Consider the following 56,696-nt stretch of genomic DNA (forward strand, 5'->3'; position numbering starts at 1 on the left):
GGTACGTGGAAATGGGTGAACACGTATTGCACGAAGCCGGAGCAGTCGAAGCCAGTGGCGGGGGTGGTGCCCGCATAGCAATAGTTGGTGCCAAGCTGCTGCAGGGCGTAAAGCACGATGCTGTCGCGCTTGGCGGCTTTTGGCGCGGGGCGTGTAGGGCGAACGGCTGCTGCTGCGGGCGCAAGCGAATCGGGCCGTGCCGCAATTATCACGGCTTTGGGAGGCTTGACGACTGGCGTTTTGGGCCTGAAAAAGCCGATGATAAGGGCGGCGAGTCCCACGAAAGTCAGCCAGATAAAGCGCATAAATCAAGGGATGGGCGCATTGAGAAGCCCAGCCGTGGGCTCTAACGCATGGCTGCAGCGCGGGGTTGGAAACAGCCCTAGCGCGTATTTTGCGACCTTGCGATGAATTGCCCTCTTCACATTTGCTCAATGTCTGAAAATTCCTTTCCGTTTCTGGCTGGTGCTGCGGCGCTAGCGCTGCTCACCGCTACCCAACCGGCTACGGCTACTACCACCGCCGCTGCCCCCTCGCTGCGCTACACGCTGTCAATGCCCGCTCCGCAAACTCACTATTTTGAGGTGAAAATGGAGCTTGGTAGCTTCAATGCCGATTACACCGACGTGAAAATGCCGGTGTGGGCCCCCGGCTCGTATCTGGTGCGCGAGTTTGCCCGGCACGTCGAAGGCTTGCAGGCCCAGACCAGCAGCGGCAAACTGCTGGCGGTGGAGAAAATCGACAAAAACACCTGGCGGGTGCGCCACCCCAAGCAGGCCGATTTTCGGGTGAGCTACCGCGTGTACGCCTTCGAGCTGAGCGTGCGCACGTCGTTTATCGACGCCGACCACGGCTACCTCAATGGCAGCAGCGTGTTCCTGTACCCGGCGGATAAAAAGGAGCTTAACAGCACCGTGACCGTGGAGCCCGCCGCTGGCTGGAGCACCGTGAGCACTGCGCTGCGCCCGGGCAAAAGCAAGTTTACCTACCAAAGCGCCAACTACGATGAGCTGGCCGATTCGCCCATCGAAATTGGCAACCACAAAGTGCTACAATTCACCGCCAACGGTACGCCGCACCAGGTGGCCATGTACGGCACCTACACCGCCGACGAGCCTAAGCTGCTGGCCGACATGCAGAAAGTGTGCGAAGCCGCGCACCGCGTGGTGGGCCAGAATCCGCTGGACCGGCCCTACGTGTTTATTGTGCACAACAACGAGCGCGGCGGTGGCGGGCTGGAACATTTGTACTCTACTACGCTGGAAGTGAGTCGCAAAACCTACGAAACCGAGGCTGGTATGCGGAGCTTCCTGGGTTTGGTGGCGCACGAATATTTCCACCTCTGGAACGTGAAGCGCATCCGCCCGGTAGCGCTGGGGCCGTTTGATTACGACCGCGAAAACTACACGCACATGCTGTGGGTAAGCGAGGGCATGACGGAATACATGTCGAACGTCATCACCGAGCGCGCCGCCGTTATCAGCCAGCAGGATTACCTCAACACGATGGCCACGCAAATCGGTGCCGTAGAAAACACGCCCGGCAACAAGGTACAGCCCGTGTCCGAAGCCAGCTTCGACGCCTGGATTCGCTATTACCGCCCCAACGAAAACTCGGCCAACTCGCAAATCAGCTATTACGATAAGGGCGAAATGGTGGGCTTGGTGCTCGATTTGATGATTCTGGATGCCACGAAAGGGGAGAAGCAGCTCGACGACGTGTTTCGCCTACTCTACGATAAATATTACAAGCAATTAGGCCGCGGCTTCACCGACCAGGAATACCAGGACGCTGTGGCCCAGGTAGCCGGTCGCCGCTTCGATGAGTTCTTCAAAACCCGCGTGTACGGTACCGAAACCCTCGACTACGCCACGGCCCTCGGCTACGCGGGCCTCACGCTCAGCAGCACCCCCGCCAGCGCCGATGGCAGCCTGGGCGCCAACCTCTCCAATCGCACCGGCAAACTGCTCGTGACCAGCGTGAAGCGCGACGGCGCGGCCTGGAACGGCGGCCTGAACGTGAACGACGAAATCCTGCAAATCAACGGTGCCGCCCCCAGCGAGGAATCGATGAAGCAACTGGCTGGCCGCCCCGTGGGCACCGAACTCAAGCTGCAGGTGCGCCGCGACGGGCTGCCCCGCGAAGTCACGCTCAAGCTGCAGGCTGACCCTGACCGGCGCTACCAGATTCAGTCGATGGCTAGCCCAACGGCGCAGCAGCAGAAGGTGCTGGCGAAGTGGCTGGGGAAATAACTGCCAATGCGTTTTTTACAAACAGAAAAGGCCGCCTATTCAGGCGGCCTTTTCTGTTTGTAAAAGTCCCACGGAGTCAGCGAAATCAATAGAATCAGCGTCAATCAGTGATTCTACTTCACCCGCGTCAGTGTCACGTCGCTGGCGGGCGCAATAATCATCGGCACTTTCTCTACCTTCACTGACGAAGTATCCAGTCCAAAGTATTGAGCCTCCGAAGAAATAAACTGGCGGATGTAGAAGTAAGCCTGCATCACCAGCTTTTCAATGGTCGGAAAGTCATTCTCCACGGAAAGGAATTTCTCCAGCACCACGAAGCGGAAATCACCCACCACATGGCGCTGACTCAGTGACTCGTAGCGTGAGGTAATGTCCACTTCCTTGTTGCGCACCAAGTCTTCCACCACTTTGCGGAAGTAGAGGTTGATGCGCTGCTGCACCCGGAAGCCCAAGCGGAAATTGATTCGGAATACGTCATCCTTGGCCACTTCCGTCACCTTGTACTCCATCGTGTAGGGCTCATCAGTCGTGTCGACGTGGATAAACCAGTAGATATCAGCCCGCTTTGGGCGTTTCTGGAAGATGGAATAGATAATTTTCTGCTCGATTTCGGAGCCGCGCTCGGCCGAGGTCATGAACACGAGGTGCGTCGAGTATTTCGGTACCGAGTCGTCGTCGCTGAGCTGTTTCAGGGCGTCGATGTAGGGTTCCAGCTTCACGAATTCGGTGAGGCGGCGCTTGATATAATAAGCCTTGAGCCACACGTACATCACACTCATCAGCGTCAGGCCGATGGCCAGCGACACCCAGCCGCCGTGGGGAAATTTCACCAGGTTTGCTACCAGGAACGAGCCTTCGATGCCGCCGTACACCAGCACAAACAGCGCAATCAGCGGCAGGGCCACCCGCTTCGTGCGCAGCCAGATGCTCAGCAGCACCGTGGTCATGAGCATGGTGAGCGTAATGGCCAGACCATAAGCAGCTTCCATGTTTTCCGACTTCTTGAAGTACCACACCACCGCGATGCAGCCCAGGAGCAGCAGCCGGTTCATGCTGGGCACGTAAAGCTGCCCCTTCACATCGGTAGGGTAGTTCAATTTTACCTTGGGCCACATATTCAGGCGGATAGCCTCGGCCACCAGTGTGAATGAGCCTGTAATCAGAGCCTGCGAAGCAATGATGGCGGCAATGGTAGCGATGCAAATGCCCGGCAGAAGAAACCACTGCGGCATCAGCTCATAAAACGGGTTGCGCCCGGCCAACTGCTGGTCGTGGTGGGCCAGCAGCCAGGCGCCCTGGCCGAAGTAATTCAGCACCAGCATGGTCTTTACAAAAGTCCAGCTGATGCGGATGTTGCCCTTACCGCAGTGGCCCAGGTCCGAGTACAATGCCTCGGCCCCCGTCGTACACAGAAATACGGCACCCAGCAGCCAGAAACCGCCCGGGTAGTTCACCAGTAAATCGTAGGCGTAGTAGGGGTTGGCCGCCTTGAGAATCTCGGGGTGCGGGATAATCCAGAGCACGCCCAGGATGCCCAGCATGGTAAACCACAGAAACATAATCGGCCCGAAAGCCTTGCCGACTATCTGCGTGCCAAAGCTTTGCAGAAAGAACAGCCCCATGATGATGGCAATGACGATGTACACGATGTAGTCGTCACTGAGGTGCGGAGCCACCAGTTTTAGCCCCTCGATGGCCGAGCTGACCGAAATAGGCGGCGTAATCACGCCGTCGGCCAGCAGAGCGGCCCCGCCGATGATGGCCACCGCCGACAGCCACGCTCCGCGCCGCCGTACCAGCGCGTAGAGCGAGAAAATGCCACCCTCGCCGTTGTTGTCCGCGTTGAGCGTCAGCAGCACGTACTTCACGGTGGTTTGCAGCGTCAGCGTCCAGAGCACGCAGGAGATACCGCCCAGCACCAGTTTTGGGTCAATATTGCCGGGCACGATGGCCTTCATCACGTAGAGCGGGGAGGTGCCGATGTCGCCGTAGATGATGCCCAGCGCAATCAGTAGCCCCGCGCCGGTGATGGCGCCGTGCCCGTTTTTAGAGGAGTCCATAAAAGAAGGTAAAGATGAGTCAGGTAATGAAGCAGGTAGCGTTGAGAGTTGGCTGCGCAGCAGTGGTGCCAGGCTGAATCAGCCTCCCCTTACGTTGATTTTCTAAAATGGTCAGGATTGGTTCGGCGCATTCGACAGGTCAGATTCGAATGCCGCATTCATTTCGGCCGCCTGCGCGGCTTCGGCGGCGGCGCGCATGGCCGCATCGGCCTCGGCCAGCAGGGCGGCGGCTTCGGCGGCCGCGTGGTCGTGGATGCGACGGATGCGGCGGTTTATTTCGCCTGCCAGGCGCTGCCACTCGGCCGGTTCGCCGGGCAGGGCAAAGTTTACTTCCTGCCGGCCTGAGCGTTGCAGACGCAGGCGGTTGGTGCCGCGCCGGCCGTAGAGCAGCAGCAGCGCGGAAGCCACCATACCGGCGGCGGCGGGCATCATGCGCAGCCAGTTATTCAAAAACGCAATCATGACGGCGGCCAGACTCAGTCCGCCCAGCAGGTACCACAGTATCCAGCGCACCGGCGTGAGCTCGGCGCGGTCCAGGTCGCGCAGCAGAAATTCCTCGCCCCGCACGGTGAGCGTGGTGTCGGTCAGGCGCAGGCGACCATCGGCACTTTGAATAGGGGGGAGCGGCGGCAGCAGGGCTGGCCGCAGGCTTACGGGCGGCGCAAAGGCCGCCACCGGCGGGGCGGTGGCGGCTGGCGCTGGGGCAATAACGGACGTGGCCGGCGGCGCGGGAGCCGTCGGAGCAGCTTCGGGAGAAGGCTGCACTTGCACCGGCACGGCCGCCACCGGGGCGGCCGTGCTACTCTGCGCCCAGGCGGGCGCGGTGGTGCGGGTGGTGGTAGACGCCGTCAGCGCCCCGGCCGACGCCGGGGCTCAGTTGTTCACTTTCAGCAGCTCCACGTCGAAGATAAGGGCCGAGTCGGGGCCGATGTCGCGGCCGGCACCGCGCTTGCCGTAGGCCAGGTCCGAGGGAATGTAGAGGCGCCATTTCGAGCCTTCGGGCATCAGCTGCAGGGCTTCCGTCCAGCCGGCAATCACCTGGTTTACACCGAAGGTGGCCGGTTGGCCGCGCTGGTAGCTGCTGTCGAATACGTTGCCATTGATGAGGGTGCCGTGATAGTGTGTCGTCACCGACGAGCGGGGCGTGGGTTTGGGGCCGCTGCCTTCGGTCAGCACTTCGTATTGCAGGCCGCTGGGCAGGGTGGTGACGCCGGGCTTGTTGGCGTTTTCGGCGAGGAAGGCTTCGCCTTCGGCTTTATTATTCATGGAATCAGGGGTTGAGGTGTCGTCGTCATCTTCTTCGGCGCCGCCGAGCTGCTCCTGCAGCTGCATCATGGCGGCTTGTACTTGCTCCTGGTTCAGGCGCATAGGCTGGCCGGCCAGGCCTTCCTTGAGGGCGGCGGCCAGGATGTCGATATCCAGGTCGAGGCCCTGCTGGGCAAAGTTGCGGGCCAAATCGCGGCCAATGATGTAGCTGACCTGCTGTTGATTGGTGTCGAGGGTCACAGGGAAATTAAATGTGGCGGACGGCCTCGCTAGGCCGCTGACTCCGCCGGGTGAAAGGAAAATTCAGCCCGCAAATGTCGGCACCACGCGCCGAACGGAAGGCAAACAAAAAGCCCCGCTCGGGAGCGGGGCTGATTTTGTTGCAAACGCCGGACGCAAGCTGCTTAGCAGTAGTGCGAAGCATCTTCGCCCTGCAGGCTGAAATCGAGGTTCAAATCGCGCAGCCGCGCGGCCAGGTAGCTCAGCGAGCCAAAGCCGCCGAGCAGCAACAGGGACGAGAAGGCAGTGGTCTTTTTCATAATCAGCTAAAATAAGCCCCGGTGGAGCGATGAATTTTTCTTGGCACAAAGATACGACCCAAACCGCAATTTGTTATGCATGCAGCATATCGGAAACGTTTGCAGCGATAAATAATTCAGGATTTTATCGGGGCTTGTTCCGCGTCAGCACCATCAGGGAGTAGCCGCCGAGCGTCTTGGTACAGAACTTCGGACTGATGGCGTAGAGCACCGTGCGCAGGGCGTCGGCAATCTGGTTTTTCAGCGTTTTGCGCTTGTGCACGGGCTCGGTGTACAGCCGGTCAATGACTTCGAAGCCGTAGTCCTCCAGGATGCTCACCACAAAATCTTCGGTGAAATTGTGAATGTGGCCCACCCGCTGCTTCGATTCGATGAGCATCTGCTCGCGCAGCAGGCTCCACGCACTCATATCCAGAGGGATGTGAAACAGAGTGTAAGCGCTTTTGTCGGCGATGCCGGCCAGGAATTCGAAATAGTTGTTGAGGTGCTCGATAACATCAATGACGAGCAGCAAATCGAAGGGTGCGGCGGGCGTGGGCTTTGTTAAATCGCGCAGCTCGAAGCGGATGCGCTCCGTCTGCTTGCGCGAGGCAATGGTGATGGCATCCTGCGAGATGTCGTAGCCGGTGAACTGCGTGGTGGCGGGTAGCTGCTGCGCCAGCTGCACCAGGATTTCGCCGCTGCCGCAGCCCACTTCGCAGATGTTTTGCAGAGGTAATTTATTGCGCTGCAACAGCTTCAGAATACGGGCCGTTTTGAAGGGCGCGTCTTCTTCGTGCCAGGTGGGGTTGTTGGCGAGGTAGGTGTGGTCGTTATAAATATCCTTCATGCAGGGCAAAGCTAGAGCCGGCGCGAGCTTTCTTCTTTGCTACCGGGTTTCAAACACCCGGTTCAGGAACGCCACCGTATAGTTCAGGACGGGCTCAAACCAGGGATTGAACAGCACGAAGGAATGCGGCGTATTGGGAAAAGTATGAGCCTCGCTGTAAATGCCTAATGAATCGAGCTGTCGGCGCAGGTCGTCGCGGCCGGCATGCATGCGGTCCACGGCGCTGTTGAGGAAGAGGATGGGCGGTGTGTGGGCATCGACGTGCCGCAGGGGCGAGGCTTGTTCCCAGAGCTCCGGCCGTACGGTTTTGGAAGCTCCAAACCAGCGGGTGGCCGCCGAAGGGCCCTTATGGTCGTCGCCCTCGCCCGACTCGGGGTGGAGAAAAGCCAGAATGCCATCGGCATCTACTACTGCCTGCACCTGGCTGGAGTGGGAACGGTAACAGGGGCCGGCTGCATAGAGCGAGTCGTGGCTCGTGGTGCCCAGCAAAGCTGCCAGCTGCCCGCCGGCCGAAAAACCCCACACCGCCACCCGATTCGTGTCGATGGCGTAGCTGCGGGCGTGGGCGCGCAGCCAGCGCAGGGCGGTTTTCAGGTCCTGCACCGCCGCCGGGTAAGGCGCTTCGCCCGACAGCCGGTACTCGGCCGTGATGGCCACGAAACCGTGCCCGGCCAGCTGCTGCGCCAGGGGCCAGTGCTGTTCGCGGCTGCCGGAGCTCCAGCCGCCGCCGTGGATGATGAGCACGGCGGGGCGCTGGCGCTTGGTGGGCCGGTAAAACACATCGAGCTGCAGGGCGCGGCCGCCGGGCAGGTTGCAGTAGGTGAGGGCTGAGCTGCTGCGCACTCCTTTGGGTACGGCTGGCCGCGCTACGCTGATTTCGGGGTGTTGCTTCTGGGCCTTCAGGTAGGCACTGTGCGTGGTGAAAGAAGTATCGCGGGAAACGGTTTGGGCCAGGGCAGTACTGCTGGAAACCAGGAGCGTGACCAGAAGCCCGGGCAACGAGCGTGAGAAATAACCGGGCAAAGCAGAAACGCTGAAAGTGAATTACGGACGGAAAAATACCGCCCCGGCCTCGAAAACGATAACAACGGCCAACCAAACGGCCTTCTTGCCGTTCACCGCCTGCTACTTATTGCCATTCCATGCGCACTATGACAATTGGGCTGCTGGTAAGCGCCCTGCTTATTGGCTTAAGCACTTGTAATAACGATACGCCCGTGAACACTTCCGCCGCCGACTTTCCGCGCGCTACAGCCACCGTGGCGCAGCCGCTGGCTACCGTTCGTGCCCACATTTTCGCCGCGCTGCAGGGGAAGGATGTGCCGCTGCAGGTGCTCAGCCACCCGGAGCTGGGGCCGCAGTTCGACGACTTCGTTCTTTACACCAACGAGCAGCAGCGTATCGACTACGAGTTTCGCCAGCTGGATAAGGGCGGAGCAGTAATGTCGTCGGACGAGGTGCCAATGAACCTCGACAATGAGCCGCCCGCTACCATCACGCCCGCGCTCCGCGAGTTTATCACCCTACCCGTGCCCGGCCGCACGGCCGACCTGCTCATGCAGCGCGGCCGGGGCCCGTTCTGGTCGGTGCCGGAGTATCACGACGCCCAAAACCAGCCGCTGCCCTACACCTGCGACCACCTTGTTCACTTCACCGCCCAAGATGAAGAACGCACTCAAATCGAGATAATAAGCCTCAATTCTTACGTTCAAGATGGCAAGGAGTGGCGGCTTTCTGCGGGGCAGGACGGCCTGGGCTTGCCCTGGCCCCGGCGCATGCCCCGCAGCCGCGACGTGCTGCCTTCCGTCACCGACCAACAGCAGGTGCTGGCGCAGCTGGTGAAGCTGGCGGAGCAGCCGTAATCGCTCGGTCGTGGCTGACTGGCGTCAGGCTTTACTGCTTAAGCACCAGCTCCGCCTTGGTTACGCGCAGGCTTGGATTGGCCGCCGCGACCAGCATGGCCTTAAACGTGTAGCTCCCCGCGTCCGGAATTACCAGTTCGGCATTTTTGCCACTAAAGCGCCACTTTACGCTCCCGTTGATGTCCGTTTTTACTTCGCCGATGGTGACGTTTTTTTCGGTGGGGTCAAGCTGCAATTCCTTAAATGGGGTGCCGTCTTTGGTCACCTGCACTTGAAACCGGACGGGCGAAGCGCCTTCGTAAGCCAGGTCCATGTCGGACCACAGCGCGATTTCATCGCCCTTTTGCAGCTGTAAACTTGCTTCTCTCACGACTTCATGCCCGGGCGTGCTGACCTCGTTAATCGGCAGCCGGGCCACTTCTTTGCCCAGCAAGGCATCGCAGCTGCTTAGCAACGGCAGTAGCAGGGCCATGCCCCAGCAGGTGCGGTTTATTCCAGTGAGGGTTCGTTGCTGCTTCATGCGCTGGGTTGGTAATGGTAAGGCTGCAAGTTTACGGATTTCGGCTAATTACCGGAGCTGCCAGCAATAGCTGCCGGATAAACTGGCTGCGGCCCGCGTTTCCAAAGTTGCCGCCGCAGGCTGGTTACTCTGCCGTTGGCTGAATGTCCTGCTGGCCTTTGGTGAGCACCGGTTGCCGCGCCTTGCCCTTGGCCCGGCCTTTCTTAAAGGTGATGGTCCAGATGCTGTCGTAGTCGTCGTCGGGCCATTCCTGCGGCTCGGCGATGCCCAGGGCGGCGGCGATTCTCACAATGTTGTGGTGCTCCCACACCAGCAATACGGTGCCGCGCCGGCGCCGCAACTCCTTCGCGAGGCCCTTGACTTCGTCGGGGGCGTAGTCGCTGTTGATGGTCAGGTTGTGCTGCACGGCGTAGGGCAGCACGGTTTGCATCATCCGTACCCGGGTGGTCGTGTCCTTATCAGTGCCGATGCACGGTACGTAAGTGAACTGTGGCGGCCGGGGCATCACCCGGTTGAGTACCGCGGGCAAAGCCAGCGCCCGCCCGAAGCCTTGAGCCGAAAGGTTGTCGCCCTCGGTCGGTTTTTCGCCGTGCCGGATAATGACAACCTGCAGCAAGGGGCCCTTGGGAACCGGCGGGGCTTTGGGGTGCACCGGGTTGAGATGATAGAGCAGGAAGAGCTTGTGTCTGTCTGATTCGGTGAAGCGGTCTATCATGAGAGGACGGCAGGGCTGGGAGGGTAGGAGTGCCCGACAACGAATCTTTTGCGGCATACTAGCCCAACAGGGGCAGGGTTACAGGTGAGCTTTGGGCAGGTACTTTTAAATACTTCAACGCCGCCAACGCCGCTGCCGAAGCGGGCCGCGTCGCGCTGCCGCGCCCGGCTGGCCCGCTTCGGCAGCGGCCCCTTTACGCATAACACCCTGCGCCACTGAAGTGGGGAAGGTAGGGCGTCATTTTGAGCTGATTATAGATTATGACAAACTATATTTTTAATGCTGGTTGTTCAACATACAATCGCAGTATTCCTGCTTGTGCCTTCAGCATTTCCAAATAGTAAGCTGACTCGTATTTATCATAAACAAGCATTTTAGCTCCTTCAGAAGCTTCATCTGCGATTTCCATCCAATTGCTGCGCACTATTCCGTAGTCATCATATTCAGTTCGGTTGTTCAAAAATCGGTTATAATGCTCCCTGGATGTTGTTGCTGAAGCCTCATGAGCAATGGGCTCGATGAAATCATTGTTCTTGTATACCATAAACGTCCCGTAAGCTTTTGCCCCGCTCATGCTTATTCTATAAAGATAATTTTCGTAAGGCGTAATTGCCTGCATAGCAGCATGAGCTGCGCAATAAGCAATATTTCCTGTTATTTTATCGCTGGCTGTAATGTCTAAAGCTTCATCTGCTGCTCTTTGACATTCTTTTTCTGTGATTTCACCCCGTAGAAAGAACTCAGCTGCTTCCACCGCTAGACGAGGTTTTGTTTCTCCAGCATTGGCTAAATGAAGAACTAGTCTCGCCCAGTGGCAGCTAATTTGCGTTGACTCAATTAAATTTAATGGTGCCAGCGCCAATAGAAAATGAGGATTCGGACAAGTATTCCAAGCCGTAGTATAATCTAAGCCTTTAGTCCATTTGTTGTCTTGGAATAGGTGATTTTTCTCAAGAAACGCCTCAAATTCTTCAGGTGTTAGGTTTGGAGTAAACATTTTACGTTTATTGTATGCTATGTATTGAAAAAACATTTTAAATATTCTATCGGCTTAGCGAAGGTATGTCTTTGGCTTTTGTAGCATCCACAATGGCTTGCAGGGCCCCGAGCAGCGCCGGAAGCTGCGCCAGATAGTAGCGGTTTTCATCGAGGACGAATTCGGTGCCTTCGTATTTCAGGAAGCGCCATTCTACCCCGGTCGTGGAGCAACCATAGAGCGGCTGTGTAGGGTTGCCTTCAAACTCATTCAGGCGGCGTGCGGCGATAAGCTGGGCAGCGCATTGCAGCGTGCCGAGTTCAAGGTCCTGCTTTTTAGCCTCCGCAATGCAGAAAATGGGGGCCGTCACAAAGTCTTGGATACGGCTGTAGGAGAAGATAAAATCGCACTCGCCGCGCAAGCCCCGCGCCGGGTCCACATCGAGGTTCATGCCCGAATAGATGGAAAAGGAGCGGTTGTTCCGCTCACACAGTTCCAGCAATACGGGCGTAACCAGCCGCTCCGAGCGCGACTTCTCGCTGTTAAAACCAATGCCTTCTCCCATTTTCAGGGCCTGTTGCAACCAGTCGCTGGGTTGAATAGGGGCCACATTTGGAAAGAGCATTTCCGCTCGGAAGTGTGCCCCAAACTGCTGCCGCAAATCATAGAGGGTGAAATCAGAGTAAGCCATAACCAAAAGTAAGGCGCACCGCGCCGTATCCGTTCAATTCGTCAAATCCGTTTGAATCTGCGGTCTACATATTCCGCCGGTACTGCCCGCCGACCTCAAACAACGCATTCGTAATCTGCCCGAGCGAGCAGTATTTCACCGTTTCCATCAGCTCGGCGAAGAGGTTGCCGTTGGCCACGGCCACTTGCTGGAGCTGCTGGAGGCGCGCCGGGGCTTGGTCGGTGTTGCGCTGGTGCAGGAGCTGGAGCATCTCGATTTGGTAGAGCTTTTCCTCCTCCGTGGCCCGGATGACTTCGGCCGGCACCACGGTGGGCGAGCCTTTGGACGAGAGGAAGGTATTCACCCCGATGATGGGGTACTCGCCGGTGTGCTTCAGCATCTCGTAGTGCATGCTTTCCTCTTGGATTTTGCCGCGCTGGTACATGGTTTCCATGGCCCCGAGCACGCCGCCGCGCTCCGTGATGCGGTCGAATTCGAGTAGCACGACCTCTTCCACCAGGTCGGTCAGCTCCTCGATGATGAAGGAGCCTTGCAGCGGGTTTTCGTTTTTGGCCAGGCCCAGCTCGCGGTTGATGATAAGCTGAATGGCCATGGCGCGGCGCACCGATTCCTCGGTGGGCGTGGTGATGGCCTCGTCGTAGGCGTTGGTGTGCAGTGAGTTGCAGTTGTCGTAGATGGCATACAGCGCCTGCAGCGTGGTGCGGATGTCATTGAAGTCGATTTCCTGCGCGTGCAGGCTGCGGCCCGAGGTCTGGATGTGGTACTTCAGCATCTGGCTGCGGGCGTCGGCGCCGTATTTCAGCTTCATGGCCTTGGCCCAGATGCGGCGCGCCACCCGCCCAATCACGGCGTACTCGGGGTCGATGCCGTTGGAGAAGAAGAAGCTCAGGTTCGGCGCGAAGTCGTTGACGCTCATGCCGCGACTCACGTAGTATTCCACGAACGTGAAGCCGTTGCTCAACGTCAGGGCCAGTTGGGTGATGGGGTTGGCCCCGGCCTCGGCAATGTGGTAGCCGGAGATGGACACGGAATAGAAATTCCGCACCTTTTCGCGGATAAAGTATTCCTGCACGTCGCCCATCAGGCGCAGGGCGAATTCGGTGCTGAAAATGCAGGTGTTCTGGGCCTGGTCTTCCTTGAGAATATCGGCCTGCACCGTGCCGCGCACCTGCGTCAAGGTCTTGGCCTTGATGGCGGCGTACACGTCGGCCGGCAGCACGTCCTCGCCCGTCACGCCGAGCAGGAGCAGGCCAAGGCCGTCGTTGCCGGCGGGTAGCTCGCCCTGGTAGCGGGGGCGGAGCTGGTTTTTGGCGGCGAAAAGCTGGTCGATTTTGGCGTTGACTTCATCCGTCAGCCCGTGCTCTTGGATGTAGAGCTCGCACTGCTGGTCGATGGCCGCGTTCATGAAAAACGCCGCCAGCGTGGCGGCCGGGCCGTTTATCGTCATCGACACCGAGGTGCTGGGGTTGGCCAGGTTGAAGCCCGAGTAGAGCTTCTTGGCGTCGTCGAGGCAGGCGATGCTCACGCCCGCGTTGCCAATTTTGCCATAGATATCGGGCCGGTGGTCGGGGTCTTCGCCGTAGAGCGTCACCGAGTCGAAGGCCGTGCTTAGGCGCTTGGCGGGCAGGCCCATGCTCACGTAGTGGAAGCGGCGGTTGGTGCGCTCCGGCCCGCCCTCGCCGGCAAACATGCGCGTGGGGTCCTCGCCCTCGCGCTTGAAGGGGAACACGCCGGCCGTGTAGGGGAATTCGCCGGGGAAATTCTCCTGCATGGCCCAGCGCAGCCGGTCGCCCCAGCCGGTATAGCGCGGCACGGCTACTTTGGGAATGCTGTTGCCCGACAAGGACTTGGTGTGCGTTTGCACCCGGATTTCCTTGCCGCGCACCGCGTACACGTACTCCGGGTTGCGGTAGTTTTGCAGCGTATTTTCCCAGTTTTCCAGGATGGCCTGGCTGTCAGCGTCAAGGCGGCGGAGCTGGGTCTGCTTGTTTTTGGCGAAGTCTTCCACCAGGCCGTCGCCGTCTTTTTTCTCGGTGCGGTAGTGCTCTTCGAGCTTGGCAAACGCCCCGGCTACTTCCGCAATCTGGGCTTGCTCGCGCACGCGCTGGTCGTAGGCGCGGTTGGTTTCGGCAATCTCGGAAAGGTAGCGGGTGCGGTGCGGCGGGATGATGTAAATCTTCTCCGAGTCCTCCGTCGTCGTTTCGAGGTGGGAGGCGAAGGTGGCACCGGTTTTGGTTTCCAGCATCTTGAGCACCGCCCGGTACAGGCGGTTCATGCCCGGGTCGTTGAACTGCGAGGCGATGGTGCCGAAGACCGGCATCTGGTCCGTCGGCGTGTCCCAGAGGCCGTGGTTGCGCTGGTATTGCTTGCGCACGTCGCGCAGGGCGTCGAGGGCGCCGCGCTTGTCGAACTTGTTGAGGGCGATGACGTCGGCAAAATCGAGCATGTCGATTTTCTCCAGCTGGGTAGCCGCGCCGTACTCGGGTGTCATCACGTAGAGGCTGGCGTCGGAGTGCTCGATGATTTCGGTGTCGGACTGACCGATACCGCTGGTTTCGAGAATGATAAGGTCGTAGTTGGCGGCGCGCACCACGTCCACTGCATCCTGCACGTAGCGGCTCAGGGCGAGGTTGCTCTGGCGCGTGGCCAGGCTGCGCATGTACACCCGCGGGTTGTTGATGGCGTTCATCCGAATCCGGTCGCCGAGCAGCGCGCCGCCGGTTTTGCGCTTGCTGGGGTCGACGGAGATGATGGCAATGGTTTTGGTTGGGAAGTCCAGCAGGAAGCGGCGAACGAGCTCATCGACCAGCGAGGATTTGCCCGCGCCGCCCGTGCCGGTGATGCCGAGAATTGGTGCCTGGTGCTTGGTGCTTAGTGCTTGGTTCTGGCTGTTATCGCTCAGTTGAAACTCCTGCACCAATTGGCCCTTCACCCGCTCAAACTCCTTGGGGAAGTTCTCCGCCGCCGAAATCAACCGACCGATGCTGCGGGCGTCTTTCTCCTGCACATGGCCGGCTTCGCCGTTCAGGTTTTCGCCGGTAGGAAAGTCGCTCTTTTCCAGCAGGTCATTAATCATGCCCTGCAGGCCCATAGCCCGGCCATCATCCGGCGAGTAGATGCGAGTGATGCCGTAGCCCTGGAGCTCGGCAATCTCGGTGGGTAGAATCACGCCGCCGCCGCCGCCGAAGATTTTGATGTGGCCTGCGCCGCGCTCCTTCAGCAGGTCGTGCATGTACTTGAAGTACTCGTTGTGCCCGCCCTGGTAGCTGGTAATGGCAATGGCCTGGGCGTCTTCCTGAATGGCGCAATCCACAATTTCCTGCACCGAGCGGTTGTGGCCGAGGTGAATCACCTCCGCGCCGCTGCTCTGGATGATGCGGCGCATGATGTTGATGGCGGCGTCGTGCCCGTCGAATAAAGCGGCGGCGGTGACGATGCGAACGTGGTTCTTCGGCTTGTAAGGCTGGGTGGGAGCGGGATGCATAGAACGAATAGCGCGGAATTGCATTCCGCGACCGGAAAACGGGGTGGAAAATGGGAGTACGAAGGTACGAAAAAGCCCCGGCGGGGTACGCTGGGGCTTTCTATGAAATCGGGCAAACGAAGGCAACTTCTCGAGCGCCATCAGGCGGACTCAATTAGTAGGGCATTATCCGAATGTAATTGGCGGGCTCAGTGCCATGTACCACACAACCGCTACGATGATTGTCAGGCCAATTAAACCCCACACGAAATGAGTGGGCTGCGGCTTGCGTACTGTCGATTCAAACAGCTCATTCATGCAGGCTAGTGCGGTAGGAGTCACCAGTAGGCCCATCATTAACAAACGTAGGATTTCTTGAATTTCAATGTATGGTATTTTTGCCAGGATGATGATAACCGTGCCTGCGGCCCATGGGATGAAAAGAGTATAGATGACCATGCGCTGTCGGCGTTGGTATTTCATCACCGTTTTGGAGTCGTGGGCCTGCAGGAAAGCGGCGGCCATCAGGTAGCCTAGGCCAATTTGCATCAGCCCGCCCACAAAGGCTAGCAGCACGTTGACTATGTTGCCCAGCTCAAACAGCCAGCTCGGCACATACCAGAAGCCGCTTTGGGTGAAGGTGTCGGCCAGCAGGGCGCCAAAAAAAGCATTGAAGCCGTGAAAAGCAATCCACAGGGCGAGGAGCTTCACCACACCGCGGCGGGCCCGCAGGTTACGCCAATACACTTGGTACGCGATGAACCCCACTATCAGGCTAACCAATGGCCCAACGCCGTAGGCCGCGATGACCGCCGTACGCCACCAGTCGCCATCGGCCATCGAATACACAATCCGACTGGGGTCCCAGCTGCCGCGCAATGAAAAATGCTGCGAGACAGTCATCTTGGCTATCTGGTGCAGGCCGTAGATGAAATAGTAGGCCAGCACATAAAGCACCGTCCCGTTGACGGCTGAAATAAGAAACTTGCGGTTTTCGAGACGTTCGGAATCGGTAGGCGAAGTAACTGGAGTAGCGTCTGAACTCATTGGCGGCGCTGGTCGATGAAGAAACCGGAGATAAAATAAAAGTCAAAACTACGCAGTTGCGGCCATTCCGGCGCTATACTGCTCCGGCCAGCTTTTGGCCAGCTGCTGGCTTTTGCGCCTCTAAATTCGTACCTTCGCGGACCGAAAAACTGCCCTAGTGAAGAATATCCGCAATTTTTGCATCATCGCCCACATCGACCACGGTAAAAGTACCCTGGCCGACCGGCTCTTAGAATTTACGAGCACCGTGGCCAAGCGCGACATGCAGGCCCAGCTGCTCGACAACATGGATTTGGAGCGCGAGCGCGGCATCACCATCAAGAGCCACGCCATCCAGATGCAGTACCCTTATAAAGGGGAAGTCTACACGCTCAACCTCATTGATACGCCCGGCCACGTCGACTTCAGCTACGAGGTAAGCCGCAGCATTGCGGCCTGTGAAGGCGCTTTGCTCATCGTCGATGCCTCGCAGGGGATTGAAGCCCAAACGATTTCCAATCTGTACCTCGCTATCGGGGCTGATTTGGAAATTATTCCGGTGCTCAATAAAATCGACCTGCCGCACGCCATGCCGGAGGAAGTGACCGACGAAATCGTGGACCTCATCGGCTGCGACCCGGAGGACATTATCCACGCTTCGGGTAAGGCCGGCATTGGTATCGAAAACATCCTCAACGCCATCTGCGAGCGGATTCCGGCCCCGAAAGGCGACCCGGAAGCGCCGCTGCAGGCGCTGATTTTCGACTCCGTATTTAATTCCTACCGCGGCATCGAAGTGCTGTTCCGCATCAAGAACGGCACCATGAAGAAGGGCGACAAGCTGCGCTTCATGGCCACCGGCAAGGAGTACGGCGCCGACGAAATCGGCATCCTAGGCCTCAACCAGGAGCCGCGCTCCGAAATGCGCGCCGGCAACGTGGGCTACCTCATCTCGGGCATCAAGGAAGCGCGCGAGGTGAAGGTGGGCGACACCATTACCCACGTGCATAATCCTACTAAAGAGGCCATTGTGGGCTTCGAGGACGTGAAGCCGATGGTATTTGCCGGGATTTACCCGGTCGAAACCACGGAGTACGAAGAGCTGCGCACCAGCATGGAAAAGCTGCAGCTCAACGACGCCTCGCTGGTGTGGGAGCCGGAAACGTCGGCCGCCCTAGGCTTTGGGTTCCGCTGCGGTTTCCTGGGCATGCTGCACATGGAAATCGTGCAGGAGCGCCTGGAGCGCGAGTTCAACATGACGGTCATCACCACCGTGCCGAGCGTGCAGTTCCACGCCATTGGCACCAAGGACCAGCTGCTGACCATCAACGCGCCCTCGGAGATGCCCGAGCCCAACCTCATCAAAAGCATCGAGGAGCCGTACATCAAAGCGCAGATTATCACCGCCTCCGATTACGTCGGGCCCATCATCACGCTTTGCATGGAGAAGCGCGGCATCATTAAGGGCCAGAGCTATCTGACTTCCGAGCGGGTGGAGATGAACTTCGAACTGCCGCTGTCCGAAATCGTGTTCGACTTTTTCGACAAGCTCAAAACCATCAGCCGCGGCTACGCCTCGCTGGACTACGAGCTGATTGGCTTCCGCGAGTCGGATATGGTGAAGCTCGATATCATGCTCAATGGCGAGAAGGTCGATGCGCTGTCGGCCATCGTGCACCGCTCCAAGAGCTACGACTGGGGCCGCCGCCTCTGCGAAAAGCTCCGCGAGCTGCTGCCGCGCCAGATGTTCGACATCGCCATCCAGGCCTCGATTGGGCAGAAAATCATTGCCCGCGAAACCGTGAAAGCCCTGCGCAAAAACGTAATTGCCAAGTGCTACGGCGGCGACATCAGCCGGAAGCGCAAGCTGCTCGAAAAGCAGAAAGAGGGTAAGAAGCGGATGCGTTCCGTGGGCTCCGTCGAAATTCCGCAGGAAGCGTTCTTGGCGGTGTTGAAAATTGACTAGTACATAAAAAGGGCGGCCTGCATAGCAGGTCGCCCTTTTTATTTGTTGTAAGTTGAAGCTTATACCATGCTAGGCGCCGGCTGTGACTCCACCGGACCTACGTAGCGAACCTCGTTCGAAAAGCCCCACATTGGGAGAACAATGTAGCCAAAGAACAGCAGCAGAATAAAATTGCCGACTCCGCCCTTGCCATACGACTTCGCGAAGCTGCTGAGCAGCGTCAAAAGAAAGTAAATGTTGACGATAGGAATGAAAAGCAGGATGATTTTCCAGGTTTCCCGCCCTACGATTTCCTGCATCACAATAGTGCTGTAAATGGGAATGATGCTGGCCCAACCGGGTTTGCCGGCTTTCTCAAACAGTTTCCAGATGCCGGCAATTGTCAGAATGATAAGTGCCAGGTAAATGATGCCAATGATGATGGCAACAAAGCCAAAGGATTGGTTTTCCATTGTAGGTGTGTTGGGATAAGGTGATTGGTTGAAGGTTTCGGCAGCAATGTAGCTGGTTTTTTTGAAATACTGATTTTAACAAATTAATTTTTTTGCCATGACCCCGGAAAACGTGCTGGTGGAAACCTCCCGCCTCATCGACGGCAAGCAGACCGCCGAAGACATCAAAGTTGAAATTGCTGCCGAAGTAGCGCAGCGCAGGGCCGCCGGCCACAAAGTACCGCACCTGGCCGCCATTCTCGTGGGCCACGACGGTGGCTCCGAAACCTACGTTCGCAACAAAGTGCTGGCCTGCGAGCGGGTAGGCTTCGCCAGCACCCTGCTGCGCTACGAAGACGACATTACCGAGGCCGAGCTGCTGGCCAAAGTAGCCGAGCTGAACGAAGACCCCGAAATCGACGGCTTCATCGTACAGCTGCCGCTGCCCAGGCACATCGACCCCGATAAGGTGATTGAGGCCATTCGGCCCGAGAAGGACGTCGATGGCTTCCATCCCATGAATATCGGTCGGATGGTGGCCGGCCTGCCGGCGCTGCTGCCCGCTACGCCCTCCGGTATCGTGGAATTATTGGCCCGGCAGGGCATCAAAACCAGCGGCAAGCACTGCGTGGTAATTGGGCGTTCCAACATCGTGGGCACGCCGGTTAGCATTCTGTTGGCTAAGAATCTGGATACGGCCAACTGCACCGTTACTTTATGTCATTCGCGGACGCAGAACCTGGCCGATATATGCCGTACGGCCGACATCGTGGTAGCCGCCATCGGCCGCCCCGAGTTCGTGACCGCCGACATGATTAAGCCCGGCGCGGTGGTCATCGATGTGGGCACTACCCGCGTGGCCGACGCCAGCAAAAAAAGCGGCTTCACGCTGAAGGGGGATGTGAATTTTTCCGAGGTGGCGCCTTTGGCGTCGCGTATCACGCCGGTGCCGGGCGGAGTGGGCCCAATGACCATTGCGATGCTTTTGTTGAATACTTTGCGGGCCGCCAAGGGCGAAATTCACCCCAAGTAGGCGAGGGAATTTTTAGCAGTTTTTGGATATTGCGCCTGGCGGCTGTACTTTTAAAGTCCGACCTTGGGAACACCGGGTTCGGAAGCGGGCGTTTGGACTTTTCCTGTCCTTCGCCCCCGCATTATGAGAGAAGCTGCCCTACCTACGCTCGACGTTTTATCGACAACACCTCCATCACCGGCGGCCCTTGGCTTGCTGCCGGTGATGGAGCAATTTTATACTATTCAAGGCGAAGGCTTTAATACCGGTCGTGCGGCCTATTTTATTCGTCTGGGTGGCTGCGACGTGGGCTGCCACTGGTGCGATGTAAAGGAGTCGTGGGACGCCGAAGCGCACCCCCGCCAGTCGATTGACGAGCTCGTGGCGGCCGTGCTCGAACACCCCGGCCGCAACGTGGTAATCACCGGCGGTGAGCCGCTGATGCACGATTTGACGGCCCTCACGGCCGCCCTGCAAGCCGCTGGCTGCCAAACCTGGCTCGAAACCTCCGGTGCCCACCCGCTCAGCGGGAGTTGGGACTGGGTGTGCGTGTCGCCGAAGAAATTCAAGGCGCCGCTGCCGGCCGTGCTGGCGGCGGTTCATGAATTGAAAGTGGTGGTGTTTAATGAATCGGATTTCGCTTGGGCTGAGGCGCATGCGGCCCAGGTGCCGGCCCACACCCGTCTATATCTGCAGCCGGAATGGAGCCGGGCTGCCCGCGTGACCCCCGCTATTATCGACTACGTGAAGCAGAACCCGCGCTGGCAGGTGTCGCTGCAGACGCATAAATACCTTGACATCCCGTAGCTTTCGGCCATGCTCCGTTTTGTAGTTCGTCGCGCGGGTCGCTGGGGAGGGTTATTTGTTCTGTTATTCGCGCTCACGCTGCCAGTAATCGGCCAGCCCGGCCGGCTGGTGCTCAACAATACCAAAGCCCAAAGCTTGTACGATAAGGCGCAGCAATACGCCAAAGCCCGCGACTTCAACAAAGCGCTGGAAACGCTTGCGCAGCTGAACCAGAAGTTTCCTTCCATCGGCGAAGCCTTCATCATGAGGGGCTCACTGCTGAAGGCTATGGGCGACAACCGTGCTGCTTTAACGGCCTACCGCGAGGGCCTGAGCAAAGTCCACATCGACTCCAGCCGCGCCAACGATTTACAATTGTTGGGCGACCTGGCTTTGAGCTACGGCGAGTACCAGACCGCCGCCGACGCCTACCGCCAGCTGCTGAAAGTGGCGCCCAAAACGATGCGCAACCTAGCCAGGTCGGAGCGGCAGCTACGCACCTGCGAGTTTGCCATTGAAGCCATGCGCCACCCTACCGGCGAGGCCCCTACGCGGCTGCCCTCGCCGCTCAATGCGTTCAAATTTCAGTATTTCCCGGCCCTGACGGCCGACAACCGCTTTCTGCTCTTCACCGGCCGGCCCTCGGCCAACAGCGGCGAAGACCTGTACGTGAGCAAACAGAGTAAAGACGGCGTGGCCAGCGAGCCCGTGCCAGTGTCGGCAGTCATCAACTCTTCCTACAACGAAGGCGCAGGCACCATCTCCGGCGACGGCAAAACGCTGGTATTCGCCTCCTGCGACCGGCCCCACGCCATCGGTAACTGCGATTTGTATATCTCGCGCCGCACCGGTAACAACTGGAGCCGCCCCGAAAACCTGGGCTCCAACGTCAATTCCGTGGAATGGGACTCGCAGCCCTCGCTCTCGGCCGACGGCCGGACACTCTACTTCACCTCGACGCGGCGCGGCGGCCAAGGCCTCGAGGATTTGTACGTGAGCACCATGCGCGACGATGGCACCTGGAGCGCGGCCCAGAACCTAGGAACGCCCATCAACACGCCTGGCAAGGACATGGCGCCCTTTATCCACGCCAGCGGTACCACACTTTACTACGTCACCGATGGGCTCATTGGCATGGGCGGGCTCGATGTGTTCCGTAGCGAGCGCAGCCCCGTGAATGGGCAGTGGAGCGAGCCACGCAATCTCGGCTACCCGCTCAATACGTTTGAGAACGAGGCTTCTCTGTTCATTACTTCGGATAACCAGCGCGGTTTCTGTTCCCGCTCGCGGGCCTCGCAGGAGCCCACGGGCGGCTTCAAGCTGATGCGCGAGAAGCCAGTGGAGTTGTTCGGCTTTGAGGTGCCCAACCCGGTGAAGGCCCGCGAAACCAGCACCTACACGCAGGGCCGCGTGTTCGATGCCATTACCAAGAAGCCCTTGCGGGCCGATGTGAAGCTCTATGATGTTGATACCGATGCGCTAATTCAGTTTGTGACCTCCGACCCGGAGGATGGCGACTACACCATCGTGCTCAATGAAGGGCACCACTACGCCATGTATGCCTCGGCCGATAAGTACCTGCTCAAGAGCCTTAGCTTCGACTACTCCGACCAGCATACCTTCAATCCGCTTATGCTCGACATTTACCTGGAGCCAGTGCGGGCGGGTCGGAGCGTGGTGCTGAATAATCTGTTCTTCGATACTAACAAGTATGACCTCAAGCCGCAGTCCCGCACGGAGTTGAATCGACTTATTGAGTTCATGCGGCAATACAAGGAGGTGCAAATCGAAGTGTCGGGCTACACTGACAATGTGGGCACGCCGGAGTCTAATATGCTGCTTTCGCAGCGCCGGGCCCAGTCGGTGATGGATTACCTGGTGAGCCATGGCTTGCCAGCCAGCCGCCTGCGCTCGAAGGGCTATGGCGAGAAAAACCCGCTGGCTCCGAACGACACCGAAATCCACCGTCGGCAGAACCGTCGCATCGAGTTGCACATCCTCTAGCATTTCTGGTTTTCGCGGATTAGACCGGTTTTGGCGGTGATTACAGGGATTTGGAATGCTTTGGGAGCGCTGCCAAACCACAAATGCGCCAGCTCATTTTAGGACTTCTCCGGCGCAGTTTACTTAAAGTAAGGCTTTAGAGAAGTGAAAATTTAATAGGATTCAGCCGGAAAAATGTATGGTTCGCCTAATGGCGGACTTTTTTTTTGCTTTGACACAGACTTTTTCACGAGCCGACATAATCTCGAATATGAGATGTTTATAGTGATTTAGAAAAAGTGTTCAACTAAAAAAGTGCCAGAAAAAATTTATTTTATTCAAACGCAGAGTGTGCGTATGTTTGAAATGGCCAAGCGGAACCGCCGCAGCCTGAATTTGCACTTTTTCACTTTCACCACTTTTTCAGCCCATGAAAAGCATAGTTTTGGCGACCTGCCTTGCGGCAGGCGTCAGCGGCACTCCGGTGGCCGCTGCTGGTCCCGGCGACCGTTACTACACCCCCCAGATGGTGGCGCGTGCCACCACGCTCACGCGGGCGCTGGCCCAGCGCATCCACTTCAACGAAGGCCAGTACCTAGCCGTGAAGCAGCTGCATCTGGACATGCTCACCGAGCGCCGCGACCTCGAAATCCTGCTTAACGGCGCCAGCGACGAGGAGCGCGACACGCAGCTCGCCGTAGCCCAGCGCCGCTACGAGGATGCCCTGACGCAGCTGATGCAGCCCGAGCAACTGGTGGCCTACCAGGAGCTGCGCTCCAACTTCACGGCGCACCGCATTAAGTAGGGGAGTGGTTTAGCTACAAACCCTTGGACGCAAAAAAGCCCGCTCAGTGAGCGGGCTTTTTTGTTGGTGCAGGCGCGGAATGAAATTCCGCGCTACGGCTAGCGGCTGGCGATTTCGACGTAGTCGCGCTCGGTTTCGCCGGTGTAGATTTGACGCGGGCGGCCGATGGGCTCTTTGTTCTCGCGCATCTCTTTCCACTGGGCAATCCAGCCGGGCAGGCGGCCCAGGGCAAACATCACCGTGAACATCTCGGTGGGGATGCCCAGGGCTTTGTAGATGATGCCGGAGTAAAAGTCTACGTTCGGGTAGAGCTTGCGGTCCACGAAATACTGGTCGGTGAGGGCGGCTTGCTCCAGCTCCTTGGCGATTTTCAGCAGCGGGCTGTCCTGCAGCCCCAGGGCTTGCAGCACTTCATCGGCCGCCTTTTTGATGATGGTGGCGCGGGGGTCGAAGTTCTTGTACACGCGGTGGCCGAAGCCCATGAGGCGGAACGAGTCATTCTTGTCCTTGGCCTTGTCAATGAACTTGCTGGTGTCGCCACCGTCGCGCTCGATGGCTTCGAGCATTTCCACCACTTCCTGGTTGGCGCCGCCGTGCAGCGGGCCCCACAGAGCGTTGATACCGGCCGAAACCGAGCCGTAGAGCGAGGCATTAGCCGAGCCCACGAGGCGCACCGTCGAGGTGGAGCAGTTCTGCTCATGGTCGGCATGCAGGATGAGGAGCTTGTTGAGGGCGCTCACGACTACCGGGTTCAGCTCGTACTTCTCGGTGGGGAAGCTGAACATCATGTGCAGGAAGTTCGCGCAGTAGTCCATGTCGTTCCGCGGGTAGTTCAGCGGATGGCCCATCTGGTTTTTGTAGGTCCAGGCGGCAATGGTGGGCAGCTTGGCCATCAGGCGGATGACGTTCAGGTCGATTTCCTCCTTGCTCAGGTCCGGCGACACGCTTTCGGGGTAGAAGGCAGTGAGAGCACAGATGAGGCTGCTCAAGATGGCCATGGGGTGGGCCGCCGAGGGGAAACCGTCGAAAATCTTGCGCACGTCTTCGTGCACCAGCGTGTGCTTGGTAATCTGGCTGCTGAAGTCTTTCAGCTGCGCCTCGGTGGGCAGGCTGCCGTAAATCAGCAGGTAAGCTACTTCGAGGAAGCTGGATTTCTCGGCCAGCTGCTCGATGGGATAGCCGCGGTAGCGCAGAATGCCTTCTTCGCCGTCGAGGAAAGTGATGGCGCTTTTGGTGGCGCCGGTGTTTTTGTAGCCAGAGTCGAGGGTTACGTAACCAGTCTGGTCGCGCAGCTTACCGATGTCGAAAGCCTTTTCGTGTTCGGTTCCTTCGATGACGGGCAGGATAATGGATTTCCCGTCGAGGATAAGTTCAGCAGTTTCTGCCATGAGCGAGAGGGTGGAAGTTGTATTTGGCGCGAAGCTACGGCCTACCGGCCACGCCCGAAAATTTTACGCCACATTATAATCGATTTTTAACCTCCACGAGCCTAAAAGGTTTGGCCGTTGAGCTTCGATAACTCATTTACCGATACAAAACTGCGTAAAAATGCTGGTGAGCAAATCGTCGGAAGAAATTTCGCCCGTGATTTCGCCCAGCGCGGCCAGCGCGTGGCGCAAATCGGCGGCCAGCAGCTCGGTGCCGACGGCTATTTCCATACCCTGCTGCACGGCGGCCAGGTGGCTGGCGGCAGTTTCGAGGGCGCGGGCGTGGCGCACGTTGGTCACAATGGTAGCGGAGGCCGACTGCTCCAGGCCAGCGCCGCGCACCTGGGCTAATAAAGCGGTTTGGAGGTTGTCGAGACCGGTTTGGGTGGCGGCGGAAAGGAGCACCGGCTGTAGCTTGTGCGGCGTCGGGTGTTGGGTGTTAGGTGTTGGGTATTCGGTATTTAGGTCGGTAAAAGCGGCTGCTTGCGCCTCCGAAGCAGCATCCAGCTTATTTCCCACTACCAGCACCGGTAGCTGCGGCAACTCCCGCGTCAGTTCGGCTACGTCGGCGGCTACTTCGGCTGGCGTCAGATTCGTTAAATCAAACAGATAGAGCAGCAGCGCAGCCTGCCCGATGCGCTCGCGCGTGCGGCGCACGCCGATGGCTTCGACTTCGTCGGCCGGGTTGTCGCGTAGGCCCGCCGTATCCACGAAGCGGAAGCGGATGCTGTCGAGGCTGACTTCGTCTTCGATAAAATCGCGGGTAGTGCCGGGAATGGCCGATACGATAGCGCGTTCCTCGCGCAGCAAAGCATTGAGCAACGTTGATTTACCGGCATTTGGGCGGCCGGCGATGACGGTGGTAATGCCGTTCTTGATGACGCTGCCCAGCTCGAACGAGCGCAGCAAACCGGCTACCACGCCGCGCACCTCCGTCAGCAGGCGGGCCAAGCCGCTACGGTCGGCAAATTCCACGTCCTCTTCACCGAAGTCCAGCTCCAGTTCCAGCAGCGAGGCGAATTGCACCAGCCGCGCCCGCAGCCCGCGCAACTCGTCGGAGAAGCCGCCGCGCAGCTGATTCAGCGCCACGCGGTGGGAGAGAGCCGAGTCGGCGGCGATGAGGTCGGCCACGGCTTCGGCCTGGGCCAGGTCGAGGGCGCCGTTGAGGAAGGCGCGTTTGGTGAATTCGCCGGCCTCGGCCAGGCGGGCGCCCTGGCGCAGCAGCACGGCCAGCACTTGGCGCACCACGTAATCGGAGCCGTGGCAGCTGATTTCGACCACGTCTTCGCGGGTGAAGGAGCGGGGGGTATGGTACAACGCCACCACTACTTCGTCGAGGATGGCCGCGCTGTTGGGGTCGCGCAGGGTGCCGTAGTGCAGGGTATGGCCGGGCTGGTCGGCCAGGTTTTTCTTTGAAAAAATGCTGGCAGTAATGTGGACGGCTTCCGGTCCGGAGAGGCGAATGACGGCCAGCGCCCCCGCGCCGGGCGGCGTGGACAAAGCCACAATAGTATCGAAGGAAAGCATCATGCCGTCACAAACAAATTACGGCTCACTTCGGCTGAAATCAACACCGTGCGCTCTTGGTTGACGCGGAGCTCAAAGGAGTTATCGAAGGCTACTTTATCCAATACTTCAAGCTGGGAGCCGAGCTGCAAACCCACTTTGCTCAGGTATTGCAGGAAGGCTGGCTGGGTGTTTTTGACCGCTGCCACGGTGCCCAGCTCGCCGATTGCTAACTCGGCTAGCAGGCGGTGGGCCGCCCGCTGCACCGAGCCATCTTCGCCTGGAATGGGGTCGCCGTGCGGGTCGCTCACGGGGAAGCCCAGAAAGGCATCGAGCCGCCGCATGAGCAGCGGCGACTGCACGTGCTCCAGCTCCTCGGCCACTTCATGCACTTCGTCCCAGTCGAAACCAAGCTCTTTTACCAAAAAAACCTCCCACAGCCGATGCTTGCGGATGGTGAGCAGGGCGCAGCGGCGGCCGTCCTCGGTGAGGTTGACGCCGCGGTATTTCTCATAGGCCAGCAGGCCCTTGTCGGCTAGGCGGCGCAGCATATCGGTGACCGAGGCGGGGCGGGTTTCCAGAGCCGCCGCGATGCGGTTGGTGCTCACGCCGGGGGCGTCGGGCTCGGCGTCGGCGAGCTTGTAGATGGCTTTGAGGTAGTTCTCTTCGGTGTGGCTGGGCATTGGTTGAATTATGAGTTATGAATTATGAGTTATGAATTGGGGTCGGAGGGTTGACGCTATGCCAACTCATAATTCATAACTCAAAACTCATAATTGCCTTCTTACCATTTAATCAGCGCCGAGGCCCAGGTGAAGCCAGAGCCGAAGGCAGCCAGGCAAATCAGGTCGCCGCGCTTTACCCGGCCTTCCTGCACGGCTTCGCTCAGGGCCAGGGGGATGCTGGCGGCGGTGGTGTTGCCGTAGCGCTGGATGTTGCTGAATACCTTGTTATCGCTGAGGCCCATTTTCTGCTGGACGTACTGGGTGATGCGCAGGTTGGCCTGGTGCGGGATAAGCAGGTCGATGTCCTCGGGCTGGTAGCCGTTTTGGTCGAGGGCTTCCTTGATAACCTGGGGGAAGCGCACGACGGCATTTTTGAACACGTTCTGGCCGTTCATGATGGGATGCAGGCCCGAGGGGTCGGCGGCGATGAGCATGGTGCGATTATCGCGGTTGGCACTGGGCTCGCGCAGCATCAGTTCTTCAGCAAATTCGCCTTGGGCGTGTAAATGGGTGCTTAGAATGCCGTGGCCCTCGCGGGTGCTGGGGCGCAACACAACAGCCCCTGCGCCGTCGCCAAAAATGACGGAAACGTTCCGGCCTTCGGGCGACTTATCGAGGCCCGAGGAATGGATTTCGGAGCCCACCACCAGCACCGTGTCGTACATGCCGGTTTTCACAAACTGGTCGGCCACCGACAGGGCGTAGATGAAGCCCGAGCACTGGTTGCGCACGTCGAGGGCGGGGGTGGTTTCCTTAATGCCGAGCTCGCGCTGCAACAATACGCCCGAGCCGGGAAAGAAATAGTCGGGCGAGAGCGTGGCAAACACGATGAGCTGCACCTCATCGGCCGATACGTCGGCCATCTCCAGGGCCTTGCGTGAGGCGTGGGCGGCCATGTTGGCGGTGGTGTCGGTGCCCTCGGTAAACCAGCGACGCTCCTGAATGCCGGTGCGTTCCTGAATCCAGGCGTCGGAAGTGTTCATGAGCGATTCCAGCTCGGTATTTTTCACCACGCGGCTGGGAACATAGTGACCGACGCCGGCAATTTCGGAATGACGCAGAGTGGCCATAGAATTTTGGGAGGGAAAATGGAGTGGGAAGTGAAGAGTCAGGAAGAGTACGAACCTGCCCGCCGCAACGGCCTGCAATGCCGGAATTATGTTCTGGCTTTGGCAAAACGGGGCGCAAAGTTGGCAGCTTAAAAAATAGAATCCAGCAAACGCCACAATTTTTTGCCCTCCGAGGCCCAGAGCGCTTCCTTGGGTAGCCCGTTGGGGTAGAAATGGGTGCCGTCGAAATGGGCTTGCATCTTAGCAGCGGCATGCGCGCCACCCAGGCCATCGGCCAGTTCGATTAACAGCCCTGCTTTGTGTAGTGCTATCGCATCATACCACAGTTGGTTAGGTGGAATGAGCATTGGTAGTCCATGCGCGAGATACTCAAACAGTTTCGTTGGCCGACACCGTTCCGTGCTGGGGTGCGGTTGGTAAGCGAGCAACCCCACGTGGCTGCGTTCGATTTCAGCCACGATAGCAGCGTGGGGCACCGGTTCCGCACCGCCAATGAGCGTAAACAGCTCTGGGCGTTGATTCACCGCTTCTTGCAACTGCTGAAGCAATTCCGGCTGCTGGCAAAACCCAATAATTGTGCAGTGGACCCCGCTTGGCCAGACAGCCGCCAGCGCCCGCGTGAACGCCACAGCCTCCCACACACCGTTGAGCGCCGAAATAGTGCCGGAAAACAGTAGCCGTAGCGGCTCGTGCGGCGCCGGATGCGGGCGCGGCTGGGTGGGTAAGGTTTCGCCAGGAGCAGGCTGGTATTTGTTTTCCAGAATAGCGACGCGCTCTGGCGGCAACTCCTGCAGAAACGGCAGTTCCTCGGCGTAGCTTTCCTCGGCCAGCAGCAGGCCGCTAGCGCGCCGGGCTGCCCAGGTTTCGATGCGGCGCAGGCCCGCCGCCAGCCAGCGCCGCACGAGGCCTTGGTACACGCCCTGGGTGGCGATGTTCAGCGCGTAGTTTTCGCGGATATCGTAGAGAAATTTTCGGCCGTGGCCCAGCCGCTGCCAGAGCAGCGTGAGCGGCAGCAGTTCCGGGGCGTGCACAATCACCAAATCAGGCCGTAGGCGGCGCAGCAGCTGCCAGTAGCGCCATTGCGCGGCCAGCCGGGCAAGGCTGGTACGGGTGCCGGCGAAAATGGAATGCTGGTGAACACCGGGTGTTGCCGTCGTCGAGCAAGCCTGACGGCCAGCTACGTGCACCGTAGTGCCCGGCCGCTCGCGCAGGGTTTCGGCAAACTTGCCCCGCATACGGGTATCGTCAACGGGCTTCAGAACCGAAGCCAGCAAAACCACAAAAGAAGACGGAGCAGCGCCGGACACAACCCAAAGATGGTAGTTTTGGGAAGAATTTCACGATGCTGCCTAACCCGGCCAGCTAAAGCTTACCTCACATCCTATGGCCGACTACGCCAACCTCCAGCCCCTCATCGAAGCCGCCTGGGCCGACCGCGCCCTGCTGCAACACGCCGATACCAAAGCGGCCATCGACGCCGTCATCGAAGCCCTCGACAAGGGCCAGCTGCGCGTGGCCGAGCCGCCGCAGGACCGCACCAACGAGTGGCAGGTGAATGACTGGGTAAAGAAGGCCGTCATTCTCTACTTCCCCATCCGCCAGATGAGCACCCAGGAAGTCGGCCCCTTCGAGTACCACGACAAGATGGCCCTCAAAACCGACTACGCCGGCCAGCAGGTGCGCGTGGTGCCGCCCGCCGTGGCCCGCTACGGCGCCTACCTGGCCCCCGGCGTCATCCTGATGCCCAGCTACACCAACATCGGCGCCTACGTGGGCGAGGGCACCATGGTGGACACCTGGGCCACCGTGGGCTCCTGCGCCCAGATTGGCAAAGGCGTGCACCTGAGCGGCGGCGTGGGCATCGGCGGCGTGCTGGAGCCCGTGCAGGCCGCCCCCGTCATCATCGAGGATGGCGCCTTCATCGGCTCGCGCAGCATCCTGGTGGAGGGTTGCCGCATCGGCCATGAGGCCGTCATTGGGGCAGGCGTCACCATCACCGGCAGCACCAAAATCATCGACGTGACCGGCGCCGAGCCCAAGGAATACAAAGGCTACGTGCCGCCGCGCTCGGTGGTCATTCCGGGCTCCATCGCCAAGCAGTTTCCGGCGGGCGAGTACCAGGTGCCCTGCGCGTTCATCATCGGCCAGCGCAAGCCGAGCACGGATTTGAAGACCTCGTTGAACGACGCGCTGCGCGATTTTGGGGTGAGCGTTTAGGTGAGCGTTTAAACATTATCTTTTACTTCAATGGAAGCCCCTCCTGTATCTGTCCGGGCCAAGCGCGGCTGCCTGTGGTATTTAGGTGTCGCCATTGCTGGGGCCTTCGGGTTATTGGCTTTACTCATCGCGGCCTATATCTTCTCTCCCGATGAGCCTGGTCAACATTCCATCGTGGTTTCGGCCGACGACCAAACCTATTTGGAAGCTGAGACTACAAACCATGGGGAGGGGTTTCTGGATGGTTACGATTGGCTGGAGATTTACTATGTTCGTCGCGGCTGGTTTGGTAATAAGCGGGTGCAAGTGTATAATTTCCCCCATCAAAGTAGTTACGGTATTGGCTTCCGCCGCCGCATAGACAGCAATGGGCTGATACGGATTGAAATAAAACGTCCCGGCAACAATGCACAAATCCACATGGATGTTTATCAGGAGCTTTTTCGGAAAATGCAGTTGGCTCATCGTCATGAGGCGTGGCCGCCTGATAAAAGTGTCTTGCAAGCGCTCCAAGACAGCGTAAACGCTAAGGTCGCAGCCCTTGAAAAAGTGACGCCCATAGACAGCGTAATGGTCGCCGTTTTTATACCACCAGCTACTTTCCCTGAGAAATAAGGGGACTTCAACGGCAATGATTGCAGAAACCATCAAAAAAGCCCGCTAACCAGCGGGCTTTTTTGATGCTATTACCTTTGCCGTACCGCACGGTTTTTCCACCTCACCACACGGCTGCCCCTGAAAAGGTGAAGCCCTCGGTACTGGAATACCAAGGGCTTCGAAGAAGTAGGTGGAAAAGCACCTTTACTTCTCTGTCAGATGAGCAAGAAACGTGCGGCGAAGATACGACCCAAAGTCATTCTTCGTAAACCTATACCGCCGGAAGCTCCCAAAAGTTTCTGGTGGTGGCTGATGCTGGAAACGGTCAAAGTAGTACTTGCTACGGCGGCCCGGCACTGGTTCGGCTAAGGGGTTGGCAGGGGGCGGGGCCGGGAGGTCCGGCCCCCTGTTTTTACACCCCTGCCCGCAATTTCTCACCAAACAGCGCCTTCACCTTCTCCACCTTGGGCCGGGCCACAAACTGGCAGTAGGGCTCGTGCCCGTGCAGGTTGAAGTAGTTCTGGTGGTAGTCCTCGGCGGGGAAGAACTCCGGCATGGCCGTGATTTCCGTCACCACCGGGTTGGGGAAAGCCTGGTTGTCGTTCAGCTTCTTTTTCCACTCCTCGGCCAGGCGGTGCTGCTCCTCGTTATGGTAGTAAATCACCGAGCGGTACTGCGTGCCCGTGTCGGCGCCCTGACGGTTGAGGGTCGTGGGGTCGTGGGTTTTGAAGAGAATTTCGAGCAGTTCCTCGTAGCTGATGACGGCCGGGTCGAAGGTAATCTGGATGACTTCGGCGTGGCCGGTCATGCCGCTGCACACCTCGCGATACGTCGGGTTTTTAATGCGGCCCCCGGCGTAGCCCGAAACCACTTTCTCCACGCCCTTCAAGTTCTGAAACACGGCTTCGACGCACCAGAAGCAGCCGGCCCCAAAGGTTGCTAATTCCATAAAATCGCAGCGATTACGCTGATGTTTTGATGCTCGCCGAACTGTTCGGGGAGCTGTCGGAATAACGCAAAAACAGGCCCCAGTGTTCAATAAGTAACAGTACGTGCGTACTAGGGCCTATATCGTCGCGAAACAGGCATGGTACGCGCGTACCACGGTCTGCACCCTCGCGAAACGGGCATGGTACGTGCGTACAGCGGCCTGCGCCGTTGCGAAACGAGCATGGTACGCGCGTACCATCACCCGTCCGGCACCGAAAAGGCCTCGGTACGGACGTACCGAGGCCTTTATCGTTTTTAGAAAGCGCGACGCTTACTTCCGCAGCCGCTCGGCCACCACCAGCTCCTTCGAGCCGGGCGTGTGCTGGTAGAAGCCCTCGCCCGACTTCACGCCCAGGCGGCCGGCCGTCACCATGTTCACCAGCAGGGGGCAGGGTGCGTACTTGGGGTTGCCCAGGCCCTCGTGCAGCACTCGCAGGATGGCCAGGCACACGTCGAGGCCGATGAAATCGGCCAGCTGCAGCGGGCCCATTGGGTGGGCCATGCCCAGCTTCATCACCGTATCGATTTCCTCCACGCCGGCCACGCCCTCGTGCAGCGTGATAATGGCCTCGTTAATCATCGGCATCAGGATGCGGTTGGCCACGAAGCCGGGGTAGTCGTTCACCTCGGTGGGCGTTTTGCCCAGCTGGCGCGAGAGGTCCATCACCCGCGCCGTCACCTCATCGGAGGTAGCGTAGCCGCGAATCACCTCCACCAGCTTCATCACCGGCACCGGGTTCATGAAGTGCATGCCAATCACTTGCGCCGGGCGCTTGGTCACGGCCGCGATTTTGGTGATGGAAATCGACGAGGTATTCGAGGCCAGGATGGCGCCGGCGGGCGCGTGCTGGTCGAGCTCGCGGAAGATTTGCAGCTTCAGGTCCACGTTTTCGGTGGCGGCCTCTACTACCAATTCGGCCTGGGCCACGCCCTCGGCAATGGAGGTGAAGGTGCGCAGGCGGCCCAGGGTGGCGGTTTTGTCGTCCTCCGTGAGAGTGGCTTTGGCCACCTGGCGGTCGAGGTTTTTGGTAATCGTGCCCAGCGCCCGGTCGAGGGCGTCCTGCTTAATATCAATCAGGGCCACGGCAAACCCGTGCTGCGCGAAAACGTGGGCAATGCCATTGCCCATCGTGCCCGAGCCAATAACGGCAACGTTCATCATCGGAAAAGAAACGGAAGAAAAGGGTGGGAGAAAACTCACTGCAAAGCTACGCCCGGCCTCGCCCGCGCCCGGCTTCCAAAAATATTTTTCCCGATTTATTATCCTTTTTTTCGGGGCTCCGTACAATGGCTCAGGTAGCACAAGCTGCTTATCCTTTCCTTCCTCACCCTTCTAAATTTCTTTTCAGCCATGGGCAATCTGTTGTATCTCATCGCCGTCGTTCTCGTCATCATCTGGGCCATTAGCTTCTTCGGAGGTTTTGTTTCGGGCGGCATCATCCACACTCTGCTGGTTATCGCCATCATTGCCGTCCTGCTCCGCGTCATTAGCGGACGAAGCGCAGTCTAAATCCGACCCGTCAAGGGTTTCCTAAAAAGCACAAAAAACCCGCTCCGTATGCAACGGAGCGGGTTTTTTGTGTCTGGCAAGCTGATTTAGCGGCCCAGGTTAAACAGGAAATTTATCCGAATAACCGGGTTGCTGTAAATTGAGTTGATACCGCTATTAAAGTTATACAGTCCCAGGATGTCTACTGCTGCTCGTTCGCCCAGTTGTGAACGGTAGCCAATGCCCAGAAGGGGCGTAGAGAAATTTCGTTGCGTCTTACCAATGTAATAGCCGTTAGCATCGAAAGTAGGAAGTTCCGCACGGGTTACTTCATACTCAGCGTGAGCCAGAAATTCCTGGTAAACGATATACTGCGCGAACGCTTTCACGCCAAAATTGCTGAATGATAAGTTCGCAGTACCAGGGTCGTCCGAACCGTAATTGTTATAGGTATAAGAAAGCCCCGGACCGATGGCAAACTTGTCCGTTACCCGGTAGCCCAGAGCCGGCGAGATACTGGCGTTGAACTGTGAATACCCCGCGTAGCTCGAATACCCCAGCCCGAAGCCCGAGTAGATAAACAGCTTGCGCATAACTTCCTGATTGCCGCTGCTGCCGCCAGCCTGTTTGACGTCGCGGTCGCTGGGCAGCTCCAGGCCCGAGGGGCTGCTGGATGTGGGCTGCGGGGCAGGGGTAGGAGCGGGTTCCACGGGGGCGGGCACGGCGGGCGTGGGCTCTACGGGCGGGCGTGGCACGGGCGGGGGGCTGCCAGGAGGCGCGGTGTTCAGCGTCGGCTTGTCCTGGGCCAGGGCCGTGCCGGCCGTGAGCAGCGCCGCCGTGGTCAGCAGCGCAAACAGTTGATTTTTCATGGAACGGGAGTCTGAACTAGGTGACCGAGAACAAGGAGGAAAAGTTGCCTTAGGCTTTCACGCCGTACATCTTCTGACGCTGGGCCTTGATGGTTTCATCGGCCAGATATTCCTCGTAGCTCATGCGCCGGTCGATGATGCCGCGGGGCGTCAGTTCAATAATTCGGTTGGCCACGGTATCGATAAACTGCAGGTCGTGGGAAGCAAACAGCAGCGCGCCGGGGTAGTCGCGCAGGGCATTATTGAGCGCCGTGATGCTTTCCAGGTCCAGGTGGTTCGTGGGGTCGTCGAGCACCTGCACGTTGCCGCCTTCCAGCATCATTTTCGACAGCATGCAGCGCACTTTCTCGCCCCCGCTCAGCACATTGGATTTCTTCTGTGACTCTTCGCCCGAAAACAGCATCCGGCCCAGCCAGCCGCGCACGAAGCTCTCGTCTTTCTCCACCGAGTACTGCCGCAGCCAGTCCACCAGGTTCAGCTCGCCCGACTGGAAGTACTTGTTGTTTTCCTTCGGGAAGTAGCTGGGCGTGATGGTCGTGCCCCACTTGTACTCACCGGTAGCCGGCGTGGCCTCCTCAAACAGCACGTCGAAAAACAGCGAAGCCGCCCGGTCGTCGCGCCCCACGATGGCCACCTTATCGCCCTTATCCAGCGCAAACGACACATCCTTGAACACGTACTCACCATCCACCTTAGCGCTGAGGTTGTCCACGCTCAGCAGCTGGTTGCCCGGCTCGCGCTCGGCCTTGAAAGCGATGTACGGGTAGCGGCGCGACGAGGGTTTGATTTCCTCCAGCGTCAGCTTTTGCAGCAGCTTCTGGCGGCTCGTGGCCTGCTTCGATTTCGAGGCGTTGGCCGAGAAGCGGCGCACAAACTCTTCGAGCTCCTTGCGCTTGTCCTCCGTTTTCTTGTTCACCTCCTGGCGCTGGCGCAAAGCCAGCTGGCTGCTCTCGTACCAGAACGAGTAGTTGCCGGGGTACATCGTGATTTTCGAGAAGTCCAAATCCGCCATGTAGTTACACACGGCGTCGAGGAAGTGGCGGTCGTGGCTCACCACAATCACGGTGTTCTCGAAGTTGTCGAGGAAGTTCTCCAGCCAGAGCACGCTCTCGGTGTCGAGGTTGTTGGTTGGTTCGTCGAGCAGCAGCACGTCGGGGTTGCCGAAGAGGGCCTGGGCCAGCAGCACGCGCACTTTTTCGCTCGCGCCGAGGTCCGACATCAGCGAATAGTGCTTATCCTCGGTGATGCCGAGGCCGGAGAGCAGCTCGGCCGCTTTGTATTCGGCGTCCCAGCCTTCCATATCGGCAAACTCGCTTTCGAGCACGCCCAGGCGCTCGCCGTCGGCGTCGGTGGCCGTGCCGGCGTCGTACTTGGCGTAGAGGGCGTCCTTCTCGGTCATCACGGCCGCCAGCTGCTGGTGGCCCTGGATAACGGTCTGGAGCACCAGCTGGTCGTCGTAGGCAAACTGGTTCTGCTTCAGCACGGCCAGGCGCTGGCCGGCGGGCATTTCCACCGAGCCCGTGTTGGGCTCAATCTCACCCGAAAGAATTTTCAAAAACGTGGACTTGCCCGCCCCGTTGGCCCCGATGAGGCCATACACGTTGCCGGGCAGGAATTTAACCGTTACGTCTTCAAACAATACGCGCTTGCCATAGCGCAGGCTCACATTGGAGGTCGAAATCATTCAACTAAACAACAAAAAGTACACAATAGGCGCAGCACACACCACCGGCTGCAAAATTACGCACAAACCAGCCCTCGCCCGCCACCAAAATAAACCCATTCCGCCTTCGGAAAGTGCCGCTAATACAACTCTCTGGCGCCACCCACAGTATAATAGGGCAGGAGCCGCTGCCCCGGCGCGGCTCCTTCACCTTCAAACCGCATTTCACTTATGGCTACCGCATCCACTTTCAACCCCACCCTGGTCAAATCTGAAAACCGCCCTTTCTCCCGCGTCACCGCCGAGGGCAACGGCGTGCGCTACGGCATCATGACGGCCGTGCCGATGATTGCCTACACGATTATTGCCTCCTTTGCTGGCTTCCTCGGCAACATCGAAGCCGGCGCGCTTAACGTGGTCATCACGATGGTCGGCGTGGTGCTGGCTATTCGCCACCTGCGCCAGCTGCACGGCAAGCGCCTGGGCTACCTGCACGGCTTCGGCACCGGTATTGTGACGGCCCTGGTGGCCTCGGTGCTGCTAGGCGCCTCGTTCTGGCTGCTGGGCGCCATCAGCCAGCAGGCCGTAGCCGATATCCGGGCCCGCGACCTCTTCGGCGCCGATATGGGCGTGCTCATCGGTGGCCTGGGTATCATCCTCATGGGCACGATGACGGGCGTCATTACCTCGCTCATTGCCATGCAGTACTACCGTACGCCGGATGAGGCACAGTCGATGACTGAACAAGACTAAGGCCGGCGCCAACCGCGTCAGCTTTCGAAAAGCCAGCCCTGCCCGGGGCTGGCTTTTTTTGGTTTAACGGGCGAAAAGTAAGGTTTAACAGGCTTGTGATTCTTTTGGTAGAATGTTGTAAGAAATGCAGAAGCAATGCGAACGGGCATCGTTGACAGAAGGTTAGTAAGGAGCAACCAACTTCCTTTTTATGCCCTTTCGTCCCACAAGACAAATTCAACTACTCACTATTTTACTCTGCGGTACCGTCCTGATTACCCAGGCCGAGCCCATCAAGCCTACCAGAAAGAAAGAAAAACCCCGCACGCACGCTTCGCCCCTTGTAGACAATGGCGCTGGCATGCAGCGCACCCGCGAAATGGAAAACCAGCTGGCGTTGTTCGAGCACCAGTTTATCAAAATTCTACCGCTCAACCGCGACCACCTCTCCCAACGCTCCCTGCTGGCGCAGCAGTACGAATCTGACGCCACGATGCGCGCCACCAAACTCGCCCAGCTCGATGCCAGCTACGAGCGTGCTTACCGCCAAGTGCTTACGCTGCGGCAGGCGATGCTGATGGAGCAGGCCCGGGCAGAAATAGCCCCCGACATGAACATGGGCTACTTTATGATGATGCACTTTTAGTAGCTTCGGTTCGTATCACCCAACGAGGCCACCGGCGTAAGTCGGTGGCCTTGTTGTTTAGAAAAGCTAGCGCGGGAGCGGGTCGGCCAGCACTTCCGTCACCGTGCCCAGCGGGCCGAAGCGCAGGCTGAGGCGCGGCGCCGCCGAGCGTAAGTGGCGGGCCTCGCACTGCGAGCCGCTGGCGAGGTAGTAGAAATACACTTTTTCGGTACCGGCGCGCAGCTCTTCCTCATCGGGGTGGCCCAGCAGGGCCGTTACGTCGTTGGCGCGGGCCTCGTAGAGTTGCTCCTTGTGTTGCAGTAAGTTGGCTAGCGTCGCGCCGCGCTGGTTGCGGCAGCCGTAGGGGTCGGCCCGCCAGGCGGTGGCGTCGAAGCCAGGAATCTGGGGTAGGGCGTGGCCGCAGCCAGTCAGCAGCATCGACACCAGTAAGAGGCTTGGCAGGCTGCGGCAAAAAGATAAATGAGGCATAATGAAACTCAAGGGGCGGCAACGCGGTTTGGCCCGCACCGCAAGTGGCGCAAGTGGCGGGAAAACGGCGAATAAGCCGTAAATTTGGCTTACACCGCCGCATGTGCGGGCAGGAAATAAATTTTACTCACGATTTACATACTCGATGGTGCGTACGAAATACTTTCTGTTGAGCAGCTTAACGTTGCTGGGCGTGGTCGGAAAAGTTAGCCGGGCGCAGGCGCAGAAAGTGCCCGCCGCCGCGCTGGCTGCCTTGCCCGCCGCCGCCCGTCAGGCCGTGTACCAAACCACTTTCGAGCAGCGCGCCGCGCAACTCTATGCCAAACTAAAGCTGGGCACGGCTGGCCTGTCGCTGGCAGTATTCCGGCAGGCGCTGGTGGGCTACTATAATTTGCAGCCGACCACCACGTACCGTGCTGCCATGCCCGTACTTACGCTCATCGACTTTGCCCGGCCCAGCGCCCTGAAACGCCTCTGGGTAATTGATATAGCCGCCGGCAAAGTATTATTTAATACCCTGGTAGCCCACGGCAAAAATTCAGGTGAAAACCTGCCGCTGGCTTTCTCCAATCAGAATGGCTCGGAGATGAGCAGCCTGGGGTTCTACCGCACCGCCTCTACTACTTACAACGGTAAACACGGCCTGTCGCTCAAGCTGGTAGGCCTCGACCCGGGGTTCAACACCAATGCCGAAAGCCGGGCCGTGGTGATGCACGGGGCCGAATATGTGTGCGAAGAGTTTGTGCGGCAGCACGGCCGGTTGGGCCGCAGCCAGGGGTGCCCGGCCCTGCCGGTGGCCGAAACGCCGGCCATTGTGCAGACCATCAAAGGAGGGAGCATTCTGTACCTGCACGGCCCAGCGCAGGCGGGCTACCACTCGCAGTGGCTCGATGAGAGCCGTGCCGTTGAGGCGTTTGCGCGGCAGGAAGGACTGCTGGTGAAGAATTAGAATTTGGTGATGGTAACCTGCCCCGTCGAAGCGCGTTAGAAGCGGAAATCATTTCCACTTTCGCCCTTCATCCCATGCGTGGCAACCTTCGTTACGTCATCGCCCTGCTGCTGGCAGGTTTCTCCTTTCTCACTTACTGGTGCCGCACCCAGAAAAACCCCGTGACTGGGGAAGAGCAGCACGTAAATATGACCGCCGAGCAGGAGGTGGCCCTCGGCCTGCAAGCCGCCCCCCAAATGGCGCGCCAGTACGGCGGCATCCACCCAGACCGGCAGGCGGGTGCCTCCATCGACCAGATTGGGCAGCAGATTGTGCAGGCTTCCGGTGCCAGCAACTCGCCCTATAAATTCAATTTTCACCTGTTGGCTGATGAGCAGACCATCAATGCCTTCGCGCTGCCGGGTGGGCAGGTGTTCATCACGGCCGGGCTGCTGAAGCATTTGAAATCCAAAGCCCAGGTGGCGGGGGTTCTGGCTCACGAAGTGGGGCACGTTATCGGCCGGCACTCGGCTGAGCAGCTGGCTAAGTCGCAGCTGACGCAGGGCCTGGCCGGTGCCGCTACCATTGCCTCCTACGACCCTGACCGGCCCGGCGGCACCGTGGCCAGTGCCGCTGTGGCTGCTGCCATTGCCAAAGTAGTAAGCCTGCGCTTCGGCCGGGAAGATGAGCTTGATGCCGACCGGCAGGCCGTGAAATACACCGGCGCCGCCGGCTACGACCCCCGCGCCATGATTGAGGTAATGAAAATCCTGGAGCAGCAGGGTGGTCGCAGCGGTGGCCCTGAATTTTTGCAAACCCATCCCAACCCCGGTAACCGCATCGGTGTGCTGGAGGAGGAAATCCAGAAGGATTATCCAAATGGGGTGCCGGCTAACCTGAACCAATAAAGCCCGCAGATGCAAACGGATTCAACGAATTGAATGGACAAGCCTGCTGCCCAGGCTGGCTATCTGGTTTCTGAATAATAGCAAAAGGCCGCTAGTAGCTAGCGGCCTTTTGCTATTATTGTTATCGTAGGTCAGCCGGTCACAGAGCGTCAGCCTGCGCAGCAGGCGTATCCGTCCAATTCATAATTCATTGAGTCCGTTTACATCTGCGGTCCTAGAAGGAGGGCGGCTGCAGATTCTTGAAATGCCCGTTCAGCCGTACGCGGTCCTTGAGCCGCTCGGTTTCGAGCACTACCGGCAGAATGGACTCCAGATGCTCACGCACAATGTGCTGACGTTCCTGCTCGCTGGTGGTGGCCAGTAGCTGGTATTCCTGCTCCGTATTGAGGCCGATGTGATGGGCCACGTCGAAAATCTGGTAGTCTGGCGCCAGTTCCAGCAGCAGCTTGCGCAGGCCCAGCGCCTCGTAAAGCTGGCGCACCTGCGTGGTGATGAGAGTGCGCAGTGCGGGGTCGGCTTCATTATCCTGCGGCAGGTCTTCGACTTGGCCAGCGGCGTAGAGCTTGCCCGGGGCTTCGCGCATAAACTTGTTGATGCGAAAAGTCTTCAGCGCCTGAGTGCGGATGTCCAACTCGCCGCCGGGGTACGTTTTGTCGATGTTCAGCAGGCGCATTTCGGTGCCGATTTCACCCAGCGTATTGTCCAGAAAAGGCGGAATGCCAAAGGTGATGCCTTGCTCCGTACACTCGCGGATGAGCTGGCGGTAGCGCGGCTCGAAGATGTGCAGGTTCAGTTTTTCGCCCGGAAAAACGACTAGATTTAAAGGAAACAGGGGAAGAAGGCGCATGTCGGCGGCTTAGCGTGGAGCTTCCCCAGCGGGGCATACGCAAAGTAACGTAGTTTGCGTTAGGAAGGCTTTCGCCCGCGTCAACTTTAATGAACTACGCTCATAAAACGTATGGATTGGCGGCGTTGCTGGCCGTAGGAACAGGGCAGGGGGCACAGGCGCAAGTCTCAGCTCCACGGGCCGTTCCGCGCTGGTATCTGAGTGCCCAGCTGTTTCACCAAAAATTCAAAGGTCTGGAGCGTACACCTACGCTCGATGGGCTTGACTGGGCCGTATTTACCGGCCCGGTGCTGCGGGGCGGCTGGCAGCTAAACTCCCGCACCGCCCTGGAAATAGGGGTGGGGGGCAGCTGGCCCGGCTGGCGCAGCATGTATCATAACGAAAACTTTCCCCCAGGCTTAACCTGGGAAGTGCGGCATCGCTACCTCTACGTGCCGGTGCATATCAGCCGCCAGCTACTTGGCGGAAGCAGCCGCTGGCAGTTAATCGCCACCTTGGGCCTCAGCTACGTACAGCAACTTTCCGAAGAGCGGCGACGGGATAGTAACGGTCAAGTCATCCCTGAGACTTATCCTTACCAATCCCTGCTTACCAGCCGCGACTTGCCACTACTGCTTGGGGCCGCATTAACCTACCGGCTGGCGCCGCGGTGGCAGCTTGGCTTGCAGGGGCAGGCCGCATGCTCGCCTCGCTTTCTGTTTGATGCAGGCGGTTATTTTGAAGAAGCGGTACCGGGTGGTGGAGGCGGATTGGAGCTGCGGTATGGATTTGGAGAAAGGTATTGACGTGGGCAGAAAGCAGCCTGCAACAGGGTTATCGCTAGCCTGATACCACAATGCAATGGCTGGTTCGGGTGTTATGGGAACAACCTCCGCCCATTTTTCGCTACTTTTGGCAACTTCCCGGACCGTGCCCGGTCCGCTGTAACCCGATTTGATTCTTCGATGAAGCTACTTCCCCGGCTGGCACTGGCTGCCGCCCTCAGCGCCGCGGCCCCGGCGGCGGCCCTGGCCCAGCAAACCCAGGTGTTCGCCTCCGATGAGCGGCATTTTCAGGAAGGCCTTGAGCTGTTCGACCGGCAGCAGTACGGCGCCGCCCAAACGGCCTTCCGCCAGTACCTTGATATCGAGCCCCGCCGCGCCGGGCAGGGCGGCCCCGCCGCTCGCGACCGCACCGCCGATGCCGAGTTCTACTACGCTCTCAGCGGCCTCTACCTGCTGCATCCCGATGCTGAGGGGCTCATTCTCGACTTTGCCGAGCAGCACCCGGCACACCCGCGCTCGGCCGTGGCCTATTTTGAGCTGGGTAAGTTCTACTTCGACCAGAAGGACTACCCGCAGGCCATCCGCTACTTCCAGAAAGTGGCCCCGAACAACCTGACCAACGAGCAACGCGCCGAGTCGGATTTTAAGCTGGCTTACAGTTATTTCGAGCAGAAGGACTATGACAAGGCCCGGCTGCTGTTTGACCGCAACAAGCAGGCCCAGAGTGAATACCGCTACGCCAGCGCCTACTATGCCGGCTACCTGGCCTACCGCGCCGGGGAGTACGCCGCTGCGCGCACCGACCTCGGCGTAGCCGAGCAGAACGATGCCTATAAGGCGGTGGTACCAGCCGTGATGACCCAGATTTACTACAAGGAAGGGAATTACGACGGCCTCATCCGTTACGCCACTATAGCTCTGAAAAGCAACCCGCTTCCTCAGAACGCTGACGAAATTGAGTTACTGACGGGCGACGCTTTTTACCAGAAGCAGGACTACAAGCAGGCGGCCGAATATTTCGATAAATTCGTGGCCGCTCGCAAGGGTAAAATCGACCCGGCGCTGCAATACAAAATCGGTTTCGCCAACTACAAGCAGGGCGACTACAAAGGCGCCATTGCCAGCCTTAAGAACGTGGCCGTGCGCCGCGACTCGCTGGGGCAGAATGCCGCTTATCACCTCGGGCTGAGCTACCTGCAGAATAACCAGAAGCCCCAGGCCATTACGGCATTCGAAGCCGCCCGGCAAAGCACGCTCGAGAAAGGTATTGCTGAGAATGCCACCCTCAAGCTGGCCCAGGCGCAGTATGAGCAGGGCAATTTGCCGGAGGTCATCAATGTGCTGAAGGACTTCCAGAAGAAGTTTCCGCGCTCGAAGAATCAGCCCATCGTGGATGATTTGTTGAGCAATAGCTTCCTGGCTTCCACCGATTACCAGCAGGCCCTGACCTACCTCGAAGGCCTCGACGACCGTAGCGCCAAGCTCAGCGGTACCTTCCAGCGTATTGCTTATGCCCAGGCAGCCACGCTATACAACGACGGCAACTACACCGAGGCCCTGCCGCTGCTGGATAAGTCGCTGAAATACCCGGAGGACGACGCCTTGCGCGCTGCCGCCCAGGTGCTGACCGGCGAAATCTACAGTATCGGCCAGCGCTACCCGGATGCCATTACGGCGTACACTTCCGCCGCCCGCACTGCCCGGCAGGGCGGGGTTTCGGCTGAGGAAAAGGAGTTTGAGCAGCGCGCCCGCTACGGCTTGGGCTACGCCTACTACAATACCAAGGCGTATGACAAGGCCCAGCCGCAGTTCAAGGCCTTCCTGAACGACCCCAGCGCCAAGCCCGACGACCCAAATTATTACGATGCGACACTGCGCCTGGCCGATACCTACTACGTGGCCAAGGACTACAACTCGGCCCTGACGCAGTATGATAAGGTCATTCAGGCCAACGCTACTGACAAGGACTACGCTTACTTTCAAAAGGGACGCACGCTGGGCTTAATGGGCCGCCGCGAGGAAGCCACCTCCACCCTGAATGCCCTGCTCAAAGCCGCCCCCAACTCGCGCTACGCCGAGGAGGCCGTGTTTCAGCAGGCGCAGTTGGCTTTTGAGGCCGGCGACTACCAGCCGGCCGTGGATGGCTTCAGCCGTCTCATTGCCAACCGGCCCAACACGGCCCTACTGCCCCAGGCTCTGCAGAAGCGTGGCGTGGCCTACGCCAACCTGGAGCAGCACGACAAGGCAGTGCTTGATTTCCAGCGCGTGCTGGGCGAGTATCCGCGTAGCGAGGCCGCCGGGCAGGCCATCTATAGCCTGCAGGAAAGCCTGGCCGCGCTGGGCCGCACGGAAGAATTCGACGCCTCGCTGGCGAGCTTCAAACAGCTCAACCCCGACAGCAAAGCCACCGAAAGCGTGGAGTTTGAGGCGGCCAAGTCGCTGTACCTAGCCGAGAAATACCCGCAGGCTATTCTGCGCCTGGAGGCTTATTTGAAGCAATACCCCGACAACGCGCTGGGCGCGGATGCCCGCTATTACCTGGGTGATTCGTACCTGAAAACCGGCGATAAGCAGCAGGGCCTGACCCGCCTGCGTGCCGTAGTGACGGAGAACAAGAGCGAATACGTGAACCGGGCCGTGGGCCGGGTGGCCGATTTGGAGTTCGAAAACCGCAGCTATGCCGAAGCTGCCAAGTTCTACGACCGCCTGCGCGGGGCCAGCAGCAACAAGCGCGAAATCGCTACTGCCACGCTGGGTCTGATGCGTAGCTACTACGAAAATGGCGACTTTGCCAAGGCCCGCGCGGCGGCCGAGGAGCTCAAAGGCCTGGCTGGCGCTACGGCCAGCGCCACCAATGCGGCGCTGCTCTACCTGGGCAAAGCTGATTACCGCCTCGGCAACCTGGAGCAGGCCGCTACCGAGCTGGCTACCGCGCTACAGGCGGCGCCTAGCGACGTGTATGGCGCCGAAGCCCAGTATTACATTGCTGAGGTGCTGTTCAAGCAGAAGAAGTACGACGAGGCCATCACCGAGGCGCTGAAAGTCAATACCAACTTCGCCAATTACACGCTCTGGCAGGGCAAAGCCTTCCTGCTGGTGGCCGATGTGTACGCCGCGCAGGGCGACAATTTCCAGGCCCGCGGCACGCTCAACTCGATTATCGACAACAACTTCCCGATTGCCGAAATCCTGGACGGCGCCCGCAAGCGCCTGGCTAGCCTGGGGGCCGATAAGGACGATGACGAGCCGGCTCCCGCGCCCACCAAAGCGCCGGGCAAAACGACTCCGCCGAAAACCACGCCGCCCGCCAAGGCGCCGGCCGACAAAACGACGCCCGCGCCCGCCCCGACCGGCGGTGCCAAGGCCCCGGCCAAAACGCCGGCTACCACGCCTACCCCGGCGCCCACCAAGCCCAAGGCGACGCCCGGCAAGAAGTAAATCGCCGGGCCGATGCGGCCGGTTCAGAAAAGACGCTAACAGCTAGCAGCTAACGGCTAGCAGCTCAAAAGATATTCTATGAAGCTGTTTGAAATAAATCGTTCGAGTGTGGCCGTCGGCCGTCGGGGCGCAGTGGCGGGGCTGGTGCTGGCCGGTGCGGTGGGCAGCCTGCCGCTGGCCGCCCAGGCCCAGCCCAACAAGGGTAAACCGCGAGGCAAAATCGAAGCCGCCGAGATTGAAATCGTGAAGGAGCGGGTGAACCAGCTGCCTGAGGCCACCCGTAACTACGAGAAAATCAAAATCCCCGCGCCGCCCAAAACCGAGCGCAAAGTCACCTATACCTTCCCTGATTTCCGCCTGCCCGCCGACCGGCTTAACCCCTCGGTGCGCGTACTCACCATCCGGGCCGAGGAGCCGGAGCCGCTCAACGGCAAGTTCGTGAAGCTGGGCATCGGCAACTACGGCACCTTCTACGGCCGCGGCTACCTGCACAGCACCCGCACCGACGAGAGCCCTTTCACCTACGGTGTGGACCTCAAGCACGTCAACTCCCTCAATGGGCCGGTTGATGGCAAAAACTCCGGCGTGAGCCAGAGCAGTGCCAGCCTGATGGGCGAAACTTACAAGGGGACCGCCGCCCTCGGCGCCACCGTGGATTACGGCCACGAGCGCTACAACTTTTACGGCTACGACCGTGGTGCGGGCTACGTGGTGCCGGAAAAGGACGTGCTGAAACAGTCGTTCAACCGCTTCGCCGTGAAAGCCTACGCCCGTAACCGCGACCCCGAGCAGACGTTGCAATACGACGCCGGGCTGGGCTTCAAATACTGGGGCGACAACTTCACGGCCAAAGAAAGTAACTTCACCATCAACGGCAAAGTGGGCTACGCGCTGGGCGAAACCAGCCGCGTGACGCTGCTTGCCGACGCCTCGTTCATCTCCAGCAAGGATTCGCTGGTGGACCGCAGCCGCACCTTCATCCAGGCCACCCCGGCGTATGAGTTGACCAAAGACCGGCTGTCGCTGAGCCTCGGCGCCACCATCGGCTACTCGTCCGACACGGTGAACAATGTGGGCAAAACGTCCCTCAACCCCGCCGTGCGCGTGGGCTACGTGGTGCTGCCCGAGAAGCTGCAGGTGTACGTGGGCGCCGGCGGGGCCATCCAGCGCGTTACGCTCTACGACCTGAGCACCGAGAACCCCTGGCTCAACCGCAACCTCAACATCGCCGACACCCACCGCGGCCCCACGGGCTACATCGGCTTTGCCGCCACGCCCGTGCGCGGCCTCGAACTGAATGCCCGCGCCACCTACGGCCGCGACAAAAACCTGTATTTCTACCTCAACAACCCCAACCAACCCCAAAAATTCGACCTCGTGTACGACAGCACGACCACGCAGTTTCTGAACGTGCATGGCGAGTTGCTGTATAACTCGGCCGAGAAGTTCCGCCTCGGCACGCGCCTCGACTATAATAAGTACATGCTCGAAACCCTGGCTCAGCCTTTCCATCGGCCCGAGTTTCAGGCTTCGGTGTTCGGCACGTATAACGTGTTCGATAAGCTGCTAATCGGCGCCGAGCTGTACTTCTATTCGGCCAGCTACGGCATCAGCTACGCTGAAACAAACGGTGTCAGAACTCCCGATTTTTACCGCGCCACCGACGCGATTTACGACCTCAACCTGCGCGCCGACTACCGCGTTACGCCAAAAATATCCATCTTTGCAATGGGTAACAACCTCGCCAACCAGCAATATCAGCGCTTCTACCGGTATCCGGTGAAGGGCATCAACGCGCTGGGTGGCGCAACGTACACGTTCTAAGTTGAAATTAAAAATGATAAATTAAAAATTAAAAATGACTGCGTGCCAGCGTGGTTATGCCCAATTCTTAATTCATCATTTTTAGTTCATAATTCAAAAAGATGCACCTCGCCGACCATATCCGTCCCTTACTCCGTGACCACGACTGCGTGATTATCCCGGATTTTGGGGGCCTCGTGGCCGATGTGGCGCCCGCCCGGCTGCAAGCTGGCCGCCAGGTGCTCAGCCCCCCCACCAAGCTAGTGGCCTTCAACCAGGCCCTGACCCGCAACGACGGCCTGCTCATCGATGCCGTGAGCCAGCACCTGGACGTGTCGCTGAGCCAGGCCCGCGAGTTGGTGCGTCAGGCTGTGGCCCAGTTGCGTCAGGAACTGGAGGAGGCGCACCGCACCACGCTGCCCGGCATCGGTATATTTCGCCGGGGCACTGGGCGAGGGCTTTCTTTTGAATACACCGGCAACGATAACCTATTGCCCGCTTCCTACGGCTTGCCGGAACTGGTAGCCCGCCCCGTGCTGACCGCCAACGCCCGCGAAAAGCGCCCGCAGCCCGTGCTGCGCAGCGGCGCCCAGCGTGGCCGCCTGGCCCGCGTGCTGCCCGGCGCGGCCTTAGGGGTAGTGGCAGTGCTGGCCCTCACCGCCAGCCTACTGGCCTGGAATAACAACTCGCTGCCCACCTGGGCCGCCCGCCTATCCAATATTGAGTGGAGCAGCCCGACCGCGCCAGCCGTAGCCACCGCCCCGGCCGTGACCATGCAGGAGCCCCAGCAAGCCACCCTGGCCCAGCACGGCTGGACCAACTCGGCCGTTGCGGAACCAGCGCCGGCCCCGGCCGAGTTAGAAAGTGTGCCGCCGGTAATCCTGGCCGAAACACCCGCTACGGACGTAGCGCCGACTCCCTCCCCAACGGTAGAAACGCTCGCCGCTCCAGCTGCCATTACTACCCCGGTTGCTGCTCCCGTAGCAGCCAAGGCTGAGGCTGTAAAACCGGAGCCTAAGGCCGTTGAAAAAGAGAAAGCTGCTGCTCCGGTTGTCAAGCCAGCCGTAGCCAAACCCGCTGCAGTCACCAGCACCACAATTAAAAGCCGCACCGGCCGTTTCTACGTCGTAGCGGGCGCGTTCAGCACGCTGGCCTCGGCGCAAAAGGTGCGGGCCAACCATCCCAACGGCCGCGTGATTCTGCCACCCTGGGGCAGCCGGCTCTACCGCTTGTCGGTAGCCGATTTTGCCGACCGCGCTTCGGCGGAGAAGGAGGCTGCCCGCCTGCGGGTTAAGGCCCACTCCACCAATTCCCACCTTGTTTTTCCTTACTAGTACCTTCTAGCACCGCATGTCTGTTTTCTTGTTGCAAGTTGGGGCCGCCGTCAACACGGCTGCTTCCCCCGATTCGGTGAATGCTGCGGTGAACGCAGCCGCCCAAGCCGATGGCGGCCTGTCGCTCATCGACCTGATTATGAAGGGGGGCTGGATTATGGTGCCCCTGTTCCTGCTTTCGTTCGTCTCGATTTACATTATCATCGAGCGCTACATCACCATCCGCCGCGCTGCTGGCAACCCCGATTCCTTCATGGCCGGCATCCGCGCCCTGATGGTGAAGGGCGACCTGCCCGGCGCTAAAATGCTCTGCGCCCAGAACCCTTCGCCGCTGGCCCGCATGGTGGAGAAAGGCCTGCGCCGCATCGGCCTGCCGCTGAAGGAAATCGAAACCTCGGTCGAAAACGTGGGCAAGATTGAAATTGCCCGCCTCGAAAAGAACATCAACATCCTGGGTATCATCGCTGGCATCGCGCCAATGCTGGGCTTCGTGGGTACTATTATCGGCGTTATCAAGATTTTCTACGCCATCAACGCGACCGGTGAGTTCGGCATCTCGCAGATTGCGGGCGGCCTCTACACCAAGATGGTAACTTCGGCCGCGGGTCTGATTGTGGGGATTATTGCCCACGTCGGCTACCACTGGCTCAGCATCATGGTCGAGCGCATGGTGTTCCGCATGGAGAACTCGGCCATCGAGTTTATGGACATTCTGCAGGACAACTAAGGACGAGTTATGAGTTTTGAATTATGAGTTATGAGTTGGCAATGCCGGGAACTTATAGCTCTGACTCACAACTCATAATTCAAAACTCATAACTCCTTACATGAATTTCTCCCGCCGCCGCCGCGCTTCGTCTCACGTTGAGACGGGCGCCATGAACGACATCATGTTTTTCCTGATGTTGTTCTTTTTGATTGTGAGTACGATGGTGAACCCCAACGTCATCAAGCTCCTGCTGCCTTCGGCCAAAAGCCACGTGGCGGTGATGAAACAACCCATCACCGTGAGCGTGAACGCCGCTGGCGAATACTACGTGAACAAGAAGCCGGTGAACGGCGCTAATCTCGAAAACGAGCTCCGCGCCCTCATTGGCAGCAATAACCTGGACGTGCCCACCGTGGTGCTGCGCGTCGATGCTTCGTTGAACGTGCAGAAGCTGGTGGATATCCTGGAAATGGGCAACCGCTTGAAAATTAAAATGGTGATGGCTACGCAGGCCGAAAAGGCCGCTGGCCGATAAAACTGGTTGTCATGCCTTATCTGGCGTACACGCAGTGACGCATCCTCTCACGCCAGAACCAGCCGTTCAGCCGTGATAAGATGCTTCACTGCGTGTACGCCAGATAAGGCATGACAGTTCTTTTTCCATTTTCGCTGTGCAATCGGCCTACTTTCTGCATCAGCACCCCAGCCAACGGCGCAACTAAACTCACCCGCCGCGTCGTTACCCTTACCCGACCCATTAACGAGCATTCGTCATGGCTATAGATTATCCCGAACAGCACCGCCGCGAAGCCCTCATTGGCACCATCGTGCTGCACGTGCTGCTGGTGCTGCTGTTTTTCTTCGCCAAGTTCAACGGCCCCAACCCGCCGCTCGAAACCTTTGAAACCGGCGGCGGCGGCGACGTGGAGCTGAACTACGGCCTCGATTCCGAAGGCTCGGGCGACGTGCAAACCACCGCCGCCGCCAACGCCTCCGACAACCGCGAGGACAGCAAGCCCCCGGCCCAGAGTCCTGACCCGCAGCCCACGCCCACCACGCAGGAAACCGACCCCACGCCGCCCAGCGAGGCCCAGACCATCACCTCCGACGCCGAGGAAAGCCCGGTATCGGCTCCCGTGGTAGAAAATCCGGCCCCGCCGAAGGAAGAGGTGAAAGTGACGCCGAAGCCCAAGCGCCAGGTGGCCGTGGCTTTCAACCCCAATGGCAGCGCTAATGGTGGTGGTACGGGTACCAATGGCACCAGCAACGCGCCTACGGGCAACAACAATGGTGACCGTCCGGGCAAAGTGGGCGACCAGGGCGACCCCAACGGCTCGCTCGACTCCAAAGCCCTGTATGGTGCCGGCAATGGCACTGGCGGCGGCGATGGCGGCGGCAACGGCCGCGGCCGCGGCGCGGGCGATGGTGACGGCCTCGACATGAGCGGCTGGCGCTTCGACAATACGCCCCGGGTGGAAGCCATTGATGACAACCCGGGGGTTGTCAAATTCAAAATCAAAATATCGGAGGACGGCGAGGTGGAATCGGTAACCAAGGTGTCGGGCAATGTGACGCCGCAGCAGGAGAAATTGTGCCGCGACAAGTTGCTGAATGCAAACTTTATTCGTACGAACTCGGGTTCGGGCGGAGCTACCGGTTTCTACACATTCCGCTTCTCGGTCCACTAAGTAATTTATGATGCCAACAAGCCGCAAAGCGGCGCCACGTTGGTAGATGTAGCATGCAATAGCAAGACAGAGCCGCAAAGCGGCGGCATCATTTCCTAGCGAGAAGTGCCGCCGCTTTGCGGCTCTGTCTTGCTATTGCATGCTACATCTGTTCTATTCAGAACACCCCGGCTACCAACGTGCCGCCGCTTTGCGGCTCACTATATGTTGCAGAAAATGACTTACTCTGAAACCCTGGCCTACCTCTACGCGCAGCTCCCGATGTACCAGCGGGTGGGGGCGGCGGGCTTCAAAAAAGGGCTGGGCAACACCCTGGCGCTGGCCGAAGCCATGGGCCATCCCGAGCGGCGCTTTCGGAGCGTGCACGTGGCGGGCACCAATGGTAAGGGCAGCAGCTCGCACCTGGTGGCGGCGGTGCTGCAGGCGGCGGGCTACCGGGTAGGGCTCTACACCTCGCCGCATTTGCGGGAGTTTACCGAGCGCATTCGGTTGAATGGGGCCGAGCTGGCGCCCGATTACCTGGTGAGCTGGGTGGCGCAGTGGCGGCCGCTATTTGAAGAAGTGCAGCCGTCGTTTTTTGAGATGTGCGTGGCGCTGGCTTACTCGTACTTTGCCGAAAGCGAGGTAGATGTGGCGGTGGTGGAAGTGGGCCTGGGCGGGCGCCTCGATTCCACGAATATCATCACGCCGATGGTGTCACTCATCACCAACATCAGCTACGACCACCAGGCCATGCTGGGCAACACGCTGCCCGAAATAGCCGGGGAAAAGGCGGGAATCATCAAGCCCAGCGTGTCGGTGGTGGTGAGCCAGACGCAGGTCGAAGTGAGGACCGTGTTTGAGCAAAAGGCGGCGGCCGAAAGCGCGCCCCTTACGTTTGCCGATGCGCATTACCGCGCCGAGCTGGCCGCTGGCGAAGCCGCCGCAACGGGTATTCAGCTGCTGCAAGTGAGCCGCGATGGCCAGCCGTACCTGGAAAACGTGGAGTTGGGCCTGCTGGGCGACTACCAGCGCCTGAACCTGCCCGGCGTGCTGGCCACGCTCGACGAGCTGCGCCGCCAGGGCTTCGCGCTGCCCGAAGCGGCCGTGCGCCGGGGCCTGCGCGAGGTGACGCAGCTGACGGGCCTGCACGGGCGCTGGAGCATCCTGGGCCAGCAGCCGCTGGTAATCGCCGATACGGGCCACAACGAAGCCGGTATCCGCTTGGTGGTGCAGCAGCTGCGGAAACTCCACTATAAAAAATTGCACCTCGTCATCGGCACCGTGAATGACAAGGACCCCGGGCCAGTGCTGGCCTTGCTGCCGTCGGAGGGCATTTATTATTTCTGCCAGGCCGATATCCCGCGGGCGCTGCCGGGGGAAGAGCTGGCCGCCAAGGCCCAGGCGCTGGGGCTGCGCGGGCGTAACTATGGCTCGGTGGCGGCGGCAGTGGCGGCGGCGCGGGCCGCCGCCGGGCCCAATGACGTCGTCTTTATCGGCGGCAGTACCTTCGTGGTGGCGGAAGTGGATTTTAATGAGCAATGAGCAATTGGCAATGAACAATGCCAGGTGAGCAGTTCTTCCGCCGGGCAAAAGCCCTGATTGTTCATTGCCAATTATTAATTGCTAATTGAATTAAATGTCCCGCGTCAAACTCCAACGCTTCGCTGATAATGCTACCCGCCCCGACATCATTGAACCTGGCAAGCCCGAATACGAGCAGCTGGGCGGGCGCTGGGCGGCCGATTTTTTTAAAAACGACCAGCCTATCGTGCTGGAAGTGGGTTGCGGCAAGGGCGAATACACCGTGGGCCTGGCCCAACGCTACCCGGCGAAGAGCTTTCTGGGGCTCGACATCAAGGGCGAGCGCATCTGGCGGGGCAGCACGCGGGCCGAGGCGCTGGGGCTGCGCAACGTGGGCTTCGTACGCATGCGGGCCGAGGCGCTAACGGCCCAGTTTGGCGCCCGCGAACTGAGTGAAATCTGGATTACCTTTCCCGACCCCCGGCCGCGCGACCGCGACATCAAGCGCCGGCTCACGTCGCCGCGCTTCCTGAACCAGTACGTGGAGCTGCTGGCGCCCGGCGGGCTGCTGCACCTCAAAACCGACAACGAGGGCCTCTACGACTATACGCTGGAAGTGCTGGCCGAGCGCCCCGGCGCGGTGATACTGGCCCAGACCCGCGACCTCTACGCCGAAACCGACCCCGGTTTTGCCGAGGCGCAGGCCATTCAGACCAACTTTGAGGGGAAATACCGGGCCATTGGCGTGCCGATTAAATACGTGCGGTTTCGGCTGGACGGGTAGGGGGCGTAAAATCCGCCACTGCTCGTACGACCACGCTTGGATGACAGTGGCGGGCCGCCACTGCTCCTCCGACTATCTCGGGACAACAGTGGCGGCCCGCCACTATCAACAGGGAGGCCTAAAGGGCTCTTTTCAGGGTGTCAAAGTCGGTGTCGGCGGTGGTGCGGTTGGCGCAGCCGAGCGTAGCGGCTTCGCCTTGGATGGCCGCCACCCGGCCGCCGGGGTCGGGGTGGGTGCTGAGGAACTCGGGCGTGCCCGAGGTCTGGCCCGAGGCCTGGGTTTTGATGAAGAAGTCGGCGGCGCCGTCGCAGGCATACGAGGTGCCGTTGAGGTAGATAACGGAGTATTTGTCGGCTTCGCGCTCGAAGTCGCGGCTGAACTTGAGCTGGCCGAGCCCGGCCGCAATCTGGGTGAGCTGGCCGGGGTTGTCGCCCACCAGGATGCTGAGCAGGAGCGAAATACCGTACTGCTGCTGCAGCTGGCGCGAGGTGTGACGGCGGTCGGCGTGGGCGATTTCGTGGCCCAGCACGCCGGCCAGCTGGTCTTCGTGGTCGAGGTATTTCACGAGGCCCGAGTACACGTAGATGTGGCCGCCGGGCGAGGCGAAGGCGTTGAGCGTGGAGTCGTCCTTGATGATTTTAACGTCCCACACGAAGTCGGTGCGGTGCTGAAGCTGGCCGTTGTCGAGCACGCGCTTCACGATGCGGTCGAGGGCGGCGTAGGCGGTGCCATTCGTGCTGCGCTGCAGCAGCTGGCCCTTAGCGGCATAGATGGAATCGGTTTCGTGGGCTACCTGGGCGCCGAGGGCAATGTCGTCTTCCACGGAGAAGAGCAGCACGCCGTCGCCGTCTTTGGAGCAGGCCCCGAGGGCCAGGGTGAGGGTGGTAGCGGCGGCTAAGAATGTTTTGCGCGAGAAAATCATGCGATAAGAAAAGGGTAATTGGGGGAAACAAAGCTAGCGGACGTTGCCGGAACGGCCGTTTGGAACCTCATACGGGCGCCGCAACCGGACGTTGGCCGGCGGGGCCGACCGCCGCCGCCCGGTTTGCGTAGAAACCGGCCCGGCCGCTGCTGGTCGGGCCCCGTTCCTACTATCATGCCAGATTTGCCCCGCCCCAAAACCCGCAAAAAGCAGCTCCTGCCCCAGGAGGAAGCCCACATCATCTACAAAGACCCCGCCCGGCAGGCCGAGCTGGCCGGCCTGCGCTACGCCACCGACGACCGGCCCGGCCTCACGCGCAAGCCGGCCGGCGAAAACAAGTTCACCTACTTTGATGCCAAAGGTCAGCAAATCAGCGACGAGAAAACCCTGGCCCGCATTGCCAGCTTCGTCATTCCGCCGGCCTGGACGGAGGTCTGGATTTCGCCCTCGCCCAACACCCACCTGCAGGTGACCGGCCACGACGCCGCCGGCCGCAAGCAGTACCGCTACCACCCGGCCTGGGACACGGCCCGCAGCCTCACCAAGTTCTCGCGCCTGCGCACTTTTGGCGAGCAGCTGGCCCCGCTGCGCCAGCAGCTGCGCCAGGACCTCGACCGCCGCGAGCTGGACCGCGAGAAGGTCATTGCCCTCGTGCTGACGCTCATGGACCGGTCGTTTATCCGCGTCGGCAACAAGGAATACGCGAAGAAAAACGGCAAGGCCAAGCCCAGCTACGGCCTCACCACGCTTAAAGACAACCACGTCAGTTTCGACGGGGGCGACGTGCGCTTTGCCTTCGTGGGCAAGAAGGGCGTGCCGCACGACGTGACCCTGCACGACCGCAAGCTGGCCCGGCTGGTGAAGAAGTGCAAGGAAATTCCCGGCCAGCACCTCTTTCAGTACTACTCGGCCGACGGCCAGCGCCACGCCCTGGAATCGGGCGACGTGAACGACTACCTGCACCGCCACACCGGCCTGGCCCTCTCGGCCAAAGACTTCCGTACCTGGGGCGGCACCGTGAAAATGGTGAAATGCCTGGAAGCTGTGCTCGATGCCGAGCCCGACCTGGCGCCTGAAAAAGTCATCAAAAAAGCCGTGAAGGATGTGGCCGCCGGCCTCGGCAACACGCCCACCGTGTGCTCGAAATACTACATTCACCCGCAGGTGGTCGAATTATTTAAGGCGGGCCAGCTGATTGAGTTTCTGCGCAAGCACAACGCTACCAACACTCCCGACGACCCGCTCTCGGGCACCGAGCGGCTGGTGCTGCGCATGCTGGCCGAGGCGGCGTAACTTTCGCCGCTTAAGTTCAACATGCTACTCTACGATTACTGGGCCCGCGTCAGCCTCGACTGTCAGCGGGCCGACGGCCAACCTTACCACCTCATCGGCTACGGCGGCAGCGACGACAGCCCCGCCGCCGCCCAAGCCGCCGGCCAGCAGATACTGCTGGCCCGGCAAGCCCGCCTGCAGGCCGGTCAGTCGCTAAATGAGTACCCCACCACCGAGCGCCCGCTGCGCGAGCAGCTCGAGCAGCGCCTCTACGACAGCCAGGGCGAGCTGCTGGCCGCCATCACCCGCAATGGCTACGGCAGCCGGGTGCTCAATGCCCCGCGCACCATGTTTATTGATGTGGACGACGTGGGCTTGTGCCCGCCGCTGCGGCCATCGGCGTGGGAGGCCCTGCTGGGGCCCCGGCTCTACGGCTGGCTGCAGCGGCGGCTGGGCGGGGCGCCCCCAGTGGCGCTCACCCCGCCCGAGGCCATGGCGCAGCGCCTGTCGGCTTGGCTCGACGGGCACCCGGACTGGAAATTCCGGCTCTACCGCACCCTGCGCGGCTACCGGCTGCTGGTGCTGCACCAGCTGCTGCCGCCCGACGGCCCCGAGGCGCAAGCCGTGTTTGCGGCCCTCGGAGCCGATACGACATACGTGCGCCTGTGCCAGACCCAGAACTGCTACCGGGCCCGCCTGAGCCCCAAGCCCTGGCGCATTGGCTGGCACCGGCCGCCGGTGGCGTTCCCTTTTGCAACCGCCGCGGAGGAGGCCGCGCAGCACGCTTGGGAGCAGCAGTATGCCCAACGCAGTCAGGCGTTTTCGGTGTGCGAGGGGCTGGGTGATTTCGGCACCGGCACCAGTTGCCCCGAAGCCCAGCAAGTAGCCGATGTGCACGATGCCGCCTGCCTGGGCGGCCGGCCCCTGGCCTGAGAAGCCGTTGTTGCTTCCGGGCATCGGGCGGCGGGTGCTGCACTTGCTGGCCGAGGCGGCGTAACTCAACTCCTTTGCATGACCAGGCAAGCCGCAAAGCGGCGACACGTTGGTAGTTACAAAGGTTTTGGTAGCAAGAGCCGCAAAGTGGCGGCACTTTTTTCCAGGAAAGAGTGCCGCCGCTTTGCGGCTCTTGCTCGATTGAAGCTATTCGTACTACCAACATGTCGCCGCTTTGCGGCTGTTCTGGAGCAAAAGCTTATTCTTAATCGTCGTTCAGCCGATTATAGGCCCGGCGGTTTTTGCGCGGCAGGTGGGGCTGCAGGTCGTTGGCGGCGGTGGCGCCGGCGTCCTCGTCGTAGAAGATGATGCGCCGGCCGGAGCCCTGGCGGCGCACGCGGTCCTGACCTTCGCCGCCGTAGAGCTGCAGGCGCAGGCGCTGCCCGCCGGGGGCCGTGGCGATGTCGAACACGTCGCTGCTACCCAGGCCATCGAGGATAATTTCCCGGGTTTCGGCAGCGAAATACGTGCGGCGGAAGCGCAACGAATCGCCGTCGCCGAGGCGAGTGAGGGCAGGTGAGTACACCGTGACGGTGGTGGAGTCGCGGAAGCGGCGCACCACGAAGCGCTCGGGCTGGGCGGTGCCGCCCAGCGTGGGGCAGCGGGCCAGGCTGCGGTAAAATTCCTCGGCCGCCTGGGGCAGGGCGTCGCGCCGGGCGCGCAGGGCGGTTTGCAGGCGCGGGCCTTCGAGGGCGTACACGGCGGGCGGAAAGCAGCGGGCGGCGCGGGCCAGCACCGAGTCCGTAAGGCAGCTTTGCAGGTCGCGGGCAGTGCGCTGGAAGTCGGCGCGGGTGAGGTGCGAGAGGCCGCGCTGGTCGATAAACCGGGCCTGGTACACGAGGGCCTTCACATTGCCGTACTTCGGTTTAAACGTTTGGAACTGCGTGGCCACGACGTGCCCGGCCAGCCAGGGCACCAGGCCGTCGTCGAGGCGGAAATACACTTGGTCGCGGTCCTTGGGAATGCCGCGGTACAGCACGTGGCCCTGCGGCTGCCGAAACTCGGCCCACTGCCACTGGCCCTCGTGCCGGTCCCAGTCGCCGATGAGCACGTCGAGCAGGCGGGCGCGCAGGAAAGCCGGCTGGTCGATGCGGTAGGCGGGGTTGTCGTACACGTTTTTAAGCATGTCTTCGCCGTCGATGGCCGTGCGGGCCCCGGCCAGGTCGGGGGTGAGGTCGGCGGGGCTTTCAAACTTTTCCTCCAGCAGCGCCAGCTTGCCCCG

At 59.9% G+C, this 56,696-nt stretch carries 53 protein-coding genes (2 of these 53 cut by a window edge); 26 read left to right on the forward strand and 27 right to left on the reverse strand.

Annotated elements, in window-relative coordinates; translation table 11 throughout:
* Positions 1–305, reverse strand: the 5' portion of a protein-coding gene (locus Q5H93_RS02390; protein WP_305004883.1) for a C40 family peptidase. The gene continues 268 nt to the left of window position 1, outside the view; only the first 305 of its 573 coding nucleotides appear in the window; its start codon is at positions 303–305; the stop codon falls past the left edge of the window.
* Between the two features lie 129 nt (positions 306–434).
* On the opposite strand from Q5H93_RS02390, the gene Q5H93_RS02395 reads away from it, so the two are divergent.
* Positions 435–2,252: a M61 family metallopeptidase gene (locus Q5H93_RS02395; protein WP_305004884.1), complete on the forward strand. Its 1,818-nt coding sequence runs from the start codon at positions 435–437 to the stop codon at positions 2,250–2,252.
* A gap of 113 nt (positions 2,253–2,365) precedes the next feature.
* Here Q5H93_RS02395 and Q5H93_RS02400 read toward each other — a convergent pair whose 3' ends face one another.
* From Q5H93_RS02400 to Q5H93_RS02425, 6 genes are all read right to left on the reverse strand, one after another.
* Positions 2,366–4,312 carry a KUP/HAK/KT family potassium transporter gene (locus tag Q5H93_RS02400; protein WP_305004885.1) on the reverse strand — a complete coding sequence of 649 codons (1,947 nt, stop codon included), beginning with the start codon at positions 4,310–4,312 and terminating at the stop codon, positions 2,366–2,368.
* 111 nt (positions 4,313–4,423) lie between these two features.
* On the reverse strand, positions 4,424–5,077 hold the full coding sequence (locus Q5H93_RS02405) for a hypothetical protein (RefSeq protein WP_305004886.1): 654 nt from the start codon (positions 5,075–5,077) through the stop codon (positions 4,424–4,426).
* 108 nt (positions 5,078–5,185) lie between these two features.
* Entirely contained in the window at positions 5,186–5,818 is a 633-nt protein-coding gene (bamJ, locus tag Q5H93_RS02410; RefSeq protein ID WP_305004887.1) for a BamJ family beta-barrel-assembly machinery protein, read from the reverse strand.
* Between the two features lie 164 nt (positions 5,819–5,982).
* Positions 5,983–6,117 (reverse strand): hypothetical protein, encoded by a 135-nt coding sequence (locus Q5H93_RS02415; RefSeq protein WP_305004888.1) that lies wholly within the window; start codon positions 6,115–6,117, stop codon positions 5,983–5,985.
* 124 nt (positions 6,118–6,241) lie between these two features.
* A complete protein-coding gene (locus Q5H93_RS02420) occupies positions 6,242–6,946 on the reverse strand; it encodes a class I SAM-dependent methyltransferase (RefSeq protein ID WP_305004889.1) in 705 nt (234 codons plus the stop codon).
* A 39-nt stretch (positions 6,947–6,985) separates the two neighbouring features.
* On the reverse strand, positions 6,986–7,945 hold the full coding sequence (locus Q5H93_RS02425; protein ID WP_305004890.1) for an alpha/beta hydrolase: 960 nt from the start codon (positions 7,943–7,945) through the stop codon (positions 6,986–6,988).
* A 143-nt stretch (positions 7,946–8,088) separates the two neighbouring features.
* On the opposite strand from Q5H93_RS02425, the gene Q5H93_RS02430 reads away from it, so the two are divergent.
* Positions 8,089–8,808, forward strand: a complete 720-nt coding sequence (locus tag Q5H93_RS02430) for a hypothetical protein (protein WP_305004891.1) — start codon at positions 8,089–8,091, stop codon at positions 8,806–8,808.
* A gap of 31 nt (positions 8,809–8,839) precedes the next feature.
* Here the strand turns inward: Q5H93_RS02430 and Q5H93_RS02435 are convergent, their stop codons facing one another.
* From Q5H93_RS02435 to Q5H93_RS02460, 6 genes are all read right to left on the reverse strand, one after another.
* Positions 8,840–9,328 (reverse strand): hypothetical protein, encoded by a 489-nt coding sequence (locus tag Q5H93_RS02435; RefSeq protein WP_305004892.1) that lies wholly within the window; start codon positions 9,326–9,328, stop codon positions 8,840–8,842.
* A gap of 124 nt (positions 9,329–9,452) precedes the next feature.
* Entirely contained in the window at positions 9,453–10,043 is a 591-nt protein-coding gene (locus tag Q5H93_RS02440; RefSeq protein WP_305004893.1) for a histidine phosphatase family protein, read from the reverse strand.
* A 268-nt stretch (positions 10,044–10,311) separates the two neighbouring features.
* Entirely contained in the window at positions 10,312–11,076 is a 765-nt protein-coding gene (locus tag Q5H93_RS02445; protein WP_305004894.1) for a hypothetical protein, read from the reverse strand.
* Positions 11,077–11,086: 10 nt separating this feature from the next.
* Entirely contained in the window at positions 11,087–11,710 is a 624-nt protein-coding gene (locus tag Q5H93_RS02450) for a hypothetical protein (protein WP_305004895.1), read from the reverse strand.
* Between the two features lie 64 nt (positions 11,711–11,774).
* Positions 11,775–15,194, reverse strand: a complete 3,420-nt coding sequence (locus tag Q5H93_RS02455) for a methylmalonyl-CoA mutase family protein (RefSeq protein WP_305004896.1) — start codon at positions 15,192–15,194, stop codon at positions 11,775–11,777.
* 165 nt (positions 15,195–15,359) lie between these two features.
* The gene (locus Q5H93_RS02460; protein ID WP_305004897.1) at positions 15,360–16,220 is read right to left on the reverse strand and encodes a hypothetical protein; all 861 of its coding nucleotides are present in this window, start codon (positions 16,218–16,220) and stop codon (positions 15,360–15,362) included.
* Positions 16,221–16,377: 157 nt separating this feature from the next.
* Between Q5H93_RS02460 and lepA the strand changes: the two genes are divergently transcribed.
* Positions 16,378–18,165: a translation elongation factor 4 gene (gene lepA / locus Q5H93_RS02465; RefSeq protein ID WP_305004898.1), complete on the forward strand. Its 1,788-nt coding sequence runs from the start codon at positions 16,378–16,380 to the stop codon at positions 18,163–18,165.
* 59 nt (positions 18,166–18,224) lie between these two features.
* On the opposite strand, the gene Q5H93_RS02470 is transcribed toward lepA, so the two are convergent.
* Complete coding sequence (locus Q5H93_RS02470) at positions 18,225–18,617, reverse strand: DUF5684 domain-containing protein (protein ID WP_305004899.1); 393 nt, start codon at positions 18,615–18,617, stop codon at positions 18,225–18,227.
* A 97-nt stretch (positions 18,618–18,714) separates the two neighbouring features.
* Between Q5H93_RS02470 and Q5H93_RS02475 the strand changes: the two genes are divergently transcribed.
* The 4 genes from Q5H93_RS02475 (at position 18,715) to Q5H93_RS02490 (ending at position 23,182) form a co-directional block, all read left to right on the forward strand.
* On the forward strand, positions 18,715–19,629 hold the full coding sequence (locus Q5H93_RS02475; protein WP_305004900.1) for a bifunctional 5,10-methylenetetrahydrofolate dehydrogenase/5,10-methenyltetrahydrofolate cyclohydrolase: 915 nt from the start codon (positions 18,715–18,717) through the stop codon (positions 19,627–19,629).
* 204 nt (positions 19,630–19,833) lie between these two features.
* Positions 19,834–20,415, forward strand: a complete 582-nt coding sequence (locus Q5H93_RS02480) for a 7-carboxy-7-deazaguanine synthase QueE (protein ID WP_305005305.1) — start codon at positions 19,834–19,836, stop codon at positions 20,413–20,415.
* A 9-nt stretch (positions 20,416–20,424) separates the two neighbouring features.
* Positions 20,425–22,398: an OmpA family protein gene (locus tag Q5H93_RS02485; protein ID WP_305004901.1), complete on the forward strand. Its 1,974-nt coding sequence runs from the start codon at positions 20,425–20,427 to the stop codon at positions 22,396–22,398.
* Positions 22,399–22,807: 409 nt separating this feature from the next.
* A complete protein-coding gene (locus tag Q5H93_RS02490; protein ID WP_305004902.1) occupies positions 22,808–23,182 on the forward strand; it encodes a hypothetical protein in 375 nt (124 codons plus the stop codon).
* A 98-nt stretch (positions 23,183–23,280) separates the two neighbouring features.
* On the opposite strand, the gene Q5H93_RS02495 is transcribed toward Q5H93_RS02490, so the two are convergent.
* The 5 genes from Q5H93_RS02495 to Q5H93_RS02515 form a co-directional block, all read right to left on the reverse strand.
* The gene (locus Q5H93_RS02495) at positions 23,281–24,570 is read right to left on the reverse strand and encodes a citrate synthase (RefSeq protein WP_305004903.1); all 1,290 of its coding nucleotides are present in this window, start codon (positions 24,568–24,570) and stop codon (positions 23,281–23,283) included.
* Between the two features lie 132 nt (positions 24,571–24,702).
* Positions 24,703–26,136, reverse strand: a complete 1,434-nt coding sequence (gene mnmE / locus Q5H93_RS02500; RefSeq protein WP_305005306.1) for a tRNA uridine-5-carboxymethylaminomethyl(34) synthesis GTPase MnmE — start codon at positions 26,134–26,136, stop codon at positions 24,703–24,705.
* Positions 26,136–26,798 carry a metal-dependent transcriptional regulator gene (locus tag Q5H93_RS02505; protein WP_305004904.1) on the reverse strand — a complete coding sequence of 221 codons (663 nt, stop codon included), beginning with the start codon at positions 26,796–26,798 and terminating at the stop codon, positions 26,136–26,138. Before Q5H93_RS02505 ends, mnmE begins: the two co-directional genes overlap by 1 nt.
* A gap of 101 nt (positions 26,799–26,899) precedes the next feature.
* Positions 26,900–27,910: a 3-oxoacyl-ACP synthase III family protein gene (locus tag Q5H93_RS02510; protein WP_305004905.1), complete on the reverse strand. Its 1,011-nt coding sequence runs from the start codon at positions 27,908–27,910 to the stop codon at positions 26,900–26,902.
* A gap of 128 nt (positions 27,911–28,038) precedes the next feature.
* Complete coding sequence (locus Q5H93_RS02515; RefSeq protein ID WP_305004906.1) at positions 28,039–29,184, reverse strand: glycosyltransferase; 1,146 nt, start codon at positions 29,182–29,184, stop codon at positions 28,039–28,041.
* A gap of 109 nt (positions 29,185–29,293) precedes the next feature.
* Between Q5H93_RS02515 and Q5H93_RS02520 the strand changes: the two genes are divergently transcribed.
* The 3 genes from Q5H93_RS02520 to Q5H93_RS02530 all read left to right on the forward strand — a co-directional run bounded on the left by Q5H93_RS02520 (position 29,294) and on the right by Q5H93_RS02530 (position 31,093).
* Positions 29,294–30,127, forward strand: a complete 834-nt coding sequence (locus tag Q5H93_RS02520) for a 2,3,4,5-tetrahydropyridine-2,6-dicarboxylate N-succinyltransferase (protein ID WP_305004907.1) — start codon at positions 29,294–29,296, stop codon at positions 30,125–30,127.
* Between the two features lie 30 nt (positions 30,128–30,157).
* On the forward strand, positions 30,158–30,742 hold the full coding sequence (locus tag Q5H93_RS02525) for a hypothetical protein (protein ID WP_305004908.1): 585 nt from the start codon (positions 30,158–30,160) through the stop codon (positions 30,740–30,742).
* 201 nt (positions 30,743–30,943) lie between these two features.
* A complete protein-coding gene (locus tag Q5H93_RS02530) occupies positions 30,944–31,093 on the forward strand; it encodes a hypothetical protein (RefSeq protein WP_305004909.1) in 150 nt (49 codons plus the stop codon).
* Between the two features lie 43 nt (positions 31,094–31,136).
* Here Q5H93_RS02530 and msrA read toward each other — a convergent pair whose 3' ends face one another.
* Together msrA and Q5H93_RS02540 are read right to left on the reverse strand one after the other, a co-directional pair.
* A complete protein-coding gene (gene msrA / locus Q5H93_RS02535; RefSeq protein WP_305004910.1) occupies positions 31,137–31,673 on the reverse strand; it encodes a peptide-methionine (S)-S-oxide reductase MsrA in 537 nt (178 codons plus the stop codon).
* Between the two features lie 312 nt (positions 31,674–31,985).
* A complete protein-coding gene (locus tag Q5H93_RS02540) occupies positions 31,986–32,876 on the reverse strand; it encodes a 3-hydroxyacyl-CoA dehydrogenase family protein (RefSeq protein ID WP_305004911.1) in 891 nt (296 codons plus the stop codon).
* 189 nt (positions 32,877–33,065) lie between these two features.
* Between Q5H93_RS02540 and Q5H93_RS02545 the strand changes: the two genes are divergently transcribed.
* Complete coding sequence (locus Q5H93_RS02545; RefSeq protein WP_305004912.1) at positions 33,066–33,224, forward strand: lmo0937 family membrane protein; 159 nt, start codon at positions 33,066–33,068, stop codon at positions 33,222–33,224.
* An 86-nt stretch (positions 33,225–33,310) separates the two neighbouring features.
* On the opposite strand, the gene Q5H93_RS02550 is transcribed toward Q5H93_RS02545, so the two are convergent.
* Together Q5H93_RS02550 and Q5H93_RS02555 are read right to left on the reverse strand one after the other, a co-directional pair.
* Entirely contained in the window at positions 33,311–34,072 is a 762-nt protein-coding gene (locus tag Q5H93_RS02550; RefSeq protein WP_305004913.1) for a hypothetical protein, read from the reverse strand.
* A 49-nt stretch (positions 34,073–34,121) separates the two neighbouring features.
* Positions 34,122–35,756: an ABC-F family ATP-binding cassette domain-containing protein gene (locus Q5H93_RS02555; RefSeq protein ID WP_305004914.1), complete on the reverse strand. Its 1,635-nt coding sequence runs from the start codon at positions 35,754–35,756 to the stop codon at positions 34,122–34,124.
* Positions 35,757–35,966: 210 nt separating this feature from the next.
* On the opposite strand from Q5H93_RS02555, the gene Q5H93_RS02560 reads away from it, so the two are divergent.
* Positions 35,967–36,488, forward strand: a complete 522-nt coding sequence (locus Q5H93_RS02560; RefSeq protein WP_305004915.1) for a DUF4199 domain-containing protein — start codon at positions 35,967–35,969, stop codon at positions 36,486–36,488.
* 190 nt (positions 36,489–36,678) lie between these two features.
* Positions 36,679–37,113: a hypothetical protein gene (locus Q5H93_RS02565; RefSeq protein WP_305004916.1), complete on the forward strand. Its 435-nt coding sequence runs from the start codon at positions 36,679–36,681 to the stop codon at positions 37,111–37,113.
* Between the two features lie 66 nt (positions 37,114–37,179).
* Here Q5H93_RS02565 and Q5H93_RS02570 read toward each other — a convergent pair whose 3' ends face one another.
* The gene (locus Q5H93_RS02570; protein ID WP_305004917.1) at positions 37,180–37,581 is read right to left on the reverse strand and encodes a hypothetical protein; all 402 of its coding nucleotides are present in this window, start codon (positions 37,579–37,581) and stop codon (positions 37,180–37,182) included.
* Positions 37,582–37,726: 145 nt separating this feature from the next.
* On the opposite strand from Q5H93_RS02570, the gene Q5H93_RS02575 reads away from it, so the two are divergent.
* Together Q5H93_RS02575 and Q5H93_RS02580 are read left to right on the forward strand one after the other, a co-directional pair.
* Positions 37,727–38,530, forward strand: coding sequence for a murein L,D-transpeptidase catalytic domain family protein (locus Q5H93_RS02575; protein ID WP_305004918.1), 804 nt, complete (start codon positions 37,727–37,729; stop codon positions 38,528–38,530).
* A 74-nt stretch (positions 38,531–38,604) separates the two neighbouring features.
* The gene (locus Q5H93_RS02580; RefSeq protein ID WP_305004919.1) at positions 38,605–39,417 is read left to right on the forward strand and encodes a M48 family metalloprotease; all 813 of its coding nucleotides are present in this window, start codon (positions 38,605–38,607) and stop codon (positions 39,415–39,417) included.
* Positions 39,418–39,631: 214 nt separating this feature from the next.
* Here the strand turns inward: Q5H93_RS02580 and Q5H93_RS02585 are convergent, their stop codons facing one another.
* On the reverse strand, positions 39,632–40,264 hold the full coding sequence (locus Q5H93_RS02585; RefSeq protein ID WP_305004920.1) for an LON peptidase substrate-binding domain-containing protein: 633 nt from the start codon (positions 40,262–40,264) through the stop codon (positions 39,632–39,634).
* A gap of 89 nt (positions 40,265–40,353) precedes the next feature.
* Here Q5H93_RS02585 and Q5H93_RS02590 point away from each other — a divergent pair, with 89 nt between their 5' ends.
* The 9 genes from Q5H93_RS02590 (at position 40,354) to trmB (ending at position 52,287) form a co-directional block, all read left to right on the forward strand.
* Positions 40,354–41,049, forward strand: coding sequence for a hypothetical protein (locus Q5H93_RS02590; RefSeq protein ID WP_305004921.1), 696 nt, complete (start codon positions 40,354–40,356; stop codon positions 41,047–41,049).
* A 159-nt stretch (positions 41,050–41,208) separates the two neighbouring features.
* Positions 41,209–44,466: a tetratricopeptide repeat protein gene (locus Q5H93_RS02595; protein ID WP_305004922.1), complete on the forward strand. Its 3,258-nt coding sequence runs from the start codon at positions 41,209–41,211 to the stop codon at positions 44,464–44,466.
* A gap of 78 nt (positions 44,467–44,544) precedes the next feature.
* Positions 44,545–46,290 (forward strand): porin family protein, encoded by a 1,746-nt coding sequence (locus tag Q5H93_RS02600; RefSeq protein ID WP_305004923.1) that lies wholly within the window; start codon positions 44,545–44,547, stop codon positions 46,288–46,290.
* A gap of 101 nt (positions 46,291–46,391) precedes the next feature.
* Positions 46,392–47,603 (forward strand): HU domain-containing protein, encoded by a 1,212-nt coding sequence (locus Q5H93_RS02605; protein WP_305004924.1) that lies wholly within the window; start codon positions 46,392–46,394, stop codon positions 47,601–47,603.
* A 16-nt stretch (positions 47,604–47,619) separates the two neighbouring features.
* Entirely contained in the window at positions 47,620–48,330 is a 711-nt protein-coding gene (locus tag Q5H93_RS02610) for a MotA/TolQ/ExbB proton channel family protein (RefSeq protein ID WP_305004925.1), read from the forward strand.
* 100 nt (positions 48,331–48,430) lie between these two features.
* Positions 48,431–48,847, forward strand: a complete 417-nt coding sequence (locus tag Q5H93_RS02615; RefSeq protein ID WP_305004926.1) for an ExbD/TolR family protein — start codon at positions 48,431–48,433, stop codon at positions 48,845–48,847.
* A gap of 238 nt (positions 48,848–49,085) precedes the next feature.
* Positions 49,086–50,000, forward strand: coding sequence for a hypothetical protein (locus Q5H93_RS02620; RefSeq protein ID WP_305004927.1), 915 nt, complete (start codon positions 49,086–49,088; stop codon positions 49,998–50,000).
* Positions 50,001–50,216: 216 nt separating this feature from the next.
* Complete coding sequence (locus Q5H93_RS02625; RefSeq protein WP_305004928.1) at positions 50,217–51,524, forward strand: bifunctional folylpolyglutamate synthase/dihydrofolate synthase; 1,308 nt, start codon at positions 50,217–50,219, stop codon at positions 51,522–51,524.
* A gap of 94 nt (positions 51,525–51,618) precedes the next feature.
* Positions 51,619–52,287, forward strand: coding sequence for a tRNA (guanosine(46)-N7)-methyltransferase TrmB (gene trmB, locus Q5H93_RS02630; RefSeq protein WP_305004929.1), 669 nt, complete (start codon positions 51,619–51,621; stop codon positions 52,285–52,287).
* Positions 52,288–52,405: 118 nt separating this feature from the next.
* Here trmB and Q5H93_RS02635 read toward each other — a convergent pair whose 3' ends face one another.
* Positions 52,406–53,209 (reverse strand): M48 family metalloprotease, encoded by an 804-nt coding sequence (locus tag Q5H93_RS02635; RefSeq protein ID WP_305004930.1) that lies wholly within the window; start codon positions 53,207–53,209, stop codon positions 52,406–52,408.
* A gap of 174 nt (positions 53,210–53,383) precedes the next feature.
* Here Q5H93_RS02635 and Q5H93_RS02640 point away from each other — a divergent pair, with 174 nt between their 5' ends.
* Together Q5H93_RS02640 and Q5H93_RS02645 are read left to right on the forward strand one after the other, a co-directional pair.
* Positions 53,384–54,502, forward strand: coding sequence for a DNA topoisomerase IB (locus tag Q5H93_RS02640; RefSeq protein ID WP_305004931.1), 1,119 nt, complete (start codon positions 53,384–53,386; stop codon positions 54,500–54,502).
* Between the two features lie 21 nt (positions 54,503–54,523).
* Positions 54,524–55,414, forward strand: coding sequence for a hypothetical protein (locus Q5H93_RS02645; protein ID WP_305004932.1), 891 nt, complete (start codon positions 54,524–54,526; stop codon positions 55,412–55,414).
* Between the two features lie 265 nt (positions 55,415–55,679).
* Here Q5H93_RS02645 and Q5H93_RS02650 read toward each other — a convergent pair whose 3' ends face one another.
* Positions 55,680–56,696, reverse strand: partial view of a hypothetical protein gene (locus tag Q5H93_RS02650; protein ID WP_305004933.1) — the 3' portion only. The gene runs 594 nt beyond the window's last position; 1,017 of the gene's 1,611 nt are visible here — the last part of the coding sequence; its start codon lies off the right edge, out of view — the gene reads right to left on this strand; it ends in the stop codon at positions 55,680–55,682.

Source organism: Hymenobacter aranciens (genome assembly GCF_030580865.1).
Lineage (GTDB): Bacteria > Bacteroidota > Bacteroidia > Cytophagales > Hymenobacteraceae > Hymenobacter > Hymenobacter aranciens.

Coding starts and splice junctions, on each gene's coding strand:
- Q5H93_RS02550 (WP_305004913.1), bottom strand. CDS start 34,072: ATGAAAAATCAACTGTTTGCGCTGCTGACCACGGCGGCGCTGCTCACG.
- Q5H93_RS02490 (WP_305004902.1), top strand. CDS start 22,808: ATGAAAAGCATAGTTTTGGCGACCTGCCTTGCGGCAGGCGTCAGCGGC.
- Q5H93_RS02575 (WP_305004918.1), top strand. CDS start 37,727: ATGGTGCGTACGAAATACTTTCTGTTGAGCAGCTTAACGTTGCTGGGC.
- Q5H93_RS02520 (WP_305004907.1), top strand. CDS start 29,294: ATGGCCGACTACGCCAACCTCCAGCCCCTCATCGAAGCCGCCTGGGCC.
- Q5H93_RS02645 (WP_305004932.1), top strand. CDS start 54,524: ATGCTACTCTACGATTACTGGGCCCGCGTCAGCCTCGACTGTCAGCGG.
- Q5H93_RS02485 (WP_305004901.1), top strand. CDS start 20,425: ATGCTCCGTTTTGTAGTTCGTCGCGCGGGTCGCTGGGGAGGGTTATTT.
- Q5H93_RS02455 (WP_305004896.1), bottom strand. CDS start 15,194: ATGCATCCCGCTCCCACCCAGCCTTACAAGCCGAAGAACCACGTTCGC.
- Q5H93_RS02395 (WP_305004884.1), top strand. CDS start 435: ATGTCTGAAAATTCCTTTCCGTTTCTGGCTGGTGCTGCGGCGCTAGCG.
- Q5H93_RS02625 (WP_305004928.1), top strand. CDS start 50,217: ATGACTTACTCTGAAACCCTGGCCTACCTCTACGCGCAGCTCCCGATG.
- Q5H93_RS02610 (WP_305004925.1), top strand. CDS start 47,620: ATGTCTGTTTTCTTGTTGCAAGTTGGGGCCGCCGTCAACACGGCTGCT.
- Q5H93_RS02570 (WP_305004917.1), bottom strand. CDS start 37,581: ATGCCTCATTTATCTTTTTGCCGCAGCCTGCCAAGCCTCTTACTGGTG.
- Q5H93_RS02615 (WP_305004926.1), top strand. CDS start 48,431: ATGAATTTCTCCCGCCGCCGCCGCGCTTCGTCTCACGTTGAGACGGGC.
- Q5H93_RS02595 (WP_305004922.1), top strand. CDS start 41,209: ATGAAGCTACTTCCCCGGCTGGCACTGGCTGCCGCCCTCAGCGCCGCG.
- Q5H93_RS02440 (WP_305004893.1), bottom strand. CDS start 10,043: ATGATAGACCGCTTCACCGAATCAGACAGACACAAGCTCTTCCTGCTC.
- Q5H93_RS02525 (WP_305004908.1), top strand. CDS start 30,158: ATGGAAGCCCCTCCTGTATCTGTCCGGGCCAAGCGCGGCTGCCTGTGG.
- Q5H93_RS02605 (WP_305004924.1), top strand. CDS start 46,392: ATGCACCTCGCCGACCATATCCGTCCCTTACTCCGTGACCACGACTGC.
- Q5H93_RS02530 (WP_305004909.1), top strand. CDS start 30,944: ATGAGCAAGAAACGTGCGGCGAAGATACGACCCAAAGTCATTCTTCGT.
- Q5H93_RS02600 (WP_305004923.1), top strand. CDS start 44,545: ATGAAGCTGTTTGAAATAAATCGTTCGAGTGTGGCCGTCGGCCGTCGG.
- Q5H93_RS02565 (WP_305004916.1), top strand. CDS start 36,679: ATGCCCTTTCGTCCCACAAGACAAATTCAACTACTCACTATTTTACTC.
- Q5H93_RS02555 (WP_305004914.1), bottom strand. CDS start 35,756: ATGATTTCGACCTCCAATGTGAGCCTGCGCTATGGCAAGCGCGTATTG.
- Q5H93_RS02445 (WP_305004894.1), bottom strand. CDS start 11,076: ATGTTTTTTCAATACATAGCATACAATAAACGTAAAATGTTTACTCCA.
- Q5H93_RS02450 (WP_305004895.1), bottom strand. CDS start 11,710: ATGGCTTACTCTGATTTCACCCTCTATGATTTGCGGCAGCAGTTTGGG.
- Q5H93_RS02480 (WP_305005305.1), top strand. CDS start 19,834: ATGGAGCAATTTTATACTATTCAAGGCGAAGGCTTTAATACCGGTCGT.
- Q5H93_RS02420 (WP_305004889.1), bottom strand. CDS start 6,946: ATGAAGGATATTTATAACGACCACACCTACCTCGCCAACAACCCCACC.
- Q5H93_RS02430 (WP_305004891.1), top strand. CDS start 8,089: ATGCGCACTATGACAATTGGGCTGCTGGTAAGCGCCCTGCTTATTGGC.
- Q5H93_RS02415 (WP_305004888.1), bottom strand. CDS start 6,117: ATGAAAAAGACCACTGCCTTCTCGTCCCTGTTGCTGCTCGGCGGCTTT.
- mnmE (WP_305005306.1), bottom strand. CDS start 26,136: ATGCTTTCCTTCGATACTATTGTGGCTTTGTCCACGCCGCCCGGCGCG.
- Q5H93_RS02510 (WP_305004905.1), bottom strand. CDS start 27,910: ATGGCCACTCTGCGTCATTCCGAAATTGCCGGCGTCGGTCACTATGTT.
- Q5H93_RS02470 (WP_305004899.1), bottom strand. CDS start 18,617: ATGGAAAACCAATCCTTTGGCTTTGTTGCCATCATCATTGGCATCATT.
- Q5H93_RS02620 (WP_305004927.1), top strand. CDS start 49,086: ATGGCTATAGATTATCCCGAACAGCACCGCCGCGAAGCCCTCATTGGC.
- Q5H93_RS02475 (WP_305004900.1), top strand. CDS start 18,715: ATGACCCCGGAAAACGTGCTGGTGGAAACCTCCCGCCTCATCGACGGC.
- Q5H93_RS02505 (WP_305004904.1), bottom strand. CDS start 26,798: ATGCCCAGCCACACCGAAGAGAACTACCTCAAAGCCATCTACAAGCTC.
- Q5H93_RS02560 (WP_305004915.1), top strand. CDS start 35,967: ATGGCTACCGCATCCACTTTCAACCCCACCCTGGTCAAATCTGAAAAC.
- Q5H93_RS02400 (WP_305004885.1), bottom strand. CDS start 4,312: ATGGACTCCTCTAAAAACGGGCACGGCGCCATCACCGGCGCGGGGCTA.
- Q5H93_RS02640 (WP_305004931.1), top strand. CDS start 53,384: ATGCCAGATTTGCCCCGCCCCAAAACCCGCAAAAAGCAGCTCCTGCCC.
- Q5H93_RS02495 (WP_305004903.1), bottom strand. CDS start 24,570: ATGGCAGAAACTGCTGAACTTATCCTCGACGGGAAATCCATTATCCTG.
- Q5H93_RS02545 (WP_305004912.1), top strand. CDS start 33,066: ATGGGCAATCTGTTGTATCTCATCGCCGTCGTTCTCGTCATCATCTGG.
- Q5H93_RS02585 (WP_305004920.1), bottom strand. CDS start 40,264: ATGCGCCTTCTTCCCCTGTTTCCTTTAAATCTAGTCGTTTTTCCGGGC.
- Q5H93_RS02590 (WP_305004921.1), top strand. CDS start 40,354: ATGAACTACGCTCATAAAACGTATGGATTGGCGGCGTTGCTGGCCGTA.
- Q5H93_RS02635 (WP_305004930.1), bottom strand. CDS start 53,209: ATGATTTTCTCGCGCAAAACATTCTTAGCCGCCGCTACCACCCTCACC.
- Q5H93_RS02460 (WP_305004897.1), bottom strand. CDS start 16,220: ATGAGTTCAGACGCTACTCCAGTTACTTCGCCTACCGATTCCGAACGT.
- Q5H93_RS02580 (WP_305004919.1), top strand. CDS start 38,605: ATGCGTGGCAACCTTCGTTACGTCATCGCCCTGCTGCTGGCAGGTTTC.
- trmB (WP_305004929.1), top strand. CDS start 51,619: ATGTCCCGCGTCAAACTCCAACGCTTCGCTGATAATGCTACCCGCCCC.
- Q5H93_RS02435 (WP_305004892.1), bottom strand. CDS start 9,328: ATGAAGCAGCAACGAACCCTCACTGGAATAAACCGCACCTGCTGGGGC.
- Q5H93_RS02540 (WP_305004911.1), bottom strand. CDS start 32,876: ATGATGAACGTTGCCGTTATTGGCTCGGGCACGATGGGCAATGGCATT.
- msrA (WP_305004910.1), bottom strand. CDS start 31,673: ATGGAATTAGCAACCTTTGGGGCCGGCTGCTTCTGGTGCGTCGAAGCC.